The 52,743-nt window shown below is 64.2% G+C and carries 47 protein-coding genes, 1 tRNA gene and 2 rRNA genes (2 of these 50 running past the window's edge); 33 read left to right on the top strand and 17 right to left on the bottom strand.

The features are described from left to right. Positions 1 to 532, top strand: a 23S ribosomal RNA gene (locus BLT60_RS03730); it begins 2,222 nt to the left of the window's first position. Between the two features lie 113 nt (positions 533 to 645). After that, a 5S ribosomal RNA gene (rrf, locus tag BLT60_RS03725) occupies positions 646 to 761 on the top strand. 292 nt (positions 762 to 1,053) lie between these two features. Here the strand turns inward: rrf and BLT60_RS03720 are convergent. Next, positions 1,054 to 1,506 carry a Crp/Fnr family transcriptional regulator gene (locus BLT60_RS03720; RefSeq protein WP_175478276.1) on the bottom strand — a complete coding sequence of 151 codons (453 nt, stop codon included), beginning with the start codon at positions 1,504 to 1,506 and terminating at the stop codon, positions 1,054 to 1,056. Between the two features lie 141 nt (positions 1,507 to 1,647). On the opposite strand from BLT60_RS03720, the gene rfbC reads away from it, so the two are divergent. The 12 genes from rfbC (at position 1,648) to BLT60_RS03660 (ending at position 16,725) form a co-directional block, all read left to right on the top strand. Then, the gene (gene rfbC, locus BLT60_RS03715; protein ID WP_090874830.1) at positions 1,648 to 2,211 is read left to right on the top strand and encodes a dTDP-4-dehydrorhamnose 3,5-epimerase; all 564 of its coding nucleotides are present in this window, start codon (positions 1,648 to 1,650) and stop codon (positions 2,209 to 2,211) included. Between the two features lie 7 nt (positions 2,212 to 2,218). Next, the gene (rfbB, locus tag BLT60_RS03710; RefSeq protein WP_090874829.1) at positions 2,219 to 3,289 is read left to right on the top strand and encodes a dTDP-glucose 4,6-dehydratase; all 1,071 of its coding nucleotides are present in this window, start codon (positions 2,219 to 2,221) and stop codon (positions 3,287 to 3,289) included. After that, the gene (rfbD, locus tag BLT60_RS03705) at positions 3,286 to 4,170 is read left to right on the top strand and encodes a dTDP-4-dehydrorhamnose reductase (protein WP_090874828.1); all 885 of its coding nucleotides are present in this window, start codon (positions 3,286 to 3,288) and stop codon (positions 4,168 to 4,170) included. Before rfbB ends, rfbD begins: the two co-directional genes overlap by 4 nt. Next, a complete protein-coding gene (rfbA, locus tag BLT60_RS03700; protein ID WP_090874827.1) occupies positions 4,167 to 5,057 on the top strand; it encodes a glucose-1-phosphate thymidylyltransferase RfbA in 891 nt (296 codons plus the stop codon). The genes rfbD and rfbA overlap by 4 nt, the downstream gene beginning before the upstream one ends. Positions 5,058 to 5,287: 230 nt before the next feature. Beyond that, positions 5,288 to 6,472 (top strand): site-specific integrase, encoded by a 1,185-nt coding sequence (locus tag BLT60_RS03695; RefSeq protein WP_090874826.1) that lies wholly within the window; start codon positions 5,288 to 5,290, stop codon positions 6,470 to 6,472. 115 nt (positions 6,473 to 6,587) lie between these two features. Beyond that, complete coding sequence (locus BLT60_RS25030; protein ID WP_425284955.1) at positions 6,588 to 6,884, top strand: helix-turn-helix transcriptional regulator; 297 nt, start codon at positions 6,588 to 6,590, stop codon at positions 6,882 to 6,884. 98 nt (positions 6,885 to 6,982) lie between these two features. Then, entirely contained in the window at positions 6,983 to 8,035 is a 1,053-nt protein-coding gene (locus BLT60_RS03685; RefSeq protein ID WP_090874824.1) for a hypothetical protein, read from the top strand. 619 nt (positions 8,036 to 8,654) lie between these two features. Further along, a complete protein-coding gene (locus BLT60_RS03680) occupies positions 8,655 to 9,113 on the top strand; it encodes a hypothetical protein (RefSeq protein WP_139167745.1) in 459 nt (152 codons plus the stop codon). A 400-nt stretch (positions 9,114 to 9,513) separates the two neighbouring features. Next, the gene (locus tag BLT60_RS03675; protein ID WP_139167744.1) at positions 9,514 to 10,236 is read left to right on the top strand and encodes a hypothetical protein; all 723 of its coding nucleotides are present in this window, start codon (positions 9,514 to 9,516) and stop codon (positions 10,234 to 10,236) included. 452 nt (positions 10,237 to 10,688) lie between these two features. Further along, positions 10,689 to 12,173 (top strand): type I restriction-modification system subunit M, encoded by a 1,485-nt coding sequence (locus BLT60_RS03670; RefSeq protein ID WP_090874821.1) that lies wholly within the window; start codon positions 10,689 to 10,691, stop codon positions 12,171 to 12,173. Then, positions 12,170 to 13,333 (top strand): restriction endonuclease subunit S, encoded by a 1,164-nt coding sequence (locus BLT60_RS03665; RefSeq protein ID WP_090874820.1) that lies wholly within the window; start codon positions 12,170 to 12,172, stop codon positions 13,331 to 13,333. Before BLT60_RS03670 ends, BLT60_RS03665 begins: the two co-directional genes overlap by 4 nt. A 5-nt stretch (positions 13,334 to 13,338) precedes the next feature. Continuing rightward, positions 13,339 to 16,725, top strand: coding sequence for a DEAD/DEAH box helicase family protein (locus tag BLT60_RS03660; protein ID WP_090874819.1), 3,387 nt, complete (start codon positions 13,339 to 13,341; stop codon positions 16,723 to 16,725). A 268-nt stretch (positions 16,726 to 16,993) separates the two neighbouring features. Here BLT60_RS03660 and BLT60_RS03655 read toward each other — a convergent pair. The 4 genes from BLT60_RS03655 to BLT60_RS03640 all read right to left on the bottom strand — a co-directional run bounded on the left by BLT60_RS03655 (position 16,994) and on the right by BLT60_RS03640 (position 19,484). Further along, positions 16,994 to 17,070, bottom strand: a tRNA-Met gene (locus BLT60_RS03655). Positions 17,071 to 17,288: 218 nt separating this feature from the next. Beyond that, positions 17,289 to 18,320 (bottom strand): amino acid ABC transporter substrate-binding protein, encoded by a 1,032-nt coding sequence (locus tag BLT60_RS03650; protein WP_090874956.1) that lies wholly within the window; start codon positions 18,318 to 18,320, stop codon positions 17,289 to 17,291. Between the two features lie 17 nt (positions 18,321 to 18,337). Then, entirely contained in the window at positions 18,338 to 18,961 is a 624-nt protein-coding gene (locus tag BLT60_RS03645; RefSeq protein WP_090874818.1) for a L,D-transpeptidase, read from the bottom strand. A 25-nt stretch (positions 18,962 to 18,986) separates the two neighbouring features. Beyond that, a complete protein-coding gene (locus BLT60_RS03640) occupies positions 18,987 to 19,484 on the bottom strand; it encodes a hypothetical protein (RefSeq protein ID WP_090874817.1) in 498 nt (165 codons plus the stop codon). 234 nt (positions 19,485 to 19,718) lie between these two features. Between BLT60_RS03640 and BLT60_RS03635 the strand changes: the two genes are divergently transcribed. Continuing rightward, positions 19,719 to 20,567 (top strand): sugar phosphate isomerase/epimerase family protein, encoded by an 849-nt coding sequence (locus BLT60_RS03635; protein WP_090874816.1) that lies wholly within the window; start codon positions 19,719 to 19,721, stop codon positions 20,565 to 20,567. Positions 20,568 to 20,574: 7 nt separating this feature from the next. Then, entirely contained in the window at positions 20,575 to 20,862 is a 288-nt protein-coding gene (locus BLT60_RS03630; RefSeq protein WP_090874815.1) for a hypothetical protein, read from the top strand. 9 nt (positions 20,863 to 20,871) lie between these two features. Here the strand turns inward: BLT60_RS03630 and BLT60_RS03625 are convergent, their stop codons facing one another. Both BLT60_RS03625 and BLT60_RS03620 read right to left on the bottom strand, forming a co-directional pair. Next, the gene (locus BLT60_RS03625; RefSeq protein WP_090874814.1) at positions 20,872 to 22,722 is read right to left on the bottom strand and encodes a putative bifunctional diguanylate cyclase/phosphodiesterase; all 1,851 of its coding nucleotides are present in this window, start codon (positions 22,720 to 22,722) and stop codon (positions 20,872 to 20,874) included. Next, positions 22,719 to 23,600, bottom strand: coding sequence for a PstS family phosphate ABC transporter substrate-binding protein (locus BLT60_RS03620; RefSeq protein WP_175478275.1), 882 nt, complete (start codon positions 23,598 to 23,600; stop codon positions 22,719 to 22,721). Before BLT60_RS03620 ends, BLT60_RS03625 begins: the two co-directional genes overlap by 4 nt. Positions 23,601 to 23,879: 279 nt before the next feature. Between BLT60_RS03620 and deoC the strand changes: the two genes are divergently transcribed. The 3 genes from deoC to BLT60_RS03605 all read left to right on the top strand — a co-directional run bounded on the left by deoC (position 23,880) and on the right by BLT60_RS03605 (position 27,926). Continuing rightward, positions 23,880 to 24,896, top strand: coding sequence for a deoxyribose-phosphate aldolase (gene deoC / locus BLT60_RS03615; protein ID WP_090874812.1), 1,017 nt, complete (start codon positions 23,880 to 23,882; stop codon positions 24,894 to 24,896). A gap of 4 nt (positions 24,897 to 24,900) precedes the next feature. Further along, positions 24,901 to 27,279: an aldehyde dehydrogenase family protein gene (locus tag BLT60_RS03610; protein WP_090874811.1), complete on the top strand. Its 2,379-nt coding sequence runs from the start codon at positions 24,901 to 24,903 to the stop codon at positions 27,277 to 27,279. 284 nt (positions 27,280 to 27,563) lie between these two features. Then, a complete protein-coding gene (locus tag BLT60_RS03605) occupies positions 27,564 to 27,926 on the top strand; it encodes an endonuclease domain-containing protein (RefSeq protein ID WP_090874810.1) in 363 nt (120 codons plus the stop codon). A 346-nt stretch (positions 27,927 to 28,272) separates the two neighbouring features. Here BLT60_RS03605 and BLT60_RS03600 read toward each other — a convergent pair whose 3' ends face one another. From BLT60_RS03600 to BLT60_RS03590, 3 genes are all read right to left on the bottom strand, one after another. Further along, positions 28,273 to 28,683 carry a curlin gene (locus BLT60_RS03600; protein WP_090874809.1) on the bottom strand — a complete coding sequence of 137 codons (411 nt, stop codon included), beginning with the start codon at positions 28,681 to 28,683 and terminating at the stop codon, positions 28,273 to 28,275. A 145-nt stretch (positions 28,684 to 28,828) separates the two neighbouring features. Beyond that, complete coding sequence (gene csgH / locus BLT60_RS03595; protein WP_090874808.1) at positions 28,829 to 29,248, bottom strand: curli-like amyloid fiber formation chaperone CsgH; 420 nt, start codon at positions 29,246 to 29,248, stop codon at positions 28,829 to 28,831. A gap of 117 nt (positions 29,249 to 29,365) precedes the next feature. Beyond that, the gene (locus tag BLT60_RS03590; RefSeq protein ID WP_090874807.1) at positions 29,366 to 29,800 is read right to left on the bottom strand and encodes a curlin; all 435 of its coding nucleotides are present in this window, start codon (positions 29,798 to 29,800) and stop codon (positions 29,366 to 29,368) included. Between the two features lie 166 nt (positions 29,801 to 29,966). Here BLT60_RS03590 and clpS point away from each other — a divergent pair, with 166 nt between their 5' ends. Then, complete coding sequence (gene clpS, locus BLT60_RS03585; RefSeq protein ID WP_090874806.1) at positions 29,967 to 30,272, top strand: ATP-dependent Clp protease adapter ClpS; 306 nt, start codon at positions 29,967 to 29,969, stop codon at positions 30,270 to 30,272. 12 nt (positions 30,273 to 30,284) lie between these two features. Here clpS and BLT60_RS03580 read toward each other — a convergent pair whose 3' ends face one another. Further along, complete coding sequence (locus tag BLT60_RS03580; protein WP_090874805.1) at positions 30,285 to 30,833, bottom strand: TetR/AcrR family transcriptional regulator; 549 nt, start codon at positions 30,831 to 30,833, stop codon at positions 30,285 to 30,287. Positions 30,834 to 30,985: 152 nt separating this feature from the next. Between BLT60_RS03580 and BLT60_RS03575 the strand changes: the two genes are divergently transcribed. Next, a complete protein-coding gene (locus BLT60_RS03575; protein ID WP_244521120.1) occupies positions 30,986 to 32,227 on the top strand; it encodes an efflux RND transporter periplasmic adaptor subunit in 1,242 nt (413 codons plus the stop codon). Further along, the gene (locus BLT60_RS03570) at positions 32,224 to 35,310 is read left to right on the top strand and encodes an efflux RND transporter permease subunit (protein ID WP_090874804.1); all 3,087 of its coding nucleotides are present in this window, start codon (positions 32,224 to 32,226) and stop codon (positions 35,308 to 35,310) included. The genes BLT60_RS03575 and BLT60_RS03570 overlap by 4 nt, the downstream gene beginning before the upstream one ends. A gap of 246 nt (positions 35,311 to 35,556) precedes the next feature. On the opposite strand, the gene BLT60_RS03565 is transcribed toward BLT60_RS03570, so the two are convergent. The 4 genes from BLT60_RS03565 to BLT60_RS03550 are packed head-to-tail and all read right to left on the bottom strand — an operon-like array spanning position 35,557 to position 38,340. Beyond that, positions 35,557 to 36,603 (bottom strand): succinylglutamate desuccinylase/aspartoacylase family protein, encoded by a 1,047-nt coding sequence (locus BLT60_RS03565; RefSeq protein WP_090874803.1) that lies wholly within the window; start codon positions 36,601 to 36,603, stop codon positions 35,557 to 35,559. Further along, positions 36,600 to 37,505 carry a 30S ribosomal protein S6--L-glutamate ligase gene (gene rimK / locus BLT60_RS03560; protein WP_090874802.1) on the bottom strand — a complete coding sequence of 302 codons (906 nt, stop codon included), beginning with the start codon at positions 37,503 to 37,505 and terminating at the stop codon, positions 36,600 to 36,602. Before rimK ends, BLT60_RS03565 begins: the two co-directional genes overlap by 4 nt. Continuing rightward, entirely contained in the window at positions 37,502 to 38,062 is a 561-nt protein-coding gene (locus BLT60_RS03555; RefSeq protein ID WP_090874801.1) for an ATP-dependent zinc protease family protein, read from the bottom strand. The genes rimK and BLT60_RS03555 overlap by 4 nt, the downstream gene beginning before the upstream one ends. Beyond that, positions 38,059 to 38,340 carry a hypothetical protein gene (locus tag BLT60_RS03550; protein WP_090874800.1) on the bottom strand — a complete coding sequence of 94 codons (282 nt, stop codon included), beginning with the start codon at positions 38,338 to 38,340 and terminating at the stop codon, positions 38,059 to 38,061. The genes BLT60_RS03555 and BLT60_RS03550 overlap by 4 nt, the downstream gene beginning before the upstream one ends. A gap of 184 nt (positions 38,341 to 38,524) precedes the next feature. Between BLT60_RS03550 and BLT60_RS03545 the strand changes: the two genes are divergently transcribed. From BLT60_RS03545 to ileS, 3 genes are all read left to right on the top strand, one after another. After that, on the top strand, positions 38,525 to 39,004 hold the full coding sequence (locus tag BLT60_RS03545) for a nuclear transport factor 2 family protein (RefSeq protein WP_090874799.1): 480 nt from the start codon (positions 38,525 to 38,527) through the stop codon (positions 39,002 to 39,004). Positions 39,005 to 39,124: 120 nt separating this feature from the next. Further along, positions 39,125 to 42,112: a PAS domain S-box protein gene (locus tag BLT60_RS03540; protein ID WP_175478274.1), complete on the top strand. Its 2,988-nt coding sequence runs from the start codon at positions 39,125 to 39,127 to the stop codon at positions 42,110 to 42,112. Positions 42,113 to 42,271: 159 nt separating this feature from the next. Next, positions 42,272 to 45,424, top strand: coding sequence for an isoleucine--tRNA ligase (ileS, locus tag BLT60_RS03535; protein ID WP_090874797.1), 3,153 nt, complete (start codon positions 42,272 to 42,274; stop codon positions 45,422 to 45,424). Positions 45,425 to 45,554: 130 nt separating this feature from the next. On the opposite strand, the gene BLT60_RS03530 is transcribed toward ileS, so the two are convergent. Beyond that, positions 45,555 to 46,184 carry a biotin transporter BioY gene (locus BLT60_RS03530; protein WP_244521119.1) on the bottom strand — a complete coding sequence of 210 codons (630 nt, stop codon included), beginning with the start codon at positions 46,182 to 46,184 and terminating at the stop codon, positions 45,555 to 45,557. Positions 46,185 to 46,304: 120 nt separating this feature from the next. Here BLT60_RS03530 and BLT60_RS03525 point away from each other — a divergent pair, with 120 nt between their 5' ends. The 6 genes from BLT60_RS03525 to BLT60_RS03500 all read left to right on the top strand — a co-directional run bounded on the left by BLT60_RS03525 (position 46,305) and on the right by BLT60_RS03500 (position 51,394). Next, the gene (locus BLT60_RS03525; protein WP_090874796.1) at positions 46,305 to 46,940 is read left to right on the top strand and encodes a bifunctional 4-hydroxy-2-oxoglutarate aldolase/2-dehydro-3-deoxy-phosphogluconate aldolase; all 636 of its coding nucleotides are present in this window, start codon (positions 46,305 to 46,307) and stop codon (positions 46,938 to 46,940) included. A 296-nt stretch (positions 46,941 to 47,236) separates the two neighbouring features. After that, positions 47,237 to 47,449 (top strand): cold-shock protein, encoded by a 213-nt coding sequence (locus BLT60_RS03520; RefSeq protein WP_090874795.1) that lies wholly within the window; start codon positions 47,237 to 47,239, stop codon positions 47,447 to 47,449. 181 nt (positions 47,450 to 47,630) lie between these two features. Continuing rightward, on the top strand, positions 47,631 to 48,635 hold the full coding sequence (locus BLT60_RS03515; RefSeq protein WP_090874794.1) for a DctP family TRAP transporter solute-binding subunit: 1,005 nt from the start codon (positions 47,631 to 47,633) through the stop codon (positions 48,633 to 48,635). A 113-nt stretch (positions 48,636 to 48,748) separates the two neighbouring features. After that, complete coding sequence (locus BLT60_RS03510) at positions 48,749 to 49,378, top strand: TRAP transporter small permease (protein WP_090874793.1); 630 nt, start codon at positions 48,749 to 48,751, stop codon at positions 49,376 to 49,378. Between the two features lie 4 nt (positions 49,379 to 49,382). Continuing rightward, entirely contained in the window at positions 49,383 to 50,786 is a 1,404-nt protein-coding gene (locus BLT60_RS03505; protein ID WP_090874792.1) for a TRAP transporter large permease, read from the top strand. A gap of 59 nt (positions 50,787 to 50,845) precedes the next feature. Continuing rightward, positions 50,846 to 51,394, top strand: a complete 549-nt coding sequence (locus tag BLT60_RS03500; RefSeq protein WP_090874791.1) for an AAA family ATPase — start codon at positions 50,846 to 50,848, stop codon at positions 51,392 to 51,394. Here BLT60_RS03500 and BLT60_RS03495 read toward each other — a convergent pair. Then, positions 51,391 to 52,083 carry a TetR/AcrR family transcriptional regulator gene (locus BLT60_RS03495; RefSeq protein ID WP_175478273.1) on the bottom strand — a complete coding sequence of 231 codons (693 nt, stop codon included), beginning with the start codon at positions 52,081 to 52,083 and terminating at the stop codon, positions 51,391 to 51,393. The genes BLT60_RS03500 and BLT60_RS03495 overlap by 4 nt on opposite strands. Positions 52,084 to 52,250: 167 nt before the next feature. Between BLT60_RS03495 and BLT60_RS03490 the strand changes: the two genes are divergently transcribed. Together BLT60_RS03490 and BLT60_RS03485 are read left to right on the top strand one after the other, a co-directional pair. Next, the gene (locus BLT60_RS03490; RefSeq protein ID WP_090874789.1) at positions 52,251 to 52,685 is read left to right on the top strand and encodes an ABA4-like family protein; all 435 of its coding nucleotides are present in this window, start codon (positions 52,251 to 52,253) and stop codon (positions 52,683 to 52,685) included. Positions 52,686 to 52,689: 4 nt separating this feature from the next. Further along, on the top strand, positions 52,690 to 52,743 hold the 5' portion of the coding sequence (locus tag BLT60_RS03485) for a hypothetical protein (RefSeq protein WP_090874788.1). The gene runs 801 nt beyond the window's last position; 54 of the gene's 855 nt are visible here — the first part of the coding sequence; it begins with the start codon at positions 52,690 to 52,692; its stop codon lies off the right edge, out of view.

Here is a 52,743-nt window from a genome sequence, read left to right as displayed (position 1 = left end):
TGACAAGTCGAGCAGAGTCGAAAGACGGCCATAGTGATCCGGTGGTTCCTTGTGGAAGGGCCATCGCTCAACGGATAAAAGGTACGCCGGGGATAACAGGCTGATGATGCCCAAGAGTCCATATCGACGGCATCGTTTGGCACCTCGATGTCGACTCATCACATCCTGGGGCTGGAGCAGGTCCCAAGGGTTCGGCTGTTCGCCGATTAAAGTGGTACGTGAGTTGGGTTCAGAACGTCGTGAGACAGTTCGGTCCCTATCTGCCGTGGGTGTAGGAGAATTGAGAGGATCTGTCCTTAGTACGAGAGGACCGGGATGGACGTACCTATGGTGGACCTGTTGTGGCGCCAGCCGCATAGCAGGGTAGCTAAGTACGGACGGGATAACCGCTGAAAGCATCTAAGCGGGAAACCCACCTCAAAACTAGTTCTCCCTTGAGAGCCGTGGAAGACCACCACGTTGATAGGCCGGGTGTGGAAGTGCGGCAACGCATGAAGCTTACCGGTACTAATAGCTCGATTGGCTTGATCACTCTCATTATCCGTGTCCGCCTGGACAGGGCAAAAGACCAGACATGCTTCGTATGATTTGGACGCCGCCGGCGAGAGTTGGCAGCGTCCGCTTCATACGGCTGCGCTTCGCCGGCCTGGTGGTTCTTGCGAGGAGCCCAGAACCCGATCCCATTCCGAACTCGGCCGTTAAACTCCTCTGCGCCGATGATACTTCGTCTCAAGACGTGGGAAAGTAGGTCACTGCCAGGCCTGCCAAGCGCAGTCCAAGCTGTCTGAAACATGCTTCGAGAAATCTTCTCATCACGAAAACTGCACACGTTGAACGCCGCCCTTCGGGGCGGCGTTTGCGTTTGTGCTGTCGGCTTCATTCCATGTTCTGAAATGCCCTGCGGCCCGCCGGCGGTGGCAGGCGTGCGCCAGCCGGCGCGCGTCCGATGTCGGCGAGCTGCGCCATTTTTCGTTGCAGTGGCCGAGGTCATGCCCGGCGATCGTCAGAGGCCTTCAGCCGGGCAGGGTTCCTGGGGCGCGCCGGTCGTTCGGCTCACCACATCATCGTCCAGTAGATTGGCGGCAGATCCTCGCCGTCGCGCGGCTCGAAGGACTTCTGCCAGTCGCGGAACATGCCGCGGAGGCCCCGCCGCGACGGATCCATCCCCGCCATCCGCTCATTCATCTCGCGCAAGCGGCGGACCAGCGTCTTCATGAAAAGGATCGCGTGGGCCGGATCGCTCTGGACCGAGGCGATGAAGTCGTCATAGCCGGTCAGGATGCATTCGATGTCGGTGACGGCCTTGACGGTGGCGGATCGCGGCCCGGGATCGATCAGGCTCATCTCACCGAAGACGTCGCCCGCCTCGAGTTTTCCGACGACCGTCGCGCTGGCGTCGTCGCCGACGCTGATCTCGACGGTTCCGGAAACAATGAGAAAAGCCGTCCCGCCCTCTTCGCCCTCACGAATGACGGTTTCCCCGGCCTTGTAAGTGACGGTCTTCATGCGATTCTCTCCCGGAAACGATGCCAATGCGGCCATGCTTCGCGGGACGATAGTCGAGCGCGTCCGATCGGCATAGTGTCCTGAGGGTCGCGTTACCAACCAGGCCTTTGACCGGGCACGAATGCTGGAAAAATCTGACCGATGAACTTTGCTGCTGCACCCCTCGCCATTCCGGATCTTATCCTCCTCACGCCAAAGGTTTTCAGGGATCCCAGGGGCCAATTTTCCGAGACCTATCGAAAGGATTTTCTGGCTTCAATCGGCAGGGACATCGACTTCGTTCAGGAGAACCATGCGATTTCCCACCAGGCAGGCACGGTACGTGGGCTGCATTTCCAGCGGCCTCCGGCGGCGCAGACCAAGCTCGTCCGCGTGGTGAAAGGGGCTATTCTTGACGTAGCGGTGGATATCCGGCGCGGCTCCCCGACCTATGGGCAATCGGTCGCCGTCGAGCTCACGGCCGCGAAGGGCAAACAACTGCTCGTTCCACAGGGCTTCGCCCATGGCTTCTGTACCCTCGAGCCCGACACTGAAGTCCTTTACAAATGTGATTCCTATTACGCGCCCGAACTCGAGGGGGGGCTTCGGTACGACGATCCCGCCCTCGGCATCGTCTGGTCCGCGGCGACCGTCGAGGTTGTGGTCAACGATCGCGACGCCAGCTTTCCCGGGCTGAGCGAACTGGATTCCCCTTTCACCATGTGAGCTGGCAATGGGCGAGGACCGCAAAGTCTTCTTGGTGACAGGTGGCGCCGGCTTCATCGGATCGGCCGTCGTCCGCCATCTGATCGCGAAGACGCAGCACGCCGCGGTGGTCGTCGACAAGCTGACTTACGCCGCAAACCTCGACTCGCTGGCGTCCGTCTCCGGCGATCCCCGATACGCTTTCATCAAGGCCGACATTCTCGATACAAAGCGGATCGCCCAGATCCTCGATACTGTCCGGCCCGACGTGATCATGCACCTCGCCGCCGAGAGCCATGTCGACCGATCGATCGATGGTCCGGCCGATTTCATCCAGACCAATATCGTCGGAACCGGCTCGATGCTGCAGGCGGCGCTGGGCTTCTGGCGGACCTTGGGCGAGACGGAAAAGAAACGCTTCCGATTTCATCACGTTTCTACGGATGAGGTCTTCGGCTCCCTCGAGACGGAGGGGCTTTTCACGGAGGATTCGCCCTACCGGCCGAATTCACCCTATGCCGCCTCCAAGGCCGGGGCCGACCACCTCGCGCGCGCCTGGTATCGAACCTACGGCTTGCCGATCGTGATGAGCAATTGCTCCAACAACTACGGTCCATGCCAGTTTCCGGAGAAACTTATCCCGCTGATGATCCTCAATTGTCTTGAGGGCAAGCCATTGCCGATCTACGGAAGCGGTGAGAACGTTCGTGACTGGCTGTATGTCGGCGATCACGCGGAGGCCCTGGTGTCAGTCGCGGAAGGGGGAGCGATCGGCGACAGCTACAATGTCGGCGGAAACGCCGAACGATCGAACATCGCGGTCGTGCGGTTGATCTGCGGCCTGATGGACAGGCATGCGCCGCTCTCGTCCGGAGAGCGATACAGCCACCTGATCACCCATGTCGAGGACCGGCCAGGGCATGACCAGCGCTATGCCATCGACAGCACCAGGATCAGGACCGAGATCGGTTGGGCGCCGAGCGAAACCTTTGAATCCGGACTCGACGCCACGGTTCGCTGGTATCTTGAAAACCGCTCCTGGTGGGAGCCGATCCGCGCCGGCACCTATCGGGGCGAGCGCCTGGGCATAGTCTCGTGATCCTGATATTCGGCGGGGGTGGTCAACTGGCGCAGGAAATCGTGGCCCGGTCGGCCCGCGCCGGGGTGCCGGCTGTGGCGATCCGGCGGGATGCGGCCGACATCGCCGACGACCGGCAGGTCGCGGACGCTATCCGCAAGTTCGAGCCAACGACGGTCGTCAACGCCGCCGCCTACACCGACTTCGACCGGGCGGAGACGGATTCCAGCGCCGCGATGCGGGCCAACCGCGACGGACCGGCCGTCCTGGCCGAACACTGCAGGGCAAACGGACTGCCGCTCATCCACTTCTCGACCGACTATGTCTTCGACGGGCGCAAGGTGGGCCCGTATCGCGAGGACGATCCCGCGGTGCCGCTCAGTGTTTACGGCCGAAGCAAGCTGGCTGGAGAAGAGGCGGTCCGCGCCCGTCACGCCGACTACCTGATCCTTCGGGTATCCTGGGTCTATGGCCGGTACGGCGAGAATTTTCTCAAGACGATTCTCCGCCTTGGCCAGGAGCGCGATAGCCTGAATGTCGTGGCCGACCAGCACGGCTCGCCGACGGCGTCGACTGATATCGCCGACGCCGTGATCCGGCTGATCCCTGTTGTCGAGGGGGGCGGTGCGCCCTTCGGGACCTATCACTTCGCCGGCACGGGCGAGACCACGTGGTACATGTTCGCCGCCGCGATCCTTGAGGCCGCGGCAGAATTGACGGGACGAACGGTGACGGTCCGACCGATACCCGGCTCCGACTATCCGGCGGCGGCGGAGCGGCCTGCCAACTCGGTGCTCGACTCCGGTCTTTTCGAGCGGACATTTGGATTCCGCGCGAGGCCGTGGCAGGAATCGACAAAGCGGGTGGTGGCCGAACTGCTGGCCGAAGGGGGAGTAACGTGACGCGGAAGGGCATCATCCTGGCGGGGGGATCGGGCACGCGGCTTCACCCGCTGACGCTGGTCGCGTCGAAGCAGTTGCTGCCGGTCTATGACAAGCCGATGATCTACTATCCCCTTTCCAGCCTGATGCTGGCGGGCATCCGGGACATCCTGATCATCACCACGCCGCATGATCTTGCCGCGTTTCACCATCTGCTCGGCGACGGCTCGGGCTGGGGATTGTCGATTTCCTATGCCGCGCAGCCAAGCCCCGATGGATTGGCGCAGGCATTCCACATCGGCGCCGATTTCGTCGGTGACAATCCGTCCTGCCTCGCTCTCGGCGACAACCTGATCTATGGCCAGGGCTTGTCCGAGGCGCTGGCGAAGGCCGATGGCGCGAATACCGGCGCCACGGTGTTCGCCCACCGGGTCGAGGATCCGCATCGCTATGGCATTGTCGCCTTCGGTCGCGACGGACGCGCCCTCTCGATCGACGAGAAGCCCCAGGCGCCGAAGTCGCACTGGGCGGTCATCGGCCTTTATTTCTACGATGGCACCGCCGTGGAGCGGGCCCGCTCGCTCAGGAAGTCGGCGCGCGGCGAATACGAGATCACCGATCTCAACACCACCTATCTCCGGGAGGGCGCGTTGCAGGTCGAACGGCTTGGCCGCGGCTTCGCCTGGTTCGATGCCGGCACCCATGCATCGCTGCTCGAAGCCGGCGAATTCGTCCGTATTCTCCAGACCCGCCAGGGGCAACTGATTGCCTCGCCCGAGGAAATCGCGTTCACGTCGGGCTGGATAAGCACGGACGATCTCATCGGCCACGCGGAGCGGCTGGGACAGACCGATTACGGCAAGGCATTGATGTTGTTGGCTTCAGAGGCGGCCGCTCCCGCCAAATAGCGGAGCATCGACCGAGGTATCTTGGTTGCGGGGGTAGGATTTGAACCTACGACCTTCAGGTTATGAGTTAGAAGGCCGTAGCGCTCTTTGGCTCTCAGAAGATGTCGTATGATGTCGTTTATGCGTAAATTCAATATCTTATGGCATTTGCGTTTATCGTACCCATTCTCTAATGTGGTTGCCAACCGGTTGCCGGAGCGATCTGGCAACCAATTTGTGGGGGAGCGGACGTGCCAGTCAAGATCACGAAACGCGCGGTGGATCAGGCTTCAGCAGCGAGCAAGCGCGATGCAACGATATGGGATACCGAGGTAAAGGGCTTCGGATTGCGTTGCCGACAGTCGGGGGCAAAGTTCTATGTGCTCAAGACGAGGATTGGCGGTCGTCAGCGGTGGATCACTATCGGGAGGCATGGGTCGCCTTGGACGCCGGATAGCGCGCGTCAGGAAGCGCTGCGATTATTGGGCTACAAAGCAGGGGGAAATGATCCTGCCTCGGATCGCGACAATCAGAAGGGCGTGATCTCTGTTGAGGAGTTAGGCGAACGATTCCTCACTGAATACGTACTGCGTCGGTGCAAGCCCAGGACCATTTGCGAGTATCAACGCGCCGTGGAACTCTTCATCAATCCAACACTCGGCCGTCACCGGATCAGCGACATCAGCCGCACGGATGTGGCCCGTCTACACTACGAACATCGGTTGATCCCGTATCAGGCCAACCGAACCTTGGGCGTGCTATCTAAGATGATGGGTCTTGCCGAGGAGTGGGGCCTCCGTCCCGAGGGGTCAAACCCTTGCGTGAGAGTGAGAAAGTATCCCGAGATCAAGCGGGAGCGTTACCTGTCGCAAGAGGAACTTCGTCGGCTTGGCGCCGTTCTAACCGAGGCCGAAGGCACAGAGTCGCCATTCGTCATCGGGGCGATCCGACTTCTGGTCCTTACAGGCGCTCGCCTGTCGGAGATCCTGACGCTCAAATGGAGCTATGTAGACGTCGAGACAGCCACTTTGCGGTTACCGGATTCCAAGACCGGGGCGAAGACAATCTTTCTGAACCCGCCCGCCATTGCGGTCCTGCGATCCATCCCGAGAATGGATGGAAATCCCTTCGTCATCGCGGGCGAGAAGGCGGCAGCTCATCTGGTCGATCTCCAGAAGCCCTGGAGGCGGATTAGGGCGAAAGCTGGCTTGGACGATTTGCGGATTCATGACCTACGGCACTCGTTCGCCTCGGTGGCTGCGGGCGCCGGACTAAGCCTGCCGATGATCGGAAAATTGCTAGGGCATTCGCAACCTGCGACGACCGCCCGGTATGCACATTTGGCTTCGGAACCGATGCGAGCGGCCGCTGACCGGATTGGAGCCGAGATCTCCATCTCGTTGACCGGCGAATTCCTGCCGACAGGGGATCATTAAAAATGGCTCATTTCCGCGATTTTGAACACATTTAGGCTTGCGAGCAAGGCTGACTCGTCCATAATTGATCTGTCAGCTTGTCCCTCTTCTTCGAGCGCCAAGTCAACGAAATAGCGTGCCTTGGTCAACACGCCTTTCAAGCCGGACTGCCAAACAAACTGGAGCGTTGGCGCGCCCGCCGACGGGTGAATTCATTCCTATTTCGGCTGAAATTCAAGAGGAGTTCCTCACTGTTCCGGAAACGGCGCTTTTCCTTCGGGTTAGCGAAGTCACACTCGCGCGATGGCGGACCGAAGGCAGCGGACCCCGATTCGCTAAATTCGGCCGGCGAGTTGTTTACGACCGTTTCGATGTAGTTACGTGGACTGAGGCCCAGAAGCGCACCAGCACATCTGCCGGGCCCAGTGATTAAATTCTCAACATCAGGCACCGAGCGCGACAATTCGTGGAAGACCGCGCGATACCCCGATTCGCACCCCAGTACGGACGTTTCAACTGGAGATAGTAGCGATGCTCTTGCCCTCGCCGCTTGACTCAGTCGGGCACGTCACCGCCCACTATGACCGGGTTAAGATAGCAGCCAAGGCGAGCAAAGCCGACTTGCTCCGCCTATTGCCGATGGCCTCCCTCCAGACGCACTCGTTGGACTTCAGGGTCAAGCAACGGCATGCATACACGGGCGTTTACAACGCCAATATCGACGTCGTCTGCGCGACCGATCGGGCGCCCCTTCGCATCCTGGCCTGCGCCCCGGGGGCCTTAATGGGGCACGTCGTGACAGAGGTGGAAATCGCAGTTGATTCCAGGGAAATTCCATCCCTTCACGAAGCGATGGAGATACTTGACAAGGTCGTCCGTCATGCCGGCAAAGCTCGCCACTCACGAGATCGTGTCATCGCTAGCGCAGCGCCATGGAATGAACGGAACGTCAAGCGCAACAAGAAGGCAGGCTTGGTGGAGGGAGTTCCGACGGTCTACTTCGAAGACCGCGCCGCGGAGGTCGGCTTGAAAATTTATCTGCGTCAGCAGAGACGCAAGGGCGGAGGGCTGGGTGGCTATATCGTGCGGATAGAGTTCACGCTCCGCACGAAGGCGATTTCCCGGCACCTCGGCGGGGATACGATCTCAGCGCTCGTGCGGGCTAGCCTTAAGCGCTTCGTACAAGAAAATCTCGCCGTTGCGACCGTGGACTACGAGGCGATGGGAGCTCTTGTCGGGCGACGACGATCGACGGGACAGCAATCTGGGAATTCTCGTTTTCGTGGCAGCGCAGAGCGAACGGGACATATGGCCACTCGCCATTGGGCCGCGCACGAATTCAGCGCCAAGCGTGACGCCATCTGCAAGGCAAAGGGACGCAATGCCGCCCATGCTTTTGAATCGCGCGAGCATATCTGGGGGGAGTTCTTGTGCGCGTGGAAATCCCCTGCGCAAATCCGCTCAAAATTATTGGCACTGCGCCGGGAAGAGTTGGCCGCGCGACGATCCAAAAAAGGGCGAGTCGCTGGAAGGCCGCGATACACCTTAAAGGCAATAGAAGCCTGTTTCGTGCGAAGCGCGTGAGCCGCTCACGGGACAATAGTAGAGGGATCCATGCTGCGGACCACCTATTTCATCAATAATTTCAATAATCAGCTATCTCAAGAAATCACCGGAAAGCATGTAATCGACTGCATCAAACGTACGTTGCCAAGAAACATATTTCTTACGCCTTAAGTGGGTGATCTGACGGCACTCCGTTCCAAAAAGCCGAAGAATGTACATCTCCAGGATTGCGCACCGAGAGCCCATTTCCTGATCCGCGGAAGGGGAGGGGCGGTCTTGTTTTGGGGAGGGGAGGGGAGCCTCGAAAGAGGTCCCGCCGCGCCGAACTCGCGCCATAGATTTTATCTGACCGCGCCGGCTAATGATTTTTTTTGATTTGAGTGGAGGACGGATAGGGGGCTGGTCACGGGATCTCGCACGATTAAATCATTTGTTTCTCGTCCGTCGCGGCAACTCCAACTGGCGACGCACCCTGAGTGGATGATCTGTGTTACGGACGAAAGGCGAGTCCTCACGCCAGCGTTGGCTGCTGGTCTTTCGGAGCGGCTCTTGTACATGGGCAAGATTGCCGAGATGATCGAGTCAACATTGCCGAAGGCCGGTCGGCCAAAGACCTACAAGACGAAGGCGGCATAGGATGGCACCCGTCGCATCAACCGAGCTAAAGGGGGCAGCAAAAGGTCGCCACACTCAGTGGGCCGCACAATTCTTGGCTGCTGCCGAAGTGGTGCGGCGTGGATACACAGTGTCGTTCACGATGGGCAACAACACTCCCCTCGCCGATCTGATGGTCGGATCGCCGAGCGGTGACGTGTTTTGGGTTGACGTCAAAGGCAACGCCACAAAGAGTGATTGGCTTGTTAAGCCGAAGGCCCTTCATGATAAGCTCTTCTATATTTTGGTGGCCCTGTCGCCCCTGCCAATCGCCCCAACGAAGCGCGAGCCTGATCACTTCTTTGTCCTTACTCAGCAAGAAGCCAATGCTCTCGAGCAGGACTTTCGGCGCGCATACCCTAAAATGAAAACCAGCATGCCCGGCTTCAAGTTCGCGGCGCCTCGCGAGCACGAGGATTGCTGGGACAAGTTACCCCGGTGATTTCCATCTGACGCACCACCATCGCTGGACAATTGTCTTTCTCAGTTGCCGGTGCGCCTGGTGATGGTTCCGAGCAAATCATGCCGGTCCCGCTGAAAGCGCCTACATGCGTCACCATAGGCTGAACCGCGGAGCCAGTTGTTGAAGCCATTGTCGTGGCCGACAAGGGCGTTCCGGTGCGTGCCTGGTGAGTCGGGTTGCCCCAAGGTCAAGACGCGTTGTGCGGCCACGACGATGGCTCTGTCGACGTGCGACACGCGGCAGAGTGCATGGTAGCCGCCTCGGAGCCCAACTGAATCGACTTTGTAGGACGACAGATCCGGTATCGCTCCCCTTCCTATCTCCTAGCCTGCGGCTTTGGTAAATTACTGGTCTTTGACCGGCACGGAGGGAAGAGAAGATGGCTAAACGGCGGCGATGGGGGAAGACGCCAACTCGTGTTGTCACAGTTGCGGGCGACGGTGACAATGCTGAGGTTGGTCGCTACGGCGTGGCGGTGGCGGGCAGCGACGGTTCAGCCAAAGGTGAATTTCTGGGTGCCGCGATCGCGGGGGACCGGGCGCAAGCGATCGCCGCAAAAGGTTCAGTTGCAATGGCGGGCTTTGATAGCCGCGCTGCGGCGGGGGACGGGTCTTTGGCCAGGGCGCGAAGTGGCGGACTTGCTACCGGCGAAATTGATGCGGTCGCAATGGTTGAAGACGGCGCATGGGCATTATCGCTGCAGCAAGGATTTGCCTTCGCGCGCTTCGGGCTGGCGGAAACCATCAAAAACGGTGTCGCTGCCGCTATGGCACAAAGCTCCACGGAAGGAGGAGGGCGCGGCATTGCGATCGCGGGGCCCGCCGGAATCGCTCTAGCGATGTATGAGGATGCGCTAGTTCAGGCAGGTGTTGGCGGCGCCTTGGCCGGCTTTTGGCGGCCAACGGCAAAAGAGGTTCGGCTTGCGATTCAACCCGTATGTAAGACGGGCGAGCACCGCCCGAACACGTTGTATCGGTTTGAGAAAGGACAGTTCCTGGCCCTTACACCGGCGGAGCAGAAGAAGGCAGACAACGACATCACCATTTGTCGGGAAAGATGGAAGAATGAGGCAAGAAAACTTCGGAGAAAACCCCCGGCGTAGACGAGGTTCGCTGGCAAAAACGTGGCCGACAAAGGCGATTGGTGGTGGTCCAGTGGCTCCCCGGGCAGAGCCACGCCAGAACGCCCCGGACGGGCGCTACAAGCGGTTCAGAGGGGGCGTTGCATAGCGCTCGCTGCTTGTCGCTTCAGTTGGTGGTTACGCCGATGTGGCTCGGCTTGCCGGGTGGCCGCTGTCGTGGTCGACAAACGCGATATGGTGGTGCTCTGATCATTGCCCGTCACCTTGCACCGGATGTCGGCGCGAAGTGGACTGACATATGCTACCTCACGGAGACGACCCCCCGGTAGATTCGCTAGCTGGCGTCAATCTGAACCAGACCTACCGCTCCAAGAAGAGGCGATTATCTCTGGTCGGCTAACTTTGAATTGGCATTCCGCAGATGGCGACTGGTCCCATCAGGATGGGACGGTCAAAAGGTAAGAGAAGTCTGAATGATCACCGGCGAACTCAAGTCGAAAGTCGACCGCATCTGGGACACGATGTGGTCCGGCGGCATCTCCAACCCGTTGTCCGTGATCGAGCAACTGACCTATCTGCTGTTCATCAAACGGCTCGACGAGTTGCACATCTTGAAGATGGCTAAAGCTGCCCACACTGGATTGTCGATCGAGGAGCCGATTTTCGCAGCGGATCAGGATAACCTCCGCTGGTCGCGCTTTAAGGAAGCTGCTCCTGAGCAGATGTTCGAGACAGTGCGCGATGGCGTGTTTCCCTTCATTAAGACGCTCAGGCAGAAGGGGGAGGCCGACGGCGAGGGGAACTCGACCTATACCCACCACATGAAGGACGCCCTCTTCATGATGCCCACGCCACGGGTGCTGGCTAACGTGGTCGATCAACTCGACGGCATCGACATGGTCGACCGCGACACCAAGGGCGACCTCTATGAGTACATGCTTGGTAAGATCGCGACCGCCGGGCAGAACGGGCAGTTCCGCACCCCGCGCCACATCATCAAGCTTATGGTGGAGATGACCGAGCCCACGCCCAAGGACGTGATCTGCGATCCGGCTTGCGGCACGGCGGGCTTCCTCATCGCGGCCTCCGAGTACCTCGTCGCGCACCATAGCGACACCATCTACAAGGACGCCGAGGCCCGCCGCCGCTTCAACGAGGGCACCTTCCACGGTTACGACTTTGACAACACGATGCTGCGTATCGGCAGCATGAACATGCTGCTGCACGGCGTGGAGAACCCGGACATCCGCTATCGGGACTCCCTTGCCCAGGCCGATGAGGACGAAGCGGAGAAGTACTCCCTCGTCCTCGCCAATCCCCCCTTCGCCGGCGGCCTTGACTATGAGTCCACTGCCAAGGACCTGCTGCAAATCGTCAAGACCAAGAAGACCGAGCTGCTATTCCTCGCGCTCTTTCTGCGCCTGCTCCAGGCTGGTGGGCGCGCCGCCAGTATCGTACCCGACGGCGTGCTTTTCGGGTCGAGCAAGGCCCACAAAACCCTACGAAAGATCCTGGTCGAGGATCAAAAGCTCGACGCCATCATTTCGATGCCCTCCGGCGTCTTCAAACCCTACGCCGGGGTCTCCACCGCGATCCTGCTCTTCACGAAAACGAACTCGGGCGGGACCGATCACGTTTGGTTCTACGACATGCAGGCCGACGGCTTCTCTCTGGACGACAGGCGCATCCCGCAGCCGCAGAAGAACGATCTCGCCGACATCCTCGCGCGCTGGCAGAAGCGCGACGCGGAGGTCGAGCGAGCACGGACGGACCAGAGCTTCCTCGTACCCAAGGCCGAGATCGCAGGCAACGACTACGACCTCTCCATTAACCGCTACAAGGAGGTGGCGCACGAGGCAGTGGAGTACGATCAGCCAAAGGTCATCCTGGAACGGCTGGCGGCGCTAGAGGAGGAGATTGCGAAAGGGCGTGAAGAATTAGAGGGGCTGCTGGGGTGAACTGGTCGACCAATACACTGGGTTCTGTTGCAATTCTTGATAGGCAGTCCGTTCACCCATACGAAGCAGATGCTGAGACTTCGTATTTGGGACTCGAACATCTTGATAGCGAGGGTGGTATCGACAGCGTCGAGACGGTTGGCTCGGCCGAAATCAAGAGTAACAAGTTTCACTTTTCCGACCGTCACATCCTCTTCGGGAAGCTGCGGCCGTATCTCCGCAAGATCGCTAGACCAGATTTCTCTGGTATTTGCAGCACCGACATCATTCCTATTCTCCCGAAGGAAGGATTGTCGCGCGACTACCTGTTCCACTTTCTACGGACCCCGGAAGCCGTCGAACTGGCGACGAGCCGCTCCTCCGGCGCAAATCTTCCGCGCTTAAGCCCAAAGCAGCTGGCCACATTCCAAATCCCTCTTCCGCGCCTCGCCGAGCAGAAGCGGATTGCGAGAATCCTGGATGCGGCGGACGCCCTGCGGGCCAAGCGCCGCGAGTCCCTCGCCTCAACGGAGAGCCTCCTCCAATCCACCTTCCTCGACATATTCGGCGACCCCGTCACCAATCCGATGGGCTGGGAAGTGACGCGAATTGGGTCAATCATTAAGGTATTGGGTGGATTTGCGTTCAAATCGGCCGACTTCGCAGAAGAAGGGGTCCCTATTGTCCGTATCTCCAATCTAGCTGGTGATTCAATCAATCTTGAGAACTGTGCTCGAATACCCGTTTCGGCGTTGGGAAAGGGGGCGCGCTTCAAGCTTTATCCAGGCGACACGCTAATGGCTATGTCCGGGGCAACAACGGGCAAGCTCGGCCACGTTCCGGATGAGCTAAACGATGATTGGTATTTGAATCAACGAGTCGGGGCATTTCGCGTTCCTCAAGGAGCTGCAGTTGACCGCCAATACCTCCGCGCATTGCTAAAATCGTCGTTCTACCAGGATCACGTATGGAATCTGGCCGGTGGGGCTGCCCAGCCGAACATCAGCGGCAAGCAGCTGGAATCGGCAGAGATTCCCGTCCCGCCTCTCGACCTTCAACACCGCTTCGCCGCCATGGTCGAGGCTCTCGAGCAACAGAAGGTTCTTCAGCGCGCGCACCTGGCCGAGCTCGACACCTTGTTCGCCTCACTTCAAGCCCGCGCCTTCCGAGGAGACCTCTGAGCCCAATGGAGATTTCCGCCAACTTCGCTTTCCTGAAACAGGAGTTCCCGCAAGCGGCGGAGAGCGCGAGTTATGCGGAGCTGCATGTGTATGGCGACCCGCGGGGATCCTGCTTCCATGCGCGACACGCACTGGAGCGCCTGGTGGCGCGCGTCTACAAGGTCGACAAGACCCTGAGCCCGCCGAAGGTCACGAACCTGGACGGCTACCTCAGCGAGCCCGCCTTCCGCGAACTCTTGCCCGAGGTCGTCTGGCAGAAGGCGGAGTACATTCGGCAGGCGGGCAACGTGGCGGTGCACGGGAAGAAGATGCCCACGCCGGAGAAGGCGCTGGACCTCGTGCGGGAGCTTTTCCACGTCCTCTACTGGGCGGGCCGCACCTACCTGCGCAAGGGAGCGGAGAGCCTGCAGGAGAAGACATTCGACGAGTCCCTCGTCCCGAAGGCGGTGCCGAAGGCAACGCCCGCCAGCGTCGAGGCGCTGAACGCCCTCAAAATGGAAGGGGATGCGGCGGAGAAAAACCGCGTGGAAGTCGAGAGCGAACTCGAAGCGTTGCGCGAACGGCTCGCGGCCATCAAGGCTGAGAACGAGGCCGTCCCAGAGACCCACGACTGGAACGAGGATAAGACCCGCAAGCTCCTTATCGATCTCGCGCTGCAGCGCGCCGGCTGGCCGCTCGATCGGAAACATGACCGCGAATACGAAGTGACGGGTATGCCTAACCAGAAGGGTACCGGTTACGCCGACTACGTCCTCTGGGGCGATGATGGTAAGCCACTGGCGGTGGTGGAAGCAAAAAAAACCATCATCGACCCGAGGGCAGGGCAGCAGCAGGCAAAGCTCTACGCCGACTGTCTGGAGGCGATGCACGGCCAGCGTCCGATCATCTTCTATACGAACGGGTACAGGACCCATCTGTGGGATGATCTGGCCTATCCGCCGCGCAGCGTCGCAGGGTTCTACAAAAAGGACGAGCTGGCGTCGCTGGTTCACCGCCGGGACCAGCGACAGCAGCTGGATGTAGCCCAGGTCAAGAACGATATCGTCGAGCGATACTACCAGAAGCGGGCCATCGGCAGCATCGGGGAGCAGTTCGCGCAGGGGCGGCGCAAGTCCCTCCTGGTGATGGCCACCGGCAGCGGAAAAACGCGCGTGGCCATCGCGCTGGTTGACCTACTGCAGCGGGCGGGTTGGGTGAAGCGGACACTGTTCCTGGCTGATCGGGTGTCGCTGGTCAACCAGGCGGTGGCCGCCTTCAAGACGCACTTGCCGGACTCGAGCCCGGTGAATCTTGTGAGCGAGAAGGACAAGGCGGGTCGGGTCGACATTTCCACTTATCCGACGATGATGGGGCTGATCGACGAGACGAAGGGCACGGAGGCGCGGTTCGGTGTCGGGCATTTCGACTTGGTGATTATCGACGAGGCACATCGCTCCGTCTACCAGAAGTACGGTGTAATTTTCCGCTACTTCGACTCGCTGCTGGTCGGTCTGACCGCGACGCCCCGGGAGCAGGTCGACCGCAACACGTACGAACTCTTTGACTTGGAGCCGGGGGTTCCGACCGACGCCTACGAGCTGGATACCGCGGTGAGGGACGGCTTCCTCGTACCCCTTCGCGCGCAGCAGGTGGACCTAAAGTTTCCACGCGAAGGTATCGACTACGACTCGCTGAGCGACGAGGAGAAGGAGCAGTGGGAGAACCTCGACTGGGGCGATGATGTTGAGGAGAACGGTCTTCCAGACAAGGTCAACGCCTCAGCTATCAACAGCTGGCTTTTCAACAAGGACACAGTCGACAAGGTGCTCCAGCACCTGATGGATAAAGGCCACAAGGTCGAAGGCGGCGATCGGCTGGCCAAGACGATCCTCTTCGCCCGCAGCCATGAGCACGCGAAGTTTATCGAGGATCGCTTCAACCACCACTACCCCCATTACAAAGGGCACTTCGCGCGGATCATCGACCACTATGCGAAATTCCCGCAGAGCCTGCTCGATGATTTCTCGCAGAAGGACAAGCCGCCGCACATCGCGATCTCGGTGGACATGCTCGACACCGGCATCGACATTCCCGAAGTAGCGAATCTCGTCTTCTTCAAACCGGTCTACTCGAAGATCAAGTTCTGGCAGATGATCGGGCGCGGCACGCGACTGTGCCCGGACCTTTTTGGGCCCGATCACGACAAGCAGGACTTTCGGGTCTTCGACTTCTGTTTCAACTTCGATTTCTTCCGGGAGAACCCCGATGGCATTGAGACCGGTGGCGCGATCCCGCTCGGCACCCGGCTATTTCGCCACCGGGTTCAGCTGCTGGCCCATGTCCAGGCGACACCGAACCTAGATCCGAAAAGCAAGCTCGCGCCGTCGTTGACCACGGAACTTCATGGGGAAGTGGCGGCCATGAACCGCGAGAATTTCATTGTGAGGATGCATCTGGAAGCCGTCGAGCGTTTCCGGGAGCGCGCGTCGTGGCAGAAACTCAGCGACTACGACCGTGAGAGGCTGCAGCGCGAGGTGGCAGGGCTGCCTAGCGAGATCGAGACAGATGACATCGAGTCACGCATGTTCGATCTTACAGCTCTCCGAATGCAGCTCGCCCTAGCCGAGGACGACTTGGGCGCCTTCGAAAATCATCGGCTGCGGATGATCCAGATCGCCATGCTGTTGGAGGAGAAGAACACGATACCAGCAGTCAAGTCCCAGCTCGATTACCTTGCTTCTATGCAGGAGACCGGCTTCTGGGACGGGATGAATTTAAACGGCCTAGAGGACCTCCGCTTGCGGCTGCGCGGGCTGGTGCAATTCCTCGACAAGAAGAAGCGCAAGATCGTCTACACCGACTTTCAAGACGAGGTCATGGGCATACGCGAGGAACCGGTTGTCGGCATGCCGACGATGACCGGCGCTCAGTACGAGAAAAAGGTCAAGGGCTACCTCAGCAGCCATCTCGACCACCTCGTGATCCATCGTCTTCGCGCCAACCAGCCGCTCACCGCTACGGACCTAAAGGGGCTTGAATCGACCTTGGTGGAGATCGGTGAGGATGATGGGGAGGTGTTGCTCAATGGTTTACTTGCCCGCAGCGAGGCACCCTCATTAGCCCACTTCGTCCGCAGCCTCGTCGGCCTTGACCGGTCAGCCGCAAACTCTCTGTTTTCGGAGTTCTTGAATAATCAGAGCCTCACCCCCCCACAGATTCGCTTCGTCGAGATGGTGATCGATCAACTCACTGCGCGCGGTGTCATGGAAGCATCCGCGCTGTATGAGGCACCCTTTAGCAATCTCCACGCGGGCGGGCCGGATGCGCTTTTTGCCGGTAGAGAGAATGTCATCTCCGGAATCTTCGAAGCGCTAAAACATGCGCAACCAGAAATCCGGGCCAGCACAGGATGAATGCTGTCCCGGGGGACGGTCACAACAGATCGTACGCACGGAACGAGCCTTAATGAGTTGGACTCAGCCGGGTTCGGGCGCCACGAAAAATCGGAAATTCAACAAGGCGAGAAAGAGCCGAAAGACGGAGCGGCTGGACCGCCCAGCTATGCGCGCTTTGACAACGAATTCGGAAACCAAGAGGTTGCCATTTGGTTGCCAAGACTCGCGCGTCGCGTTGGCGAAAAAATAAACTCCAGCCTAACAATTTGAAATAACTCAGAGAACTTGGTTGCGGGGGTAGGATTTGAACCTACGACCTTCAGGTTATGAGCCTGACGAGCTACCGGGCTGCTCCACCCCGCGCCAAGAGCGGCCCCAATCAGGGGCGGGTTGGATATAGACCCTTCGCTCGCGGAATAGAAGGGGCCGGGAGCGTTTGCCGGCTATTTTTTCGGCAGGCGCCGATCCTGTGGATGGAGGGGCGGCGGCAAATTGCTCGGGTCGGCGGGATTTCCGCAGAATTCCGCCATTTCAGGAGGGTGCCAGTCGCGACGCCGCGGCCGGCCAGAATCGTCGCGGGCTCAGCGAATCGGCGGGGCGTATTGCAGGCCGCCGCGGTTCCAGAGCTGGTTCATGCCGCGCGGAATGCCGAGCGGCGACCCTTCTCCCAGCGACCGTTCGTAGATCTCGCCGTAGTTGCCAACGAGGCGAACGACATCGACAGCCCAGGTATCGGCAACGCCCATCTGTTCGCCGAAGCCCCCCTCCGCGCCAACGAAGCGGCGCACGTCCGGCTTCTTGGACGCCAGCGCCGCGTCGACGGTGTCGGAGGCGATGCCGAGTTCCTCGGCGTCGAGCATGGCGAAATAGACCCAGCGCACCAGCGTCGCCCACCGGGCGTCGTCCTGGCGGACGACGGGGCCGAGCGGCTCCTTCGAGATCGCATCGGCAAGCACCAGGTGCTCGTCGGCGTCATCGAGCTTCAGGCGCTGCGCGTAGAGCTGCGACATGTCGCTGGTGACGACGTTGCAGTCGCCGCTTCGATAGGCGGTAAGCGTCGCCTCCGGCGAGTCGGTGAGGACGGCCTCATAGGCCATGTTGTTGTCGGTGAAATAGTCGGCGAGGTTGGCCTCGCTGGTGGTGCCGGACAATACGCAGACCTTGGCGCCGTCGAGTTCGAGCGACGAGAAGGTGCCGGCCGAGCGCGACAGCAGGAAGCCCTGGCCGTCGTAATAGGTGACGCCGACGAAGGTCAGCCCGAGCCCGGTCTCGCGGCCCATCGTCCAGGTCGAGTTACGGGCGAGCAGGTCGATGCGGCCGTCGGCCAGCGCCGGGAAGCGCTCCTCCGCCGACAGCGGGACATAGTCGACCTTGTCCGGATCGGCGAAGATCGCCGCCGCGACGGCACGGCAGAAATCGACGTCGAAGCCGGCCCATGTGCCCGCCGCGTCCGGCGCGGCAAAGCCCTGCAGACCCTGGTTGACGCCGCAGACGAGCTTGCCGCGTTCCTTGACGGTGTCGAGGGTGGAGGCCATTGCGGCGGTGGCGAAGCCGGCGGCAACCAGTACGGTCGCAACGGTCGTCGCCGCGACCCGGCCAAGTCGTCTGGTCATCATCGTGTTCTCCGGGCTCAGAGACTGGCCGATTGCCGGACCACCACCTTGGTGCCGACAGGGACGCGGGCAAACAGATCGATCACGTCGCGATTGACCAGCCGGAAGCAGCCGGACGACACGGCATGGCCGATGGTGCGGGGCTGGTTGGTGCCGTGGATGCGATAGACCGTGTCGCCGAGATAGAGCGCGCGGGCGCCCATCGGGTTGCCCGGGCCGCCGGCCATGAAACGGGGCAGGTAGGGCTGGCGCTGGATCATCTCCGGCGGCGGCCGCCAATCAGGCCATTCCTGCTTGCGCGAGATCTTCAGAAGCCCCTGCCACTGGAAGCCGTCGCGCCCGACGCCGATGCCATAGCGGATCGCCTGGCCGTTGCCCTGGACGAGATAGAGGAAGCGCTCGTTGGTATGGACGATGATCGTGCCGACCGGTTCGTTGGTGCGGAAGAAGACCGGCTGCGGACGATACTGCGCCGGCAGCATCTCCTCTTCCGGCGTCGGCACGTAGCCGGGCTGTTCGTCGACGACGAGTTCCTTGCGGCTCTTGGCCTCGCCGGGCGTGGCGAAGAAGGGCGCGGCGGCGATTACCGCCAGCGCCAGGCCGACAACGGCCAGTCCTGCAGTCAAGCGATTGCGCTTCATCGATCCCTCACAAGGTTATGCCCCCTCAGGCACACCGAACGAATACCATCGTACCGTAGCGATCCCGGGCGCTCTTATCGAGCCACACGGTGATCAACATGCCGTTTTCGTAAACGGTCACGACCCGATCCTGGGCCATCCCCGGCGCGCCGCGCGGTCCGATGAAACTGCGGCCGTCGGGCGTCTGCTTGATGAAGACCTCGGTCGGCGTCGTCTGGTCGGGAAGGTGCATCATCACCCCGCCATTCGGGCCCTGGGCGACCTTGTACGGATTGCTGCAGGCCGACCGGGCCTCCGCCTCGGTGCGGGTGCGGTCCTTGTCCTGATGGTAGGAGGCCAGGCCCCAGTTGCCGGGGAGTTCGGCGACATTCACCGTGATCGCCGGGGCGGCGATGGTCGGCACCGCCGGCGCTTCCAGCCCGAGATTTCCGGTTGTCGTGTTGCAGGCGGCGAGAATGCCGCCGGAGACGATCGCCGCGAATGCCGGAAGCCGGGTGCGGCGCGTGGTTGCGTCAGCCTTCATGCCGGGCCGCCCGAGCGGGTGGATACGACGCGCTGCCCTGCCATGAAAACTCTCCCCGTCGGGGCCGGTCCGATCTGATCCCTGGCCGACGCCTGCGGAAATATAGCACCTCGATTGCCAGGCGAAACCGAAAGTCGATCACGGCAATCGGGTGGACGCCCGGGGGCCGGATTGCGATACAAAGGAGAAACACGCGGGCGACCCTGGCCGACCCGCCACGGAAAGGGATGTGCGATGCCAAGCGAGACCCAGCCGACCCTGGCTCTATCCACCTGGAGCATCCACCGGGCGCTCGGCACGCGCTACGCCAATTCACCGGCGAATGACACCGACGGCCCGCCCGAGGAAACCTGGGGCGCCGGTACGATGTCGCTGCTCGACGTGCCGGCCGCGATCGCCAGGCTCGGCATCGGCCGGCTGGAGATCTGCCATTTCAACATCCCCGGCCGCGACGCCGGCTTTCTCGGCGACCTCAAGGCGGCGATCGCCGACTCCGATATCACGCTGCAGACGCTGCTGATCGACGATGGCGACATCACCGATCCGGCGCATGCCAAACGCGACAGCGACTGGATTGCCCGCTGGATCGATGTCGCGGCTTCGCTGGGTGCCGAGAAGGCGCGGGTCATTGCCGGCAAGCAGCCGCCGACGCCCGAGGTGCTCGACCGATCGGTTGCCGGCCTCGCGCCGCTTGCCCGCCACGGCGCGGAGCAGGGTGTTCGTATCCTGACCGAGAACTGGCTGGCGACGACGCCTGGCCCGCACGAGGTTCATTCCATCCTCGACCGGCTCGATGGCACCGTCGGCTTCCTCGCCGATCTCGGCAACTGGACGGGGCCGGGCAAGTATGACGACCTCGCCTCTGTCCTGCCGCGCGCCGAGAACAGCCACGCCCATTGCAATTTCACGGAAGACCTGGAGATGGATACCGAGGACTTCGGCCGCTGCCTATCGGTCGCCGACGCCGCCGGGTATGACGGGCCGATCACGCTGATCTACGCCGGGCCGTCCGACGACGAGTGGGAGGCGATCCGCCGCGAGCGCGATTTCGTTCTCCGCCACGCGCGGTCACCCGTGGCCTGACCCGACGATGGTCGCGCGGCTCACCCTGACGATCCGCAGCCCAGGGCTGCTGATCGGCGTTCGCGGCATCGAGATCCTGCTCGACGGCGAGATGGTCGACCGGGTCCAGTTCGGCGAAGCCTGTACGATCGAATGCGAGGCGGGCGAACATACCCTGCGTGCACGCATGCGCGCGGTGATCAGCCGCCGCTCAAACATCCTGAAACTGACCGTCGCCGACGGCGAGGACCGCCGCTTCGACGGAAAATACAGCCGGCTTTGGGGGACTCTGCCGATTCGCGAGATCCGGGCCTGATCGAGGGATTCAGGACGCGGCCTTGAGTGCAGGATCGTCGGCGCCTGAAAGGATGCCGAGGCTGGTGACAAGGTCGCCGATTGCGGTGTTCGACATGGGCGCGCCATAGAGGAAGCCCTGAACCTCCTGGCAGCCGTCGGCCATCAGCTGGTTGGCCTGCTCGAGGGTTTCGACGCCCTCTGCGTTGATGTGAATGTTCAACGCCTGGCTCAGGCCGATGATGGCGCGGACGATCGCCTGGGCGTCGCTGCTGTTGTTGAGGTCGGCGACGAAGGAACGGTCGATCTTGATCTTGTCGAAGGGGAACCGGCGAAGATAGCCGAGGCTCGAATAACCGATGCCGAAATCGTCCATCGCGATGCGAACGCCGAGCGCGCGCAGGCGGTTGAGGACATCGAGGGTGTGTTCCGTGTCGTTGAGGAGGATCTCCTCCGTGATCTCGAGTTCGAGACGGCTGGCTGGCAGGCCGGTCTCGGCGAGGGCGCGCTCGACCATCGCCACCAGGCCCCTCTGCTGAAACTGGAGCGGCGACAGATTGACCGCGACGCTGAGCGGCGCCCAGGGGAGGGCTTCGCGACAGGCGGTCCGCAGCACCCATTCGCTCAACGGGATGATGAGACCGGTCCCTTCGGCGACGCGAATGAATTCCTTCGGGGGTACATCGCCACGGACCGGGTGGTGCCAGCGCAACAGCGCCTCGAGGCCGACGATCCTCTGTGAGGCAAGATCGATCTGCGGCTGGTAGAAAAGCCTGAAATCCTCGGCGTGGAGAGCCTTGCGGAGATCGACCTCAAGCGCCTTGCGCGACTGAAGTTCGGCGTCCATCTCCTCTTCGAAGAAGTGGTAGGTGTTGCGCCCGTTATCCTTCGACTTGTAGAGGGCAAGATCCGCCTGTTTCAGGAGTTGCTGCGGGTCGCTGTCGCCGTCCGTGCCGGTCATCGCCATGCCGATGCTGATTCCGATGATCGCTTCCTGGCCGTTGATATCGAAGGGCTGCTCGACCGCGGCGATGGCCCGCTTCGCGAGGTTGACCGCGGCTTCGGCGTCGTTCGTTCCGGTCTGGATGATGGCGAATTCATCGCCGGACAGGCGGGCCAGGGTATCGCCCTGGCGCAGGCACCCGGATACCCGCGCCACGAACTGCCGCAGCAGGGTGTCGCCGGCGGCGTGGCCGAGCGTGTCGTTGATATCCTTGAAGTGATCGAGATCGAGGGAATGAACGGTCAGCGCCTGTCCCCTTCGCGATGCGCCGGCGATCGCGGTCGTCAGCCGGTCCATGAACAGGACGCGATTGGGCAGCCGGGTCATCGCGTCGTGGCTGGCGAGGAAGGCGATCCGATCCCACGCCCGTTGCAGGGAACGCACCGGGAGGATGCGCAAGCCCAAAAAGACCAGTGTCCCGACGATGAGGGAGAGGACCCCGATCGAGGCGGCCTTCAGATACAGGGCCTTCAGCGACTCGGTGATCTCGATGGTGCCGACCGGCGCACCATAGTCGAAGAGAGCCTTGCGGTGGGTGACTGTCGGCCACCCGTCGGAGAAGTTGCTGCCCCGCGTTTCCGTGACGAGATCGCTTGTGGCGCCGAACACGCGATGCCGATCGCTGCCATCGGCGCCGCCGAGGTCGCCGTTCTTCAGGAGTTCATCGAGCCGGATCGTCTCGAATTGCCAGTAGTCGGGATTGGCATTGATCAACTGGGTGAGTTGAAGCGAAAGCAGGTCGGTCCGCGTTTCAATCGCCGTCGATTCAAGCCGATACCCGAAATAGAGGAATCCGAGCGGTGGTCCGAAGGCGATGACCAACGCCGTGAAGGCGGCCAGCCACTTGGCGACCTTGACGACCGGATTCCGACCGGTCATTCGGCGGCTCCACCCGCCGGGTCGGGATCGGCGCCGGTCGCAAGGTAGCCGGCGGATGTGAGAAGCTGCTGGGCCTCGGCGGTTTCGACGAAGGCAAGGAAGCGCTCGGCGCCGGGATCGGAGATTCCGCTGCGAGACATGAGATACAGGCTCTTGCCGTGCGGGTAATTGCCTTGCCGGAAGGCGTCGGTTGTCGGCGCTACGCCATCGAGAGCCAGCGGCTTGAGGTCGCGTCCTTCCGACTGCAGTTGCCCGAGCGCGATGAGACCGACGGATCCAGGGATATCTTCCAGTGCCGTCGCATTGTCCTGATCGTTGATGGCGACAAACAACGCCGGATTCCCGGTTGCGGTGGTAACCGCCTTGTCCATCCCGGGCGACAGCGTGCGCAAGAATCCGGTGTCGGCTTCCGCTGCCGGCCGCATGACCAGGCGGAGACGGGAACCGTCCGGCCATGTCGTCGTCTCATTGGCGTAGACCGCCGTCATGTCCTGGAGCGTCACGGCCTCGACCGGCGTGTCCGGCCGGGTCGCGAAGACCAGCGGGGTCCTTGCATATTCCCACTGGTGCAAGCCAGCCGCTGCCTCCTGTTCCTTCAGGGGACGGGCGCTGACCGATACCTCGATACTGTCGGCCAGGAGCGCCTTGATGCCGCCGCCGGACCCGAGGCTCGGCAGCACTGTCAGCTCGAAGTCCGGGTTGGCGGCGTTGAAGGCGGGGACCAGCAACCGGAGCCCGCCGAGCGCCGATCCGGTGCCACCGATGCGAATCTGCGCCGGCTCGGCGCTGACGGCGGAACCGGCGACCGAGGCCAGCAGGACGGCCGCTATAGCCGCCGCGCGGGGGCGTCTCCCCCCGGTTCGAAGAAGTCGCCGCATCGGTTGTCTCCTGTCGTTCCTGGCAGCCCCGTTCCCCGGATATCGGACCGCTGGACGTGCATCGGGCTCGGTCGGGCACTTTGGGTGGCAACGATGCATGAAAGGTGAATCCGCCCGGTAGGGTCGGACATATGACGAGATCGCCGGTTTCGTGCTTAAGCAACAATGAATCCGGCGTGCGGGTGCCGAACGAGGGGCGGGTTTGATTTCCCGGCGGGCGAAAGGTGATACAAGGTGCCGAACAACCTCCGAACACCCCTCCGATTCAGCGGTGGAATCATGTCAGCTCCAGTGTCTCCGCGCGAAAGCGCCTCCGTCCATCACCTGCCCAACGCGCGGCCCGAGGTTCACCCGGACAATCCGGGGATTCCGCTCGATCTCGAGCCGGTCCGGGCGATGCGGGCCAACCTGTCGGCGATCCAGCGTCGCGCCGCGACGCTGCCGACCCGCCGCACGGTCAAGAAGCAGTGGCAGGCGGCGTGGCTGGTGAAGGCGCTGCAGTGCATCGACCTGACGACGCTGGCCGGCGACGACACGGAAGGGCGGGTGCGGCGGCTTTGTGCCAAGGCGCGGCAGCCGTTGCGGGCCGACATCGCCGAGGCGCTGGGTCTGGCCGACCGGCGGATCACCGTCGGGGCGGTCTGCGTCTACCATCGCTTCGTCGAAACGGCGTGCCAAGCGCTTGAAGGATCAGGGATTCCGGTCGCCGCCGTGTCGACGGGCTTCCCCGCCGGACTGTCGCCTTTCGAGACGCGGCTGGCCGAAATCGAGGCCTCAGTCGCGGCCGGGGCGGGCGAGATCGACATCGTCATCACCCGCGAGCACGTCCTCAACGGCAACTGGCAGGCGCTCTACGACGAGGTGAAGGCCTTCAAGCAGGCCTGCGGGCCGGCGCATATGAAGGCGATCCTGGCGACTGGCGACTTGAAAACATTGAGGAATGTCGGACGGGCCTCGATGGTGGCGATGCAGGCGGGGACGGATTTCATCAAGACCTCGACCGGCAAGGAAGGGGTCAACGCGACGCTGCCGGTGGCGCTGGTGATGGTGCGCGCGATCCGCGCCTATCGCGAGGCGACAGGCAACGTCGTCGGTTTCAAGCCGGCCGGCGGAATATCGACGGCCAAGGATGCGATGGCCTTCCAGTTCCTGATGAAGGAAGAACTCGGAAACGACTGGCTACAGCCCAGTCTCTTCCGGTTCGGTGCTTCATCGTTGCTTGCCGATATCGAGCGCCAGCTCGAATATTACGTCACCGGGCGCTATGCGTCCTTCGATCACCATGCAATGGCTTGACCCAATGTCTGTAGCAGAAATCCTCGACGACCTCGAATACGGGCCCGCGCCGGAATCCGACACGGAAGCCAGGGAGTGGCTGGCGCAACACGCTGATGGCACTCAGCTTTTCATCGACGGCGAATGGCGGAAGCCGGCGTCGGGGCAGTGGTTCGACACGCTCGATCCGGCGACCGGGGCCGTGCTGGCGCGGATCGCCCAGGCCGACGGGACGGACGTGGACGCCGCCGTGGCGGCGGCGAGACAGGCGCAGGCGCCCTGGGCGGCGCTGCCGGGACACGCGCGGGCGCGCTGTCTCTACGCCATCGCAAGACTGATCCAGAAAAACAGCCGACTCTTCGCCGTGATCGAGGCGCTCGACAACGGAAAGCCGATTCGCGAGACCCGCGACATCGACGTGCCGCTGGTCGCCCGGCACTTCTATCACCACGCCGGTTGGGCGCAGCTGATGGCGAGCGAAATGCCCGACCGGGCGCCGGTCGGGGTCTGCGGCCAGATCATCCCGTGGAACTTTCCGCTGCTGATGATGGCGTGGAAGATCGCGCCGGCGATCGCGCTCGGCAACACCGTGGTGCTGAAGCCGGCGGAGTTCACTTCGCTGACGGCGATCCTCTTCGCCGACATCTGCCGGATGGCCGGTGTGCCGAAGGGGGTGGTCAACATCATCACCGGCGACGGGGCGACCGGCGAACTGATCGTCAGGCATCCGGACATCGACAAGCTCGCCTTCACCGGCTCGACCGAAGTCGGCCGAAAAATCCGCGAAGCCTCGGCCGGCTCCGGCAAGGCGCTGACGCTGGAGCTCGGCGGCAAGTCGCCCTTCATCGTCTTCGACGACGCCGATCTCGATTCGGCGGTGGAAGGGGTGGTCGACGCGATCTGGTTCAACCAGGGCCAGGTCTGCTGCGCCGGCTCGCGGCTGCTGATCCAGGAGACGGTGCATGACGCCTTCATCGCCAAGCTGAAGGAGCGGCTGACGACGCTGCGCGTCGGGCCGCCGCTCGACAAGGCGATCGATGTCGGCGCGATTGTCGACAAGGTGCAGCTCGACCGGATTACCAGTCTCGTCGAGCAGGGACGGAGCGAAGGGGCGGAGGTCTTCCAGACGCAGCTCGAGCCGTCGAAGGGCGGCTACTTCTTCCCGCCGACGCTGATGACCAACGTCCACCCGGCCTCGACCTGCGCCCGCGTCGAAATCTTCGGGCCGGTGCTGGTCGCCATGTCGTTCCGGACGCCGGACGAGGCGGTGGCGCTCGCCAACAACACCGAATACGGGCTGGCCGCCAGCGTCTGGTCGGAGTCGATCAACCTTGCGCTCGACATGGCGCCGAAGATCAAGGCCGGCGTCATCTGGATCAACTCGACAAACCTCTTCGACGCCTCGGCCGGCTTCGGCGGCTACAAGGAATCCGGCTACGGCCGGGAGGGCGGTCGCGAGGGCGCCTTCGCCTACACGAAGCCGAAGTGGATCGCCGCGGCGAAGCCGATCGAGGAGGCGCCGGTCAAGCTGGCGGCGATCGGTACCGAGCCGGGTTTCGCCGGCATCGACCGGACGGCAAAACTCTATATCGGCGGCAAGCAGGCGCGGCCGGATGGCGGCTATTCGCGGGCGATCGCCGCCCATGACGGGTCGTTGGCCGGCGAGATCGGTGACGGCAACCGCAAGGACATCCGCAACGCGGTCGAGGCGGCGCGCAAGGCGGCCGGCTGGGCCAAGGCGAGCGAGCACCTGCGGGCGCAGATCCTCTATTACATCGCCGAGAATCTCGAGGCGCGAGCCGACGAATTCGCCGGCCGGCTGGCGATGCTCACCGGCGAGCGCAAGCCGAGGGCGCGGCGCGAGGTCGAGGCCGCGGTGGCGCGCCTCTTCGCCTTCGCCGGATGGGCCGACAAATACGAGGGCGCCGTCCACCGGCCGCCCTTTACGGGACTGGCGCTGGCGATGAACGAGCCGGTCGGCGTCGTCGGCATCGTTGCGCCGGAAGCGCCTGGGCTCCTCGCCTTCGTCACGCTGATGGCCGGGGCGATCGCCGCCGGCAACACGGTGGTGATGGTGCCGTCGGAAGCGCAGGCGCTTCTGGCCACCGACCTCTACCAGGTGCTCGACACCTCGGACCTGCCGGGCGGCGTCGTCAACATCGTCACCGGCGACCGCCGGGCGCTCGGCCTCGAACTCGCCAAGCACGACGCGGTCGACGCGATCTGGGCTTTCGGGCCGCAGGGGATGGCCGAGACGTTTGAAAAGGCCTCGGCCGGCAACCTCAAGCAGACCTGGTGCGAGACGGTCGCGCGCGACTGGAATGACGAGGCCGTCTCAGGCGGCCGCGAAGTGCTGAGGCACGCGACCCAGGTGAAGAACATCTGGGTGCCCTGGGGGGAGTAGGGGGGCTCGATGGGCCTCCGTAAGAGGGCGGCGTCTTTCCACCTTTGTCGGTGTGTGACTCGGTAAGGGGCGCGCCCCCTCCACCATCGCTTCGCGACGGTCCCCCTCCCCCGCAGGCGGGGGAGGATGGGCGCGCTTCGCTTCGGTTTGAGCCTCCACGATCCCGAAAAAAATCGGGCGGTGCCGCCGCGGTCCTCCCCTGCGTAGCGGGGGAGGGGGACCATGCGTTAGCATGGTGGAGGGGGCGCACTTCCCCAACAACGCAGCTTCCTTGAGGCAGCACCATGCGGGCGCCATCGCGGACGGTTGGCAATGCGCGACGGTTGCGGCGGGCGATGTCGCCGCCAGAGGCGCGGCTCTGGGTTCGGCTGCGGGTTCGCGATTCCGAATCGCCGATCTTTCGCCGCCAGCATCCGATAGGGCCTTACGTGATTGATTTCTATTGCCCGGCGGCGAAGCTGGCGGTCGAGGTCGATGGCTGGGGACACGTGACCGGTGATCGGCCGGCGCGCGACGAACGGCGCGATGCGTGGTTGTCCGATCGCGGCGTGACCACGCTGCGGATTCCGGCTGGCGACGTGCTGCGTGGTTGCGACGCGGTGGTCGAGCGGATTCGGCAGACTGCGTTGGCGCTGCTGAGGGATTGAATGAGTGGGTGGTGGCGCGCGCCCCCTCCACCATCGCTTCGCGACGGTCCCCCTCCCCCGCAAGCGGGGGAGGATGGGTGCGCTTCACTTCGGACACTGCGCGTTGTTCGGAGGTTGAAACGGACGGTGTCGCCGCGATCCTCCCCTGCGGAGCGGGGGAGGGGGACCGCCCGGAGGGTGGTGGAGGGGGCGCACTTCCGTCGAATCCGAATCCCACGAAATGAGAGTGGCGCGATCGTTGCCGATCGCGCCACCCTTGCGTCACCCTGAAGACCGAGGGGGGCGGGAAGCCTCCGGGGTGAATGCGTGATTCGTCAGTCGCGTCCGGGGGGACGCAGCGTCCTGGCTACCAGCCCCACTGGACGGTGGTGCCGACCTTGCCGTTGCCGTTCTGGACGACGTCGGCATTGGTCTTCTTGCCGAACTGGAAGAGGCCGTAGGCGTTGCCGTTGCCGTTCTGCTGCAGGGTGCCGTTGTGGCCGTTGCCCTTCTGGTGGACGACACCGAAATTGCCGGCGCCATTCTGCGCCAGTCCGGCGGAATTGTTCTTGCCCTTCTGCTTGATGCCGCCGTTCTTGATCTGGTTGACGGCGCCGTAGATCAGCAGGCCGGTCTGCAGGGCCTGGGCCTGTTTGGCGTCCTTCGGGGCGAAGGTGAAGGACAGCGATCCGCCGGCGGAGGCCGGGGTGGCGAGGGGGGCGGCGGCGATCATCATGGCGACCGCACTGGCAATCAGGGTCCTGGTCATCTTGGTCATCGGTCGTCTCCTGTTTGGCTTCGTGGTCGCCGGGTCTGCCCGGCTGATGTCGCGCACTATGGCGGGGGTGGGCTGAACCCGATCGGAACCGGGCATTCATTCGGCGTTAATCGGCGGGCCGGCGTGTCGAGGCCCGCCGTTGGCGTCAGATCGCGCCGCCGACGCGCTCGGCGCATTCGATGGTCTCGCCGTCGACGGTGACGGTGAGGCGGGCGTCGTAGACGGCGCCGTTCTGGCCGAGCATCACCTGGCCGACCATCGCCTCCTCGCCGGCGGCCAGCGCGAAGTCGCCGCCCTGGCTGATATTGGCGCTGCCGCCGCCACCGGCATTCTTCACCCTGAACTGGTAGGAGCCGACGATCGCGGCATCCGCGCCGACGAGGCCCTGCAGGGAAATCATGCCGCCGCTGGCGCCGGCATTGATGACGCAACGGACCGGGGCGTGGGCGCCCTTGCTGGCCGACTCGACCGGGCCGGCGATAGCGAAGGCCGCAGCGCCGATGGCGCCGGCGCTCAGGACAAGGGCCGCGACGGGGGCGGTCAGACGCCTGGGATTATCGAACATGGCTCAGTCTCCTTGGGCTCGCCCTTGCGGGCCGTCGAATGGGGGGGGCCGGGAAGCGCCTCGGGGGGTGACGCCTCCCGGCCAAGTCGAACCGCATTGGGGGGGATGCGGTCCGGATCAGTTGCAGGTCTGGACGAAGGCAGCGACGTTGCCCTTGCCGGCCTGGACGACATTCGCGTCGCAGCCGTTGCCGACCTGAACACCGGCGGCGACATTGCCGTTGCCGTCCTGGGTGACGATGGCGTTGTGGTTGGAGCCGAACTGGCCGACGCCGGCCGCGTTGTGCTTGCCCTTCTGCCATGTGTCGGCGTAGTTGTTGAAACCTTCCTGGCCGATCGCCGAGAGGTTCTTCTTGCCGTACTGGGAGGCGATGCCGGTGTTCCAGGAGCCCTTCTGGTGAACGCCGATGTTGTTCTTCCAGCCGACCTGGTTGCCGCCGGCGCTGTTCGACCAGCCCCACTGCTGGATGTTGATCTTGCCGGCGCTGGCCGGAACTGTGGTGAAGGCGATGGCGGTGGCGAGGGCGGTGCCGATGAGGAAGGTGCGGGTCATGTCCGTCTCCTTGGGGTCTGCGGTGGGTGCCGCGTTCTGATCACGGTTCGGGTTTTACGGGGGGCGACACGAACCCAGCCTGAACCCGCCATTCATCAACCGTTCACCGGCTTGATGCGGCGCGGGGCGGGCTTATCTACAGGCGAATGAGCGGGGAGTTCGGGCCATGCCTGAGAACGACAGCAAGACAACCACAAAGGTCCGGCCGAAGACGGAACGGCCGCGCCTGCACAAGGTGATTCTCGTCAACGACGACTACACGCCGCGCGAATTCGTGGTGATGGTGCTGAAGGCGTTCTTCTCGATGAGCGAGGACGAAGCGGCCAAGGTGATGATCACCGCGCACATGAAGGGGGTCTGCGTCGTCGCCGTCTATACGGCGGACGTGGCCGAGACCAAGGCGACGGAGGCGACCGACGCCGGGCGCGGCGCCGGCTACCCGCTGCTCTTCACCACCGAGCCCGAGGAGTAGGCGCGGGCGTCGTCAGTCGGCGCTGGCGGAGCGGGCCGAATCGAGCAGGGCGGTGGTGGCGGCGGCGCGTTCCTTCCTGGTGACGATATCGGCGCCGAAGAGCTTCATGCTCCGCAGCCCCTCGATGGCGAGGAAGGTGATCATCATGGCGGTCGGATCGTCGGTCTCGGCACGCAGCCGGTCGAGCAGGCGGCGGCGGAAGGCGTCGATCGGCTTGAGGAAATCCGGATCCTCGGCCATGGCCGCGAAGATCCATGACGGCGCCGGCTTGGCCTCCTCGCATTCGGTGGTCGACAGCCGGACATAGGCGGCCAGCAGGCTTTCGCCGGTGCCGGGCGCGCTGGCGTCATCGAGGGCGCGTTCGAACTCCTCGAGATAATCCTCGACGAGGCCCTGCATCAGCTTCGCCTTGGTGGGGAAATTGTAGAGAAGGCCGCCCTTCGAGACGCCGGCGCGGCTGGCCACGGCGTCGAGCGAAAAGCGGACGGGACCCGATTGCCGGGCCAGCTCGGCCGCCGCGGCTAGAATTTTCTTCCTGGAACTGGGTCTGCCGGGCGCCATCTGTCTTCCTCTTCGGACGCCGGTATAGAGGGAATTGACATTACCGTCCAGACGGTACAGTAAGCGACCGGAAAGAATTCGCCGCATATACGTGTCGGGCGCGTCGCATCCGTCTGCTCGCCAAGCCGCCGCCATCCCGAGGGGACCTTCTCTTGATCAAGCGCTTCATCATCGCCTTCGTGCTGCTCGTCCTCGTCGTCGGCGGCATCGTCGGCTTCAACATGTTCCGCGACCAGGCGATCTCCGACTTCTTCGCCAACATGAAGCCGCCGGCCGTGACCGTTTCGACGATGACCGTCGAGCCGATCAGCTGGACGCCGGGGATCGACGCGATCGGCACGGTCAGCGCGGCGCAGGGCATCGACCTGACGGTCGAGACCAGCGGCATCGTCGCCTTTGTAAGCTTCACCGCCAACGAGCAGGTGCCGAAGGGCAAGGTGCTGGTCCAGCTCGATGACGCCGTGCAGCAGGCCGACCTGACAGCGGCCAAGATTCAGGCTGACCTCGACGATCAATCGCTTGAGCGGGCGCTGGAGCTGCAGAAGCGCGGCGTCAACACCGACGTCACCGTCGATTCGGCGCGGGCGGCGGCCTCGGCCTCCAAGGCGCAGGTCGCCAAGCTGCAGGCGGTGCTCGACCAGAAGCAGGTCCGCGCGCCGTTCTCCGGCACGATGGGGATCCCGAAGATCGACGACGGCCAATACATCACGCCGGGCACGACGATCGCGACGCTGCAGGACCTGACAACCATGCGGGTGGACTTCACCGTGCCGGAACAGGCCTACGACCGCCTGCGGATCGGCCAGCCGGTGACCTTCGGCCAGACCGCCGACGACCTCGTCTACAAGGGCGCAATCACCGGCATCGATCCGAAGGTCGACCCGGTGAGCCGGCTGGTGTCGGTGCGGGCCGAGATGACCAATCCGCAAGGACGGATCAACCCCGGCCAGTTCCTCCAGGTGCGGGTCGAATTGCCGACCGAGGACAATATCCTGGCGATCCCGCAGACGGCGCTGGTCAGCAGCCTCTACGGCGATTTCGTCTTTGTCGTGCGACCGCCAGAGGACGCCGCGGCGCCCGCCGAACCGGCGAGCGGCGACGGGTCGGACGCGGTGGCCGCCGAGGCGCCGGAACCGGAGACCGCCCAGCCGCCGGCGCTTTCCGCCTTCCAGGTCTTCGTCAAGGCCGGACGCCGGACCCAGGGCCGGGTCGAGATCATCGAAGGCCTGTCGCCCGGCGACCAGGTGGTGACGGCAGGCCAGAACCGGCTGTTTTCCAGCGTGCCGGTGGTCGTCGACAACACGGTCACGCCGGCACTCGACCCGGTCAGGACGCCGACGCCGGCAGGCGGTGACGCGGCCGAGGCCGGCACGGCTGAAGGCGCCGGCGAATGAACTTCTCCGCCCTCTTCATCCGCCGTCCGGTCCTGTCGACCGTCGTCGCCTTCCTGATCCTGCTGCTCGGGTTCCAGGGCATCTTCAACCTGTCGGTGCGCCAGTATCCGGAGGTCGAGGAGACGGTGATCACGATCACCACCGTCTATCCGGGCGCCAGCGCCGACCTGATCCAGGGCTTCATCACCGCGCCGATCGCCGCCGCCGTCGCGACGACCGAGAATATCGACTACGTCTCGTCCTCGAGCCGCCCCTCGGCGAGTTCGGTGACGGTGCAGATGCGGCTCGGCTCCAACCCCGACGTGGCGCTGACCGAGGTGATGTCGAAGGTGCAGGGCGTGCGGGGCCAGTTGCCGAGCGACGCCGAGGACCCGGTAATCGTCAAGGGAACCGGGCAGACCTTCGCCCTGATGTACCTGGCGATGCAGAACCCGAACATGACGGCGGAGCAGCTGACCGAATACATCAAGCGGGTCATCCGGCCGCGGTTGTCGACGGTCGAGGGCGTCGCCGAGACGCAGGTTCTCGGCGCGGCCGACTATTCGATGCGGATCTGGATCGATCCGATCCAGCTCGCCGCCCGCCAGATCACCGCGTCGGAAGTGCTGGCAGCAATCAGCGCCTCGAACTTCCTCGCAGCGCCGGGCAAGACGGAGAACGAATACGTCGCCTATTCGATCACCATGCAGTCGACCTTGCAGACCGCCGAGGGCTTTGCCGCGCTGCCGCTGAAGTCGGAGAACGGCGACGTCGTGCGGCTTGGCGACGTGGCGCGAGTCGAGCTTGGCGCCGAAAGCAAGGACACCATCGTCAGCTTCAACGGCGAACCGGGCACCTTCATCGGCATCTATCCGACGCCGTCCGCCAATCCGCTCGACACCGCCGCCGCGGTGATCGCGGAACTGCCGGCGATCAGCAGCAGCCTGCCCGACGGCATGTCGATCCGGCTGGTCTACGATTCGACCGAGACGATCAGTGCCTCGATCGACGAGGTGTTCGCGACGATCATGGAAGCGGTGATCATCGTCGTGCTGGTCATCATCCTGTTCCTCGGTTCGTTCCGCTCGGTGCTGATGCCGATCGTGACGATCCCGTTGTCGCTGATCGGCGTCTGCTTCCTGCTCCTGATGATGGGCTATTCGATCAACCTCCTGTCGCTCTTGGCCATGGTGCTGGCGATCGGCCTGGTGGTCGACGACGCGATCGTCGTGGTGGAGAATATCCACCGCCATATCGAGGAAGGGCTGACTCCGATGGAGGCGTCCTTCGTCGGCATGAAGGAAATCGCCGCGCCGGTGGTGGCGATGACGATCACGCTGGCGGCGGTCTTCGCGCCGCTGGCCTTCACCGGGGGACTGACCGGCGCGCTGTTCCGCGAGTTCGCGCTGACGCTTGCGGGGGCGGTCGTCATCTCCGGCTTCGTGGCGCTGACCATCACACCGATGATGAGCGCGCGGCTGCTGAAGGGCGGCGATCCGGGGCGTTTCGCCAGGTTCGTCGACCGGACCTTCGAACGCATCGCCGGACGCTATGAGCGGCTGGTATCGGGCTCGTTGAAATACCGCCCGGTGACGCTGATGATCGTCGTCGCGCTGATGGGGGTGACGGCCTTCATGTTCGTCAAGACATCGAGCGAGCTGGCGCCCGAGGAAGACCAGGGCGTGCTGTTCGCCCTGGTCAACGCACCGCGCTACGCGACCAGCGAATATACCCGGCTCTACACCGACCAGATGCGCGAACTGACCGCCGACATCCCGGAGGTCGAACAGAATTTCCAGATCGTCGGTTTCGGCGGCGCCACCAATTCGGGCATTGCCCTGTGGTCGTTCAAGGACTGGTCCGAGCGGACGCGATCACAGAAGGAATTGCAGGGGGATATCCAGGCGCGGATCTCGAAGGTGGCGGGTGTGCAGGCCTTCGTCTTCGCGCCGCCCTCGCTGCCGGGCGCCGGCGGCGGGTTGCCGATTTCGATGGTGATCCAGTCGACCGGCGATCCGAGCCAGGTCTACGAGGTGGCCGAACAGATCCGCCAGGAAGCCCAGGCCTCGGGCAAGTTCATCGTCGTCCAGAACTCGATGGCCTATGACGCGCCGCAGATCACGGTGAAGATCGACCGCGACCGCGCCGCGGCGCTCAACCTGCCGGTTCGCGATATCGCCACGACCCTCGGCCTCCTGGTCGGCGGCGGCTCGGTGGCGCAGTTCGATCGCGATTCCAACAGCTATGACATCATCATGCAGGTCGACCGGAAGTATCGCGACAATCCGCAGATGCTCGGCCAGTTCTACGTGCGCAGCGTGACCGGCGACATGGTGCCGCTGTCGGCGGTGATCACCGTCTCGACCAATGCCTCGCCGGCGGCGATCGAGCAGTTCAACCAGCTCAACTCGGCGACGATTTCGGCGCTGCCGCTGCCGGGCGTCACCACCGGCGACGGGCTGCAGACGATCGAGGACTTGGCCCGGCCGCTGCTGCCGGCCGGCTTCTTCATCGACTTTTCCGGTCAGTCGCGGCTGGAGAAGACCGAGGGCAACACGATCCTGATCGCCTTCGCGCTGGCGATCGTCGTCATCTACCTGGTGCTTGCCGCGCAGTTCGAGAGCTTCCGCGATCCGCTGATCATCATGATGTCGGTGCCGCTGTCGATCTTCGGCGCGATCGTGCCGCTCAACATCGGGCTCGGAACGCTCAACATCTATACCCAGGTCGGCCTGATCACCCTGATCGGCCTGATCACCAAGCACGGCATCCTGCTGGTCGAATTCGCCAACCAGCAGCGCGAGGAACACGGGATGTCGCGGCGCGACGCGATCGTCGCCTCGGCCAAGGTGCGGCTGCGGCCGATCCTGATGACGACGGCGGCGATGGCGCTCGGTGTCGTGCCGCTGATCATCGCGGAAGGCGCGGGCGCCGCAGCGCGCTACTCGATGGGGCTGGTGATCTTCACCGGCGTGCTGGTCGGCACGATGTTCACGCTGTTCGTCGTGCCGATGTTCTACACCTATATCTCGCGCAAGGACCATGTGCCGGCGCAAGCGCCGGCTGCCGAGCCGGTGCCCGGGCGACTGGCCGAACAGGGGTGAGGCGTGCTTCGGGGCGGGCGGTGCGTACTTCGAGGCTCGCTTTGCTCGCACCTCTGCATGGCGGGGTGGGGGCTTCGCCGAGGGTCTCAGGAAGACAGGGTGTGGCGGGCGATTGACGTCAACTCCCTGAAGACGCCCCCTTCGCCATCCTGAGGTGCCCGGCGGAGCCGGGCCTCGAAGGACGCAACTCCATCCGGACTCCGAGACAGCCTCTGGCCCGAAGGCGAGGCTCGGGCTTCGTGCTCGTCAGATGATCTCGTCCTCGTCGAACATCGGGTCCTGCTCGAGCTGCGAGGCGAGGCTGTCGATGGTCGCGGCGGCGTCGTCGCCGTGCCGGACATTGGCGACGTGGAAGAGCGCGTCGCCCTCGTTGACGATCGGCAGGTTGGTGCGGCCGATCAGCAGGCCGCGGCCCTCGAGCACCACTTCCGTTTCGGTTTCGCCGAAGGGATCGGAGATGACGCCGAGCAGGGCGCCGTCATCGACCTCCTCGCCGATCGTCTTGAAGGTGCGCAGCAGGCCGCCGGCAGGGGCGCGCAGCCAGAAGCTCGAGGTCGAGCGGATCGGGATGCGCTTCGGCCGGGCGACCCCCTTGGCCGAAATCATGTCGAGATGGCGCATGACCCGGAGGATGCCGCTGACCCCGGTGCGGACCGCGTATTCGTCGAAGCGCAGGCCCTCGCCGGCCTCGTAGAGCAGCATGTCGACATCGCGTTCGCCGGCGGCCTGGCGCAGCGACCCGTCGCGGATCTTCGACGTGACGATCAACGGCGCGCCGAAGACCTCGGCGAGCGCCATCGGCCCGGGGCGATCCGGGGTGACGCGGATCTGCGGCAGGTTGGCGCGGTGGATGGCGGCCGAATGGAGGTCGATGCCGACATTCGAGCGGGCGACGATCTCGTTGAGGAAGAGGTGGGCCAGCCGGGCGGCAAGCGAGCCCTGCGGCGAGCCCGGAAAGGAGCGGTTGAGGTCGCGCCTGTCCGGCAGGTAGCGCGAATGGCTGAGGAAGCCGAAGGAATTGACGATCGGGATCGCCAGCAGCGTTCCGCGCATGCCGTCGAGATTGGGCGCCCTGAGCAGCCGCCGGACAATCTCGACGCCGATCACCTCGTCGCCATGGACGGCGGCGCTGACGAACATGGTCGGCCCCGGCCGGCGACCGTGAACGACGTGGACCGACAGGGAGACCGGGGTGTGGTCCGACAGGACGCTGACCGGCAGGTCGATCGTGGCGCGGGCGCCCGGCGCGATGCGCCGGGCGCCGAGCGCGAAGGCCGGCCGGTCGCGACTCATCCCTTGCCCCGGGTCTTGGTCTTGCCGGGCTTGGCTTCCTTGGCGAGGAACTCGATGGCGAGGCCGGCGATGTCGATGCCGGTGGCCTTCTCGACGCCTTCGAGGCCGGGCGAGGAGTTGACCTCCATCACCACCGGGCCGTGATTGGCGCGCAGCATGTCGACGCCGCACATGTTGAGGCCCATCGCCTTGGCGGCGCGGATAGCGGTGGAGCGTTCCTCCGGCGAGATCTTGATCGTCGTGGCGCTGCCGCCACGGTGGAGATTCGAGCGGAACTCGCCCTCGGCGCCGGAGCGTTTCATCGCGGCGACGACCTTGCCGCCGACGACGAGGGCGCGAATGTCGGTGCCGCCGGATTCCTTGATGAACTCCTGGACGAGGATATTGACGTTGGCGCCGCGGAAGGCCTCGATCACCGACTTGGCCGAGCGGTCGGTATCGGCAAGCACCACGCCGATGCCTTGCGTGCCCTCGAGCAGCTTGATGACCAACGGCGCGCCGCCGGCAAGCCGCAGCACCTCCTCGGTCTGCTTCGGATCGTGGGCGAAGGTGGTGACCGGCAGGCCGATGCCTTCGCGGGCGAGGATCTGCATCGAGCGCAGCTTGTCGCGCGACCGGCCGATGGCGACCGACTCGTTGAGGGGATAAACGCCCATCATCTCGAACTGGCGCAGCACGGCGAGGCCATAGAACGTGACCGAGGCGCCGATGCGCGGGATCACAGCGTCGTATTTCGGCAGCTTCTCGCCGTTGTAGTAGATCTCCGGCCGGCGCGAGGCGATGTTCATGTAGCAGCGCAGGGTGTTGATGATGTCGAGCTCATGCCCGCGCGCCTCCGCGGCCTCCTTCAGGCGCCTGTGCGAGAAAAGGCCGGCATTCCGGGCGAGCATCGCGATCTTCATTGGCTTTTTCCTTCAGCAGTCTGGTAGGCGCCGGGTACCTGGGGGACGGTCGCTTCGAGCGACGGCGCGGCGCCCTCTTGCGGTGCGTGATGCGGAGTCGGGAGGTCCGGCAGACCGGCCCGGTAGGATTTGCCCGGATTGACCACGAAATTGTGACCACGGATCGCGGCCCGGCCGAGGATCAGGTCGAACTCCATCTCCGTCCGATCGGAGAGCGAGACTTCGATGGTCCAGTGTCGCCGTCCGATGACCAGCGGCGTCTGGACGATGTAGCGGGTCTCGGGGACGCCGCTGGTATTCTTGATCGCCCGACGGTCGGCGATCGGTGCGAAACAGCGGACCGGCTGCCTTTGCGTCGGGGAGGGGACCGTGAAGGCGATCCACGGCGTGCCGTCGCGCTCGAAGGGTTCGAGATCGGTGGCGTGAAGCGCCGAGGTGCGGGCGCCGGTGTCGACCTTGGCCCGCATGCGCTCGATCCCCAGGGCCGGAAGCCCGATGAACTCGCGCCAGCCGATCTCGGTCGGTTCCGGCCTGCTGCGGCGGCGGGCGGGAATCATGTGATGCAATCCTCGTTGGCGCGCCGGTAGTTGACGAAGGTGCTGGCGCTCATGATGACGAAGAAATTGTCCATGTCGATCAGCACGTAACCGCGCTCGAGCAGCGCCCGGGTCAGCGCCCGGACGTCGTCCTCGTAGACGCGACGGCGGCCGGCCAGTTCACGCACCAGCTTGGCGGCGATCCGGTAGCGGCCGTTCGGCTTGCCGCCGAAGGCGCGTCCGTAGAGATCGGCCAGGCGGTCGGCAACGGCATCGGTTGAATGCGTGTCAGTTGTCATGGGCGCTGCCTTTAAGTCAGCAAATAATCTTTGTCCATAGAAAAAATTATTTACCTGAAGTTCGATCGCTCCACGTGCCTGGGAGACGCGAGGGGGCCGGAAGGCGGGCCCGGGAGGGCCATACACCTCGCCTTAACCGGGCAATGGTTCTTTCCCGCGCGGAGCTGAGGGAGATCGACAGGCAATGGCTGACGTAATCAAACGGGCATGTTTCGTGCTGTTCGCGGTGATGGTCTATGGCGCGGCCGGCGCCTGGCTGTCCTCGGTGGTGCCGGCGGGGGCGGAAGCCGAACCGGCGGACCTGCAGATCGAGACGCGGGACGCGATCGACGCATTCTTCGCCGCAGTCCTGAGCGGCGAACCCGACAAGGTCGCGGCGGTCCTGGCGCCGGAATTCCAGATCCAGCGGGCCGACGGCTCGCATTATGACGCCAAGGCCTATCCGGACAGCATCCTGCCGATCATCGCCGAAGTGCCGGTTATCCAGGATCTGGTTGTCTCGGCAACCGGCGACAGCGTCGTCGCCACCTATGTGGTCAACGTCAACGAGACGCTCGACGGCTCGGTGGTCGAGGCGAATGCGCCGCGGATGACCGTCTTCCGCAAGGAGGGCGGCACCTGGCTGGTGGTCGCGCATGCAAACTTCGCCGGCATCGAAAGGTAGGACGGCGCGCCGTGACTCCGCTTCGCTGCGTATAGACTCAATTAACCATCTGACTGTGCAAGTTCTTTAGCTTTGTCGGACATGGTTAGAGTCGCGCGACGGTGGTCAGAGCGAGAATGCATGCACGACGTAGTCAGCGATAGACAGAAGGCCGAGGGATTCTTTCACAAGGCCGCCGCAGCGGCCTTCCTCGCCGGTGCGGTCTATTTCGCGGCTGTCCTGGTCGGAAGCGCCACGCGACTGCCGGGCGAAGTCGCGGGAATATGGATCGCCAATGCCCTGGCCCTGACGTTCCTGATGCGTCAGGAGAAGGCCGCATGGGCGCTGACTGCGCCGGCGATCTTCGTCGCCGGATTTGCCGCGCATTTCGCTTCCGGCGCGGGCGGGGTCACCTCTGCAGGGCTGATGGCAGCCAACCTGCTCGAAGTGCTTCTTGCCGCCTCGATCATCAGGTTATGGTATGGGCCGGACCTGCGATTTCGCGACGATCTCTCGGCCTATTTCAGGGTCCAGGCCGTGGCGGCGCTGCTGACGCCGGTGATCGGCGCGGCCGCCGGCGCCACCATTCTTGTCACCATCCAGGGCGGGACATTCGCTGCCATCCTGGCGTCATGGTGGAGCGCCTCGGCGATGGGGGCGATCGTCGTCCTTCCGCTGGTCCTGTCGGCGACGCCGGAGACGGTTCGCAATGCACTGACCGGACGGAACGCCCTGGAACTTGCGGGCTTCGCGTTGACGACCGTGTTCGTCGTCTACGGAGCGGCGTGGTTCCTGGCTTATCCGTTCGTCCTGTTGGCCCTGGTGCTGGCCGCCGCGGCGATGCGCCTCAGCCCGTTCGCCACCGCCGTGGTCTCCGCGCTCGGCCTCTTCGTGGTGCTCGGCGCGGGATTTTCCGGCGACACCCACGTGCCGTCAGGCGGGTCCATCCTGGACGAGAACGCGTTCCATGTCTCGGCCGCGCTGTCGATCGTCCTTCCCTTCGCCATCTCGCTGCTGGTCACCCAGCTCCGCGGCGATCGGGCCCGAATCGCCGAAAGCGAGGAGCGGTTCCGCAGCGCGATGGAACATTCGGCCATCGGCATGGCGCTGGTCGGGCTCGACGGAAGCTGGCTTCGCATCAATCCGGCGACCTGCGACCTGCTCGGCTACACATGGCAGGAACTGCGCGAGAAGACGTTCCAGGATCTGACCCATCCCGACGACGTCGACACCGATCTCGACCTTGTCCGGCGCTGCATCGCCGGCGAGATCGATTCCTACCGGATGGAGAAGCGCTACTTCCGCAAGGACGGGTCGATCGTCTGGGCGCTGCTGGTTGTGGCCATCATGCGCGACCAGGAAACGCAGGCGCCGCTGTATTTCATCTCCCAGATCGAGGACATCACGGCCCGCAAGGAGGCGGAAGCGCAGCTCGCGGCGAGCGAGAGCCGCTGGAACTTCGCCCTCGAGGGTGCCCGGCAGGGGGTGTGGGACGTCAACCTCACCACTATGGAGACGTATCTGTCTCCGGTCTGGAAAGCGCTGATCGGCTATACCGACGAAGAGTTCGGCAACGATCCCGAGCTGTGGCTGGAGCACCTTCACCCGGATGATGTCGAGCAGGTCATCCGGAAGGATGAGGGGCACCGCGCGGGCCTGGTCGATTCCTTCGAGAACGAATTCCGCATGCGTCACAAGGACGGGCATTGGGTGTGGATTCTCGACCGCGGCAAGGTGATGGGCCGGGATGCGGAAGGAAAGCCGCTACGCCTGATCGGAACCCATACCGACATCAGCGGCCAGAAGGAGGGCGAGGAGAAGATACGCATCCTGTCCGAGCGCATGAGCCGCGCCACCCGGGCCGGCAAGGTCGGGCTGTGGGAACTCGACCCGGCGACCGGCGACGTGTGGTGGGACGAGGGCAACCACCTGGTGCATGGCACCGACGCGAAGACCTTCCAGCCGCAGAATCTGCGGTATCTCATCCATCCCGACGATCGCGACGCCTTCGACACGTATCTGACGACCGTCATGGCGGGGAAGCCGGACGACAGCCGGGGCTACCGGATCGTCACCCCGGAGGGCGAATTGCGCCATATCCGGTCGACCCGCGAGTTCGTTCGCGACGCCAGAGGCGCCCTGACCGGCGTCGTCGGCGCCAACTGGGACATCACCCAGGAGATGGCGCTGACGGAAGCCTATGCCGAGGAGAAGGAACGCCTGCGCGTTACCCTGGAGTCGATCGGCGACGCGGTGATCTGTACCGACCGGGCCCAGATCGTCACCTTCATGAATCCGATTGCCGCGAGACTGACCGGCTGGCGGCCGGCCGAGGCGATCGGCAGACCGGTCGGCGACATCTTCCGCATTGTCGACGAGCATTCCGGAGAGCGTCTCGGCGGTCCGGTCAGCGAATGCCTGGCGACGCTTGCGCCGGTGTCGGCGACCGAGGGCGTTCAACTCGTCAGCAAGGATGGCAAGCGGATCGACATACGCGACACGGTGGCGCCAGTGAAGACCGCCGATGACCGGGTCATCGGGACGGTCCTGGTCTTCCAGGACACGACACGGGAGCGGAAGCTCCAGCGCCAGATCGCGCATTCCGCGGCGCATGACGACCTGACCAAGCTGCGCAACCGGGTGTCCTTCGAGCGCGAACTGGAGATAGCCTGCAGGGAGTCGGCAAGGCAGGGTCGAATCCATAGTGTGTGCTTCATCGATCTCGACCGGTTCAAGCCGGTCAATGACGAAGCCGGGCATGCTGCCGGTGACGCGCTGCTGCAGGAGATCGGGGCGATCCTCAAGGCATGTGTGCGCGGGCACGACCTGACGGCGCGGCTTGGCGGCGACGAATTCGGGCTGCTGCTGCTCGACTGCCCGGCGAAGCAGGCGGCGGCGATCTCGGAAAAGCTGATCCAGTCGATCGTCAGCGCGCGGTTCGACTGGGAGGGACGCACCTTCAGCGTTGGCGCCAGCATCGGCGTGCGCCAGATCCCCGACACAGGGGGGACGCCATCGAGCGTTCTCAAGGACGCGGACATGGCCTGCTATGAGGCCAAGGCGAGGGGCCGGGGCCGGGTGGAGGTCTTCGACGACGACCCGCCGCCGGTCGTGGCCAAGGCCGGCTGAGGGCTTCTGGCCGCGCCGTTGCGAAAGGCGCGGGAATCACCATCTTCGGGGGCCGGCCAGCGTGACGGCGACCCGCCCGCCGCCGCGACGCCGGCCGGGGTGGCGTTTCGACGCCAAAGACTGTATCGATCCGGCGGTTTTCCCAACTTTTGAAGTGCCATGAACGACGCGACCAAGACGACCGTCTATCCGCCCGCAGAGGCCAGCCCGAACTTCCCGAAACTCGAGGAAGCGGTCGGCAAATGGTGGGAGGAAAACGCGGTTTTTCAGACCTCGATCGACCAGCGCCGCGACGCCGGCGCGGACGAATTCGTCTTCTATGACGGGCCGCCCTTCGCCAACGGGCTCCCGCATTACGGTCATATCGTCACCAGCTTCGTGAAGGACCTCGTGCCGCGCTACCAGACGATGCGCGGCAAGATGGTCGAGCGGCGCTTCGGCTGGGATTGCCACGGGCTGCCGGCAGAGCTCCATTCGGAGAAGGAACTGAAGCTTTCGGGCCGCACCGACATCCTCAAATACGGGGTCGCCAAGTTCAACGAGCATTGCCGGACCTCGGTGATGCAGTTCCGCAGCGACTGGGAATATTACGTCAATCGGGCGGCGCGCTGGGTCGATTTCGATAACGATTACCGGACGATGGACCTCACCTACATGGAATCGACCATGTGGGCCTTCAAGCAGCTCTGGGACAAGGGACTGGTCTATGAGGGCTTCCGGGTGGTGCCCTATTCCTGGGCCGCGCAGACGCCGCTGTCGCATTTCGAAACCCGGCTCGACAATTCCTATCGCTCGCGCCAGGACCCGGCGCTGACGGTCACCTTCCAGCTCCATCCGAAGGGCGGCGAGACGATCGCGCCGAAGCTGCTGGCCTGGACGACGACCCCCTGGACGCTGCCGTCCAACCTGGCGCTGGCGGTGCACCCGGAAGCCGACTATGCGCTGATGGAGAAGCAGGGCGAGCACTGGATCCTCGCCGACGCCTCGCGCGACCACTATGCCAAGGAGCTGGAGGACTGGGTCAAGGTCGGCAGCCTGAAGGGCGCCGACCTGATCGGCCGGGGCTATCACCCGCTCTTCCCGTTCTTCTCCGACACCGAGAACGCCTTTGTCGTGCTCGGCGGCGAATTCATCGAGCTTGGCGAAGGCACCGGCGTCGTCCATATCGCGCCGGCCTTCGGCGAGGACGACATGGCGGTGGCGCAGGCGGCCGGCATCCCGGTGGTCGATCCGGTCGACTTCGAGGGCAACTTCACCGACCAGGCGCCGCCCTATGCCGGGATGAATGTCTTCGACGCCAACAAGGACGTCATCCGCGACCTCAAGGCCGAGGGCTCGGTGGTGCGCCACGAAACCTACGAGCACAACTACCCGCATTGCTGGCGTACCGACCAGCCGCTGATCTACAAGGCGATCCCCTCCTGGTACGTGAAGGTCACGGCCTTCCGCGACCGGATGGTCGAGCTCAACCAGGACATCACCTGGATGCCGGAGCACATCAAGGACGGCATCTTCGGCAACTGGCTGGCCAATGCCCGCGACTGGAATATCGGCCGCAACCGCTTCTGGGGTTCGCCGATCCCGGCGTGGAAATCGGACAATCCCGAATATCCGCGCATCGACGTCTATGGCTCGCTCGACGAGATCGAGCGCGACTTCGGCGTCCGGCCGACCGACCTGCACCGGCCTTATGTCGACGAGCTGACGCGGCCGAACCCGGACGATCCGACCGGCAAGTCGACGATGCGCCGGGTCGAGGATGTGCTCGACTGCTGGTTCGAGTCGGGCTCGATGCCGTTCGCCCAGGTGCATTATCCGTTCGAGAACAAGGACTGGTTCGACAGCCACTTCCCCGGCGATTTCATCGTCGAATATGTCGGCCAGACCCGCGGCTGGTTCTACACACTGATGGTGATGGCGACGGCGCTGTTCGACAAGGCGCCGTTCCGCAACTGCATCTGCCATGGCGTCGTGCTCGACGAGAACAAGCAGAAGCTCTCCAAGCGGCTGAAGAACTATCCGGACCCGGTGGAGATGTTCAACACCCACGGGGCCGACGCGCTGCGCTGGTACATGATCTCCTCGCCGCTCTTGTCCGGCGGCGACCTCGCCATGCCGCGCGATGGGCGGGCGATCGGCGATGCGGTGCGCCAGGTGCTGCTGCCGCTGTGGAACGCCTATTCCTTCTTCACCCTCTACGCCAATATCGATGGCATCCGGGGGAAGATGATCACCACGGCGGAGGCCGATCTCGATCGCTACATCCTCGGCAAGACGGCCGAACTCGTCCGCAACGTCGAGGGGGCGATGGACACGCTCGACCTCGCCGGCGGCTGCGCGGCGTTGCCCGGTTTCATCGAGGCGCTGAACAACTGGTACATCCGCCGTTCGCGCGAGCGCTTCTGGTCGTCGGAAAAAACCGCCGACAAGCAGGCGGCCTATGACACGCTCTACACCGTGCTGGTGACGGTGACCCGGACGATGGCGCCGTTCCTGCCGTACATCACCGAGACCATCCACCGGGCGCTCTGCGACGGGGACAGCGTACACCTGCAGGATTGGCCCGACGCCTCGGCCTTCGCGGTCGACGAGGCGCTGGTGGCGCGGATGGACCTGGCGCGCGACGCCTGTTCGGCGGCGGCCTCGATCCGCACGGCGAAGAACCTGCGCAACCGCCTGCCGCTGCGCAAGCTGACGGTGGCGCATCCCCGGCATGCGACGCTTGAGCCGCTGCGCGCGGTGATCGCCGAGGAGGCCAACGTCAAGGAAGTGGTCTTCGCCGACGATCCCTCGGCCTTCGGCTCCGAGGTGCTGGCGGTCAATTCGCGCATCGTCGGCAAGCGGGTCGGCAAGGCGATGAAGGACATTCTTGCGGCGGCCAAGGCCGGCGACTGGCACGCGGTCGGCGGCGGCGCCGTCGAGGTCGCGGGCCAGGTGATCCAGGGCGACGAGTACGAGCTGCGCTTCCGCGCGGCCGAGGGCCTCGACGCGGCGAGCTTCGATGCTTCGGCCGGCGTTATTGTCCTCGATACGGCGGTCGACGCGGCGCTGGAGCAGGAGGGCGTGGCCCGCGACTTCATCCGGCTGGTGCAGGTGGCGCGCAAGGACGCCGGCCTCAATGTCGCCGACCGGATCCGCATCGAGGTCAAGGCGGGCGCCGCGGCCAACGACGCGATCGCCGCCCATCTCGATACGGTCAAGCAGGAGACGCTTGCGGTCGCCTATGACGCGGTCGAGGCACCGGGCGGATTCGTGTCGGAAGGGAAGCTCGCCGACGAGCCGATCGCCATCGGCGTCTCGGTGGCGGGGTAGGCGCTGCGGGCCTGTTTCACGGCCCGCGCCTCATCAGCGGACTCAGTACCGAACCGACCGAAGGGGGCGGCGCGCGTTACCGTGCGCCGCCGGACTCCGGCTCTTGCCGGTGTGCGTCCTGGCAGCGCGCTCAGGCGTCCTTGCGGTCGAAGAGCATCCAGACGGCCGGGACCGCGAGGGCGGCCAGCACGATCTTGAGCAGGTCGCCGAGGATGAAGGGGGCGACGCCGGCCGAGAAGGCCGTGCTGAGGCCGAGGCCGGTGGCGCCGTTCGACAGGGTGGCGAACCAGGCGAGCCAGGCGAAGCCGAGGGCCATCATGATGACCTCGCCGACCAGCATGGCGCCCATCAGCTTCGGAGCCGAGCGCGACCAGCCCCAGTCGGCGGCACGGCCGACGACGAAGGCGATGACGACGAAGCCGAGCAGGAAGCCGCCCGTCGGGCCGAGGAAATAGGCCGGGCCGGCGACGGCCGGCGGCGTGTTGGTGAAGACTGGGATGCCGAGCGCGCCCTCGGCGAGGTAGACCAGCACGGTGGCGACCGCGAGGCGCGACCCGTAGCCGGCGGCGAGCGCCATGATCGCCAGGGTCTGCAGCGTCATCGGCACCGGAAAGAAGGGAACCCGGATCTTGGCGGCGATGGCGATGACCGCCGTGCCGGCCAGAACCAGCAAGATCGCGCCGAGCGCCCGGGCGAAGCCCTCGGGCAGCAGGGTTTCGGCGAGGGCGGCGCGGCCCGATGCGTTCGATGACATGGACATTGTTGGTGTTCCCCGAGCGTCGAATTCTCTGCGCCAGCTATAGAAAGAATGTTGCGCCGCGACAAGGCGGCGATGCGATTCCACTTTGCGCCGGCGGCGGCTCTTGGCTAAACAGGCCCGATGAACGCACGCGAAGCCAGTCTCTTCTCGATTCTCACCGCGGCCCCGGTCGTCCCTGTCCTCACCATCGAGTCCGTCGCAGTCGCCCTGCCGCTCGCCCGGGCGCTGGTCGCCGGCGGCCTGACGGCGCTGGAGGTGACGCTCCGCACCCCGGCCGGGCTCGACTGCATCCGCGCCATTGCGGCCGAGGTCGAGGGCTGCGACGTCGGCGCCGGCACCGTGCTCGAACCGCGCCAGCTCGAGGCGGCAGTCGAGGCGGGAGCGAAATTCCTGGTCAGCCCGGGGGCTTCGCCGAACCTGATCAGCGCCGCCAGGGATGCGCCGATCCCGTTCCTGCCGGGGGTGGCAACGGCCGGAGAGGCAATGACGCTGGCCGAGCAGGGGTTCACCGCGCTGAAATTCTTCCCGGCCGAGCCGGCCGGGGGCACGAGTTACCTGAAGGCGATTGGGGCACCTTTGCCGGAAATCAAGTTCTGCCCGACCGGCGGAGTCGGCCCGAAGAACGCCGCCGACTACCTTGCGCTGGCGAATGTGATCTGCGTCGGCGGGTCGTGGGTGGCGCCGGCCGATGCGGTCAGCCAGGGCAACTGGACACGGATTACCGCGCTTTCCCGCGAGGCCGCTTCACTCGGCTGAATCGCGGGCAGACCCGTAAAATGCGGCAAAAACCATTTAATGTCCGACCTTTGCGTTGTGCAAAGCGGAATCAAAATTTCTTGCGTTTGGTTCCATATGCGGCCATATGAAGCATGTTCGGGCACTTTGAACCCCGGAGACTGGAAAACTGCGCGAGGATAAAAACCCCTCGCTGATCCCGGGCACACCTCGGGGGGTCGTGATAAGACGCTTATTCCTTTCCCCGACACCAAGCTGCCTTTCACTAACGGATGCGGAGGCCGCATCCGACTGACACCAGGGAAAAGGATCCCAGAATGCGCCAGACTGGCACCGTGAAGTTCTTCAATTCGTCCAAAGGTTTCGGCTTCATCACTCCGGAAGGTGGGTCGAAGGACGTGTTCGTTCATGTTACCGCGCTCGAAGCTTCGGGCATCAGCCATCTCGCCGATGGCCAGCAGGTGACCTTCGAGGTCGAGCCGGACCGTATGGGCAAGGGCCCCAAGGCCGTCAAGCTCGAGCTCGTCTAAGCGAGACCGTTTCGCGCGCGGCTTCCAGCAGCCGCGGGCAGGCATTACAAGGCGCCGCCGGTCACCCCGGCGGCGTTTGTCGTTTGTGGTCGACGTTTTCCGATCAACGAAATCCCGTTTCGCGCATTCCGAGAGTCCGGTAAGGTCGTCTGACAAGAAGAAGCTCGGAGGAGGACGTGCGATGAGGGGAATTCTTGCAGCGGTCGCGGCCGCCGGACTGCTGGGGAGCGGCGCCGCCGCCTCGGCGAATTGCGATGACGGCGAACGCGTCGTCAAGTTCAGCCATGTCGTTGCCGCCAAGGGCCATCCGAAAGGCGAGGCCGCGGAGAAGCTGGCCGCGCGGGTCAATGACGAAATGAACGGGGTCCTCTGCATGGAGGTCTACCCGAACACCACGCTCTATGACGACGACAAGGTGATGGAAGCGCTGCTGCTCGGCGATGTCCAGCTTGCGGCGCCGTCGCTGTCGAAGTTCGAGGCCTATACGCTGAAATACCGGCTGTTCGACCTGCCGTTCCTGTTCCAGGACCTTGGCGCGGTCGAGCGTTTCGTCAACAGCGACCAGGGCAAGGACCTGCTGCTCGTCATGGACGATGTCGGACTGACCGGCCTCGGTTACTGGTCGAGCGGTCTCAAGCAGTTCTCGGCCAGCAAGCCGCTGCTGCTGCCGACCGACGCGGACGGGCTGAAATTCCGCATCCAGACCTCCGATGTCGCCGAGGCGATGATCGGGGCGATGGGCGCCAATGCCCAGAAGCTCGCCTTCTCCGAAGTGTATGGCGCGCTGCAGACCGGCGTCGTCGACGGACAGGAGAACACCTGGTCGAATATCTACACCCAGAAATTCTTCGAGGTGCAGGACGGGATCACCGAGACCAACCACCAGCTCCTCGCCTATCTCCTCGTCACCTCGCAGGAATTTCTCGACTCGCTCGACGACGACACGCGGACGCAATTCCTGGCGATCGTCGATGCGGTGACGGCCGAGGCCAATGCCAGCGTGGCCGAGATCGAGGCGGGCAACCGGCAGCGGATCGCCGATACCGGCGAGGAAATTCGTGAACTGGACCCCGAGCAGCGGGCAGCCTGGGTGGCGGCGATGAAGCCGGTCTGGGCGAAATTCACCGACGATATCGGCCAGGACCTGATCGACGCGGCGGTCGCCGCCAACGGTTCGTCGAACTGAGCAGTTGCCAAGCGTCCGCGCGGCCTGGGTCCGCGCGGGCGATCGGCATTGACGACGGCTGACGGCAGGGGCGCGGCAAGCGGCCGGGAACGGCGATGCCGAGGGGGACCGGGATGCGACGTGTCGGCGGTTTGATCGACCGACTGGAGGAAAGTGTCATCGCAGCGCTGCTGGCGGCGATGACCATCGTTGCCTTCACCCAGGTGATCGCCCGCTACGTGTTCAACACGGGCTGGACCGGGGCGCTCGAATTCACCCGGATCCTGTTCGCCTGGCTGATCCTGTTCGGCATGTCCTACGGCATCAAGGTCGGCGCGCATCTCGGCGTCGACGTCTTCATCCGGATGCTGCCCTCGCGCCTGTTTCGCGCCGCCGCGGTGTTCGGCGCGCTCTGTACGCTCCTCTACGCAGTGATCCTGCTGTCGTCAGACTGGCTGACGGTCTTCGGCATCGACGCGCGGGGCGGGGCCATCGACTACTGGCAGAAGATGCACAAGATCGGAATCGGTCTCGACGACCTGCGCTTTCCGATATGGATGCAGGAGGCCTTCGGGCTTCAGGAGCGGGTGCATCGCTGGATCGCCTACCTGATCCTGCCGATCGGCCTGGCGCTTCTCGCCTTCCGGTCGCTGCAGGCGCTGGTCGCCATCCTTCGCGGCAAGCGCGAGACGATCATCGCCGCGCATGAAGTCGAACCCGGCGGTGACGCGGGGCACGCCGACCAGCCAGAGACCCGCGGTTAGCGGCATGGAGACCGCCTTCCTCTTCATCGCCGTGCTGGTGCTTCTCTTCCTCGGCGTACCGATCGCGGTGTCGCTCGGCCTGTCGAGCGTGCTGGCGATCGCGCTGTTCTCCAACGACTCGATCTCCTCGGTGGCGCTGCAATTGTTCACCGCGTCGCAGAACTACACGCTGCTGGCGATCCCCTTCTTCGTGCTGGCCTCGGCCTTCATGGCGACCGGCGGCGTGGCGCGGCGGATCATCCGCTTCGCCGTTGCCTCGGTCGGCCATTTCCGTGGCGGGCTGGCGATGGCGGCGGTTTTCTCCTGCATGCTCTTCGCCGCGCTCTCCGGTTCGTCGCCGGCGACCGTGGTGGCGATCGGCACGATCGCCATCGCGGGGATGCGCGAGGTCGGCTACAGCAAGTCCTTCGCCGCCGGGGTGGTGGCCAATGCCGGGACGCTCGGCATCCTGATCCCGCCGTCGATCGTCATGGTGGTCTACGCGGCGGCGACCGATGTCTCGGTCGGCCGGATGTTCCTGGCGGGCGTCATCCCGGGTCTGGTCGCCAGCCTGGTGCTGATGGTGGCGATCTACATCTTCGCCCGGATCCGCAACATGCCTGCGCAGCCCTGGCGCGGCTTCGGCGAATTGTTCGACGCCGCGGTCGGCGCCGGCTGGGGCCTGTTCCTGATCGTCATCATCCTTGGCGGCATCTATGGCGGCGCCTTCACGCCGACCGAGGCGGCGGCGGTCGCGGCGGTCTATGCCTTCCTCATCGCGGTGCTCGTCTATCGCGACATGGGGCCGCTGAAGGGGGTGCCGTGGCGGCACGAGGGCGAGGCGCTCGGCGCCGCGGCCTTCCGCAACGCTTCCCTGATCGTCCTCCGCTTCCTGCCCGCCTGCTTCCACGGCGACACCCGCAAGGTACTGGTCGAAGCCGGGCGGACGACGGTGATGCTGATGTTCATCATCGTCAACGCGCTGCTCTTCGCCCATGTGCTGACCTCGGAACGCATTCCGCAGGTGATCACCGAATGGATGATCGGCGCCGGCTTCAACTGGTTCACCTTCCTGATCGCGGTCAACCTGCTGCTGCTGCTTGGCGGCCAGTTCATGGAGCCGTCGGGCCTCCTGCTGATCGTCGCACCGGTGGTGTTCCCCATCGCCATCGAACTCGGAGTCGACCCGATCCACCTCGGCATCATCATGGTGGTCAACATGGAGATCGGCATGGTGACGCCGCCGATCGGGCTGAACCTGTTCGTCACCTCCGGTATCACCGGCATGAACCTGGTCGAGGTGGTGAAGGCGGCGGCGCCGTTCGTTGTGATCCTGTTCTTCTTCCTGATCCTGATCACCTATGTGCCGGCGATCTCGACCTGGCTGCCCTATTCGCTGATGGGGCCGGAACTGATCACGACGCGGTAGCCGCGATGAGCGTCGGGCGTTAGAAAGTCCCGGGAGGGAAGCCGGTCGGGGAGGACGCCATCAGGATCGCAGTCACCGGGACCCATGGCAGCGGCAAGACGACGCTGGTCGAGGACTTCCTCGATACGCACCGGCACTACGAGCACGCGCAGGAGCCCTACTGGGACCTGGCCGAACAGGGCGTGGCTTTCCCCGACGCGCCGACGATCGACAGTTTTGCCGAACAACTGGAGCACAGCGTCCGCGTCATCCTCGGCAGTACCTCCGAAGCCGACATGATCTTCGACCGCTGCCCGCTGGATTTCATCGCCTATCTGGAGGTGCTTGGCGAGAAGGAGGGTGTCGAGTGGGCGCCATCCGGCAAGCTGCTGGCACGGATCGAAGCCGCCCTGTCGACGCTCGACCTGATCGCGTGGCTGCCGCTGTCGCAGCCCGACGAAATCAAAGCGACAATCGAATACCCGAAACTGCGTCGCGCCGTCGACGCCAGGCTGGCGGGCATTCTCCGCGACGACGATCTGGGGCTGCTCGAGCAGGGGCCGCGCATTGTCGAGATCGGCGGATCGCGACCGGCGCGGCTCGCGCGACTGGTCCAGGCGAGCGCCTAGCAGCGCGGCTCGCCTGCAGGGTCAGGCCGCTTCGCGGGGCCCTCCATGAACTGGCGGGTGAGTGCGGGGGCCAATTCGTCGGCGAGTTGCTGCTGCGTCTTGCCGGTGTGCTTCGAAAACTGGCCGTCGATGAGCAATCCGGCGAGGCCGTGGACCATCGACCAGATGCCGACGACCTCAACGGCAAGCTGGGGATCGGACATCGGGTCGTCGGAGCCGCGATAGGCGCCGACCGCGCGCACCGGATAGGCGAAGGCCGAGTCTCCCGCCGCGCCGTGGACGGGATCGTCGCAATCGAGCAGGGCGGAGCGGAAGATCAGGTTGTAGAGGTGCGGGTTGTCGACGGCGAAACGGACATAGCCGCGGCCGATGGCGACGATGTAGTCGATGCCGCCGGGCGGGATGCCCTCGGCGCAGTCCGCCATGCTGGCCGACAGCCGCGCGAAGCCGATCGCCGCCAGGGCCGTGAGCAGGGCGCGGACATCCTTGAAATGATGGGCGGGGGCGGCATGCGATACGCCGGCGCGGCGGGCGCAGCCGCGCAGCGTGAAACCGTCGACGCCCTTCTCGGCCAGCTCCAGCTCGGCGGCGGCGAGGAGTGCCGCCCGCAGGTCGCCATGATGGTAGCCGGCGGCGGTCCTTGCCGGCGCTGAGGGGGCCTTGGCGGGGTCGGTTCGTGGTGTCGCCATGCGTTGCCTTTCGGTCCTGTTTCTTCCCGGCGGGCCTGGCCCTGGCCGCCGACTCCTGTTCGCGAAGATAATCGCGATCCTGACAGCGTCAAGAATAAATCTTGACAGCGTAAACATCGACGGGTAGTGGTCCCGTCATCTAGTCGCCGTCAAGATGGAGGTGGAGGATGTCCCAGTTCGAAACGATCTTTGCAATCGCCAACCCGGTCGCCCTTGTCGGGTGGCTGGGGCTGGTGGTCTTTCCCGGGCGCAAGCTGGTGGTTGACGGTATCAGCGGGTTGCTGATCCCGGCGCTGCTCGGCGTCGCTTATGCCGCGCTGATCGGCGCCTATTTCGCTGGAGCCGACGGCGGTTTTTCCAGCATCGAGGCCGTGCGGACGCTGTTCCAGTCCGACGCGCTGCTGGTCGCCGGCTGGCTGCACTACCTCGCCTTCGACCTCTTCGTCGGCGCGTGGCAGGTGCGGACGGCGCGGGCCGAAGGCATTCCGCATCTCCTCGTCATCCCCTGCCTGGCGCTGACCTTCCTGTTCGGTCCGGTCGGGCTGCTTCTCTTCCTCATCATCCGTTTCGCGCGGACGCCGCGCCTCGCTCTGGAGACCTGACGCCATGTCGATGATCACGCTCTCGTCCAGCCGCAGCATCACGCCGCCGCATTCGCTT

The organism is Bauldia litoralis (assembly GCF_900104485.1).
GTDB lineage: Bacteria > Pseudomonadota > Alphaproteobacteria > Rhizobiales > Kaistiaceae > Bauldia > Bauldia litoralis.
This window is presented reverse-complemented; position numbering and strand designations above follow the sequence as displayed.

What these genes read in the sequence shown, in the direction of transcription:
- BLT60_RS03620 (WP_175478275.1), bottom strand. Translation starts at nt 23,600, where the DNA reads ATGCGGCGACTTCTTCGAACCGGGGGGAGACGCCCCCGCGCGGCGGCT.
- BLT60_RS03640 (WP_090874817.1), bottom strand. Translation starts at nt 19,484, where the DNA reads ATGAAGGCTGACGCAACCACGCGCCGCACCCGGCTTCCGGCATTCGCG.
- BLT60_RS03555 (WP_090874801.1), bottom strand. Translation starts at nt 38,062, where the DNA reads ATGATTCCCGCCCGCCGCCGCAGCAGGCCGGAACCGACCGAGATCGGC.
- BLT60_RS03645 (WP_090874818.1), bottom strand. Translation starts at nt 18,961, where the DNA reads ATGAAGCGCAATCGCTTGACTGCAGGACTGGCCGTTGTCGGCCTGGCG.
- BLT60_RS03660 (WP_090874819.1), top strand. Translation starts at nt 13,339, where the DNA reads ATGGAGATTTCCGCCAACTTCGCTTTCCTGAAACAGGAGTTCCCGCAA.
- csgH (WP_090874808.1), bottom strand. Translation starts at nt 29,248, where the DNA reads ATGTTCGATAATCCCAGGCGTCTGACCGCCCCCGTCGCGGCCCTTGTC.
- BLT60_RS03550 (WP_090874800.1), bottom strand. Translation starts at nt 38,340, where the DNA reads ATGACAACTGACACGCATTCAACCGATGCCGTTGCCGACCGCCTGGCC.
- rimK (WP_090874802.1), bottom strand. Translation starts at nt 37,505, where the DNA reads ATGAAGATCGCGATGCTCGCCCGGAATGCCGGCCTTTTCTCGCACAGG.
- BLT60_RS03720 (WP_175478276.1), bottom strand. Translation starts at nt 1,506, where the DNA reads ATGAAGACCGTCACTTACAAGGCCGGGGAAACCGTCATTCGTGAGGGC.
- BLT60_RS03545 (WP_090874799.1), top strand. Translation starts at nt 38,525, where the DNA reads ATGGCTGACGTAATCAAACGGGCATGTTTCGTGCTGTTCGCGGTGATG.
- BLT60_RS03510 (WP_090874793.1), top strand. Translation starts at nt 48,749, where the DNA reads ATGCGACGTGTCGGCGGTTTGATCGACCGACTGGAGGAAAGTGTCATC.
- BLT60_RS03520 (WP_090874795.1), top strand. Translation starts at nt 47,237, where the DNA reads ATGCGCCAGACTGGCACCGTGAAGTTCTTCAATTCGTCCAAAGGTTTC.
- BLT60_RS03670 (WP_090874821.1), top strand. Translation starts at nt 10,689, where the DNA reads ATGATCACCGGCGAACTCAAGTCGAAAGTCGACCGCATCTGGGACACG.
- BLT60_RS03680 (WP_139167745.1), top strand. Translation starts at nt 8,655, where the DNA reads ATGGCACCCGTCGCATCAACCGAGCTAAAGGGGGCAGCAAAAGGTCGC.
- BLT60_RS03630 (WP_090874815.1), top strand. Translation starts at nt 20,575, where the DNA reads ATGGTCGCGCGGCTCACCCTGACGATCCGCAGCCCAGGGCTGCTGATC.
- BLT60_RS03600 (WP_090874809.1), bottom strand. Translation starts at nt 28,683, where the DNA reads ATGACCAAGATGACCAGGACCCTGATTGCCAGTGCGGTCGCCATGATG.
- ileS (WP_090874797.1), top strand. Translation starts at nt 42,272, where the DNA reads ATGAACGACGCGACCAAGACGACCGTCTATCCGCCCGCAGAGGCCAGC.
- BLT60_RS03590 (WP_090874807.1), bottom strand. Translation starts at nt 29,800, where the DNA reads ATGACCCGCACCTTCCTCATCGGCACCGCCCTCGCCACCGCCATCGCC.
- BLT60_RS03495 (WP_175478273.1), bottom strand. Translation starts at nt 52,083, where the DNA reads ATGGCGACACCACGAACCGACCCCGCCAAGGCCCCCTCAGCGCCGGCA.
- BLT60_RS03580 (WP_090874805.1), bottom strand. Translation starts at nt 30,833, where the DNA reads ATGGCGCCCGGCAGACCCAGTTCCAGGAAGAAAATTCTAGCCGCGGCG.
- BLT60_RS03610 (WP_090874811.1), top strand. Translation starts at nt 24,901, where the DNA reads ATGTCTGTAGCAGAAATCCTCGACGACCTCGAATACGGGCCCGCGCCG.
- BLT60_RS03515 (WP_090874794.1), top strand. Translation starts at nt 47,631, where the DNA reads ATGAGGGGAATTCTTGCAGCGGTCGCGGCCGCCGGACTGCTGGGGAGC.
- BLT60_RS03685 (WP_090874824.1), top strand. Translation starts at nt 6,983, where the DNA reads ATGCTCTTGCCCTCGCCGCTTGACTCAGTCGGGCACGTCACCGCCCAC.
- BLT60_RS03540 (WP_175478274.1), top strand. Translation starts at nt 39,125, where the DNA reads ATGCACGACGTAGTCAGCGATAGACAGAAGGCCGAGGGATTCTTTCAC.
- BLT60_RS03650 (WP_090874956.1), bottom strand. Translation starts at nt 18,320, where the DNA reads ATGACCAGACGACTTGGCCGGGTCGCGGCGACGACCGTTGCGACCGTA.
- BLT60_RS03570 (WP_090874804.1), top strand. Translation starts at nt 32,224, where the DNA reads ATGAACTTCTCCGCCCTCTTCATCCGCCGTCCGGTCCTGTCGACCGTC.
- BLT60_RS03490 (WP_090874789.1), top strand. Translation starts at nt 52,251, where the DNA reads ATGTCCCAGTTCGAAACGATCTTTGCAATCGCCAACCCGGTCGCCCTT.
- clpS (WP_090874806.1), top strand. Translation starts at nt 29,967, where the DNA reads ATGCCTGAGAACGACAGCAAGACAACCACAAAGGTCCGGCCGAAGACG.
- BLT60_RS03505 (WP_090874792.1), top strand. Translation starts at nt 49,383, where the DNA reads ATGGAGACCGCCTTCCTCTTCATCGCCGTGCTGGTGCTTCTCTTCCTC.
- BLT60_RS03675 (WP_139167744.1), top strand. Translation starts at nt 9,514, where the DNA reads ATGGCTAAACGGCGGCGATGGGGGAAGACGCCAACTCGTGTTGTCACA.
- deoC (WP_090874812.1), top strand. Translation starts at nt 23,880, where the DNA reads ATGTCAGCTCCAGTGTCTCCGCGCGAAAGCGCCTCCGTCCATCACCTG.
- BLT60_RS03565 (WP_090874803.1), bottom strand. Translation starts at nt 36,603, where the DNA reads ATGAGTCGCGACCGGCCGGCCTTCGCGCTCGGCGCCCGGCGCATCGCG.
- rfbC (WP_090874830.1), top strand. Translation starts at nt 1,648, where the DNA reads ATGAACTTTGCTGCTGCACCCCTCGCCATTCCGGATCTTATCCTCCTC.
- BLT60_RS03635 (WP_090874816.1), top strand. Translation starts at nt 19,719, where the DNA reads ATGCCAAGCGAGACCCAGCCGACCCTGGCTCTATCCACCTGGAGCATC.
- BLT60_RS03530 (WP_244521119.1), bottom strand. Translation starts at nt 46,184, where the DNA reads ATGTCCATGTCATCGAACGCATCGGGCCGCGCCGCCCTCGCCGAAACC.
- BLT60_RS03525 (WP_090874796.1), top strand. Translation starts at nt 46,305, where the DNA reads ATGAACGCACGCGAAGCCAGTCTCTTCTCGATTCTCACCGCGGCCCCG.
- rfbB (WP_090874829.1), top strand. Translation starts at nt 2,219, where the DNA reads ATGGGCGAGGACCGCAAAGTCTTCTTGGTGACAGGTGGCGCCGGCTTC.
- BLT60_RS03605 (WP_090874810.1), top strand. Translation starts at nt 27,564, where the DNA reads ATGCGGGCGCCATCGCGGACGGTTGGCAATGCGCGACGGTTGCGGCGG.
- BLT60_RS03625 (WP_090874814.1), bottom strand. Translation starts at nt 22,722, where the DNA reads ATGACCGGTCGGAATCCGGTCGTCAAGGTCGCCAAGTGGCTGGCCGCC.